Raw genomic sequence first — 53,424 nt, forward strand, 5'->3', positions numbered from 1 at the left:
CTGAAGCTCAAGGCGCAGGGCGTGAAGGCCGGAATCCCTGATCTGGTGCTGACCATGGCCCGAGGCGGGTACTTCGGTCTTTACATCGAATTCAAGGCGACCGTTGATCCGGCGCCCGTCTCGTCCAGCCAGCAAGCGTGTATCCGCCGGTTGAACGACCAAGGCTACCTGGCCGTTGTGTGTCAGGGGCATTTCGACGCCATGGAGTGCCTGAGGGCGTACCTGGCCCTGCCTAAAACGGAGGTTGCAGCATGACCAAAACCGCCGCTGTGAAAATCAGCGATGCAGAGATTCGCCGGCAGGCCGCCGGCCAGGTGCGTGACCTGCGCGCACTGGGCAACCAAGGCCTTTACTTCCGGTTTCACCGTTCCCGTGAGCGCGGGTCCTGGTACCTGATCCATAAGGGCAAGTGGTGCCGGATCGGCTCGTACCCTGACCTGAGCGCCGCAAAGGTTGCTGCAGCACTGCCGGATATCCGCTTGCGTCTCGAGGCTGGCGAAAGTTCAAGCCTGTCGAGCTGGTTGCTGACTGGCGAGTTGCTGGCCTGGTTCGCTGAGCGCATGTCCCGTGATCGCAGCCTGTCGGCCAAGCGCAAGAGCACGGCGGCGTCGGCTATCAAGCAGCACCTGATACCGCGCCTTGGTTCTACCCCTCTTGCCCTGATGGATAAGGCACTGCTCGATCGCGGACTGATGTGGCCGCTACAAGAGTCGCTGTCGATCGACTATGTGCGCTTGGTGTTCCAGCTGCTGGCTCTGGCCTTCCGGCAGGCCGCCAAGCTCGGGCTGATCAGCAGCAACCCCATGGCCGGCATCCGCTTCCGTGACTTCTCCAAGGCCAAGGTCACGGTCAAGCCGTCGCGACTGCGTGGTGTGCACCTGGAAGACTTGATAGCGCGCATGAAGAGCACGCTGGCCCACAACCCGCAACATGGCCTACTGGCCCTGATGATGCTGTGCCACGGCACCCGACTGGGCGAGACCCGCATGGCCCGCTGGAGCCATATCAGCCTGGCCGAGCGGGAGTGGTTCATTCCCGCCGAGCACACCAAGACCGGCGTGCAGCACCGCCTGCCACTGACCGACCAGGTGCGCTTCCTGCTGATGGCCTGCCGCGAGATCCAGATCAATCAGGGTTACGAAGGTGAGTTCTTGTTCCCGGGCCGGCAAGGCAAGCCCATGAGCGAGTCGAAGGCTTCTGCAGTGTTCTCGGTCATGGGGGAAGGCAAGTGGACCAGTCACGACCTGCGCAAGCTGGCCCGTACCAGTTGGGCCGATCTGGGTGTTGACCACCTGGTGGGCGAACTGATGGTCAACCACGCCATGGGCCACAACGTGAAGGTGTACATCCAGTCCGACGTTATGGCTCGCAAACGCGAGGCGCTGGAGAAGTGGCACGCACACCTTGATCAGAAGGGTTTCGAGTCGGTTCACGGCTTGACCGGCGATAGATCAGCGGATTCATGGATTCTCTCCAAGGCCGCAGAGCGCGCGGGCTTCGAGGCCCTTCCGGCATCCACCATAAGCGAGGATTCGAAATGATCATTGCTGAATTTGCATACCAGGCAGTCGCCCTGCTGCTGGCTCACTACATCGGCTGGGCCCGCGCTCATTACACGGTGGCAGATGAGTGCGAGCGCCTGGGTGGTTTCTATGTGGGAAGCAAGACGTTCCGCTGCGTGAAAGTCGAGGATTCGAAGGAATGAAGAAGAGCCACGGCCCAGCCTTCAAGAAGGCCGTGATCGAGATGGCTCAGTGCCCTTTGTGCCGTGGGAGAGCGGTCACAAAGAGCATGTTCTACGAGATGCCCTGCGGTCACTGCAACGGCTCCGGCTGGGTAGAGGCAGCAACAGGCGAGGCCCTGGCCCTGGATGAACTGGTGACCCAGCTCAGCATGAGGCTGCAGGCCGCAGCACGGCAGATCGAGCAGTTGAAGAACCCTCAGGCATCCGGGCCTGAGGCTACATATCAGGGAAGCAACCGGCGCGGCGCCGGCGGCACCAATTACACCGGGGATTGAGAGGGAAGGACATGAAAAAGCGCACCTACGTAGACAAGGCCCTTGGTGACACCGCCTACATGCTCGAGCAATGGGGGTGGTGGCGCATGGATGGTATGGGCGTGCCTCAGTATGTATGCCCGCTGTATGCGCTTATGAAGGAGCACGCTCCAGCGGAAGGAGGACTCAAGCAATACGTTATCACGGACGACCTCGCGCTTGCCGTGGACGGAGCCGTAGCCAGGCTGAACAAGCGCAACCAGCAGATGGGCGGCTTCGTCTGGCTGTACTTCGGTGCTAAGTGGCCGGCGCTGCGAATCGCCCGCGAGCACAAGATGAGTGAAGCCAAGGCGCGCGAGCTGATCAACACTGGTGTGGCCTGGATCGATTGCGCCCTGGAGCAATTGCGCGAAGCTGCATAAAAAGCTTTCCGCGCGGATAAACACCTGTTTTCATAGCAGCGTGTCCAGCTTGCAAGCGACGCGACACTGAACAAACCCCGGCCATAAGGTCTGGGTTTTTTCTTGAATTTCGGTGATACTTCCTGAATACCTACAGGGAGTATGATTGATGAATCTTGGAATGAACCTGGTTTCAACAGCGACCCTTTCAAATGAGCAGCAGCAGCTTGCTACCCGTTTGAACAACGACAAGCTTCCAGACGAAGTTTGGGTGGTTGCGTATGCCGGAGAGTTTGTTGCATTGTTTTTGGATGAGGTCAGTGCGTTTGCCCGGCTGCAACATGTTATTGAGGGGCTGAAAAGAAAGCAGTTGCCGGTTGGTCAGACCGCTGATGAGATTGAGATCCTGTTGATGGATGTTAACGCCGAGCCAGTAGCCCAGTCGCATCTGTCAACTCGGCGCATAATACCCAAAGTTTGATGCAATGTTTTTCGAAGCCCAGCTATCTTGCTGGGCTTTTTCGTTTATGCGGATGACACGCCCAGGCCGCTGGGCTAAGGCGGTAGTGGCGTTCATTCAAACCTGTGTGGTCACTGATGAACAACGCGATGAGAGTCTGGGGTACGTGACCCAGCGATCCAGACCACCAAGCCGGGTAAGCGCCGGCCCTCCGCACCTATTATGAGCCTCGGTATTCGCCGTTTTTTTCTTGGAGATCAGCATGAAAAGCAAATACCGCTGCCTTGTCGAGGATATCCTTAACTGCGAGCAGAAGCTGAGAGAGGCCAAGGCTATTCAGCGCGATGCGCAGGAAAAGCTGACCCAAGCGAATGGCTTCGTTTTCTATCAGGAGGCCAGCCTCCGTGAGAATCAGCGCAAGCTGGCCGAGATCGAGACAGCCCTCTTTGGTTCAGAAGCCCAAGCAGCGGTCTAGGGTGGTTTCGTACTTGACGACGCCTTCGGCAATCTTCTTCCTGTTGGTCAGGTCGATCACTACCATGGTGTCCTTGGTAGAGCTGAACTTGCTGCACAGATAAAGTCTTGTGCGGACATCATCCAGGCTGCCAGAGTACTCGAAGGCCACAAATGAGGATGTTTCCTCCCAAACCTTTGGGCTTGGAGCTATCGCATAAAGCTGTTCAAGCAGCGAGTCATAACGGTCTTGATATGTCTCGTCAGTTTTAATCCTGAATGTCAATATGAAGTTTGCCACGGTTCCATCCTGTGTCGCGGTTGTCGGGATTGCGACGATAGCACGGGGCCACGTTTCCACGTATCCAAGGGCTCGCCATAACGGCGGGCCTTTTCTTTTTCCGCTCCCCGTAACGGGATGAATCGAGATGGCCCATATGCCAGAGAAAGACCCATCCTTCTGGGTGCTTGTACTGACAGCCCTGAGAGAGAACGGCCTTGCGATGGGCCTGACATTCGCTTTGACCTGGCTGCGTATTCAGTACGACGGCCAGGAAACGCGCCCAGTTCGCCAATTGATCGAGGCCACGCTCGGGGCGTTGATCGTGATGGTGGTTGGCCTGACAGTGAAAGAGTTTGGCTTGAGTATCGCCTGGTCGTTCGCCACCGCTGGCTTTGTCGGTGTGCTGGGCGTTGAACAGGCCCGCCAGCTTGGCAGGCGCTGGGCTGAGCGAAAGGTAGATGGACCGTAACCCGCGCCACAACTTCGAGGTGCGCCCTTTCGTGGCGTATAGTCAACTGGGCAGCTCAGTGCGTAAATCTAGCAGTGATCTAATCTCTAAATGGCCTGATTTGGGCAGTATGGGGAATAGATATGAAAGAAGGAATCTGCATGATGGCAGCTGTGGTTATATTGACTTGCACTGAAGTTAGCGCTGCTTTGGAGTGTACTGATTCAAGAATTGAAGATTATCCTGATATGAGCGGGTATTCTACTGCGGTGATAGGCGGGCAACCGGAAGATGTAAGGAGAGGGCACGCGGACGCTAGCTTTTGGAAGGTGAACAAGTTTTGTCGTAGCGTTTATAACTGGTATGAAAACCGTGCAAAGTGCTCTGAAGGGTACAAGCTCGGAATTGGCTTTACCGGTGGTGTGTTTGGTGTGGCTGGAGCGGTAATGGCTGCCGCCGGGACAGGGGGGGCATTTCCTGGGATAGCGGCCGGTGTGGCAGGTCTTGTTAGCACAACACTTGGGTCAAGCGAAAAAGGGCCTTTGGGAACCGCGGCATATGAGGCGCGAAGAGCAGCAGTTGGGCAGGCAATTGAGAATGGAGTGAAGTCATTCTCTGCCGCGAAAACCGCTAGTGAGTCAAACATCGCCGCAGTTGGGTTGCTTGCTCAATGCCCAACCCCGTAAGACACCGCATCTCAATATATTTGAACTGTAGACCCAGCCAAGGTGCTGGGTTTTTTATCTTTGTTAGAAACAGAAAGATGGCAGGAGGTTGGTGATGGCTCGAGTAACTGCAACGATCGTCTGTCGGCATCGCTGGTGGCTGAAGCACTACCTGGCTGGCGTCCTGCTCATGTCTCATGTGACTGGACGCGATCCTCACCTTGGTCGAGTCATGCGCTGGATAGAGCGGGGCATTGAGGTAGAGGCGCGCTGATGGCAAGGCTCAAAACGCTAGGCTCGCGCATCAACGTGAGCGCAGGGGCTCGGATCAAAGTGGTCACGCCTGGCAGCTGGCGAAGCGGCTTGACCAGTTCCCAGCGCGGCTATGGCTACAAGTGGCAGCAAGCCCGGGAGCGGTACCTGCGCGACAACCCGCTGTGCGTCTACTGCGAGCGGAGCTGCCGCACAACTGCGGCCAGGGTTGTCGACCACATTGTTGCTCACCGTGGAGACATGGTTCTCTTCTGGGATCAGACCAACTGGCAGAGTCTCTGCAAGCCCTGTCACGACTCCATCAAGCAGGCCGAGGAGGCGGCGGGGCTGGGTGGCTGAGAACTTAGCGGATCGCCGAAACCCGGCGCGACGAGCTAGAGGCACGCCAGTGACGTGCTGCGAAAGGGGGTAGGGGGTCAAAAGCTAGGGATTATCATCTAGCTAGACCGCCACCGACCCCACGTACAGATTTTTTTCCCCCACAGGATTTTTGTTAAATGGCTTTAACATCCCGCAAGCGCGCATTCATCGCAGCGCTCAGGGAAGGTGCGTCCAAACGGAACGCAGCTGTGGCGGCTGGTTATTCGGAGAAGACAGCGTCTGCGGCGGGCTCTCGGCTGTTCAAGGACAAGGATGTGGCGGCTGAGATAGCCAAGCTGCGCGCCCTGGGTCTGATGCCGCCGGATGTTAAAGCAGATGTTAAAGCGCATGTTAAAGCTAAGCACGCTCCAGAGCCATCGACTCAGGCCGAGCCGGCGGCCGAAACAGCCGCAGCGACGGACGAGCATGCCGAGCCTGAGCCTGCTGGTTTCGACTTGATGCAGGCGCTGCTTCACCGCGACCCGAAGGACTACCTGTTGTCGGTGATGAACGACCTAGGGTCCGAGCCGAAGCTACGGGTCGATGCAGCCAAGGCCTTGATGCCATTCGTGCATCCTCGCAAAGGGGAAAGCGGCAAGAAGGACCAAGCCCAGGCTAAAGCTGAGCAGGCCTCGACCGGTAAGTTCGGCGCTCGCCGCGCTCCGCTGAGGTCAGTCAAATGATGGTGTGGACAACTGCATGCCCTGACTGGGAGCAGCGCATCGTCAGCCGGCAGAGCCTCATCCCGTACAAGCCGTTGTTCCCGGCCGAGGCTGAGGAAGCCTTGGAAGTGTTCGGCGCGCTGCGCATGGTCGACGCTACTGGCAGCCCGCTGATGTCCGAGACAGTACGCGACTGGGTTAAGCAGTTTGTGGCAGCCATTTTTGGGGCGTATGACCCAGATGAAGGCCGGCGCCTCGTCAGTGAGTTCATGCTGCTGATCAGCAAGAAAAACGGCAAGTCCACGATCGCCGCCGGCATCATGCTCACGGCATTGATTCTGAACTGGCGGCCTTCGGGCGAGTTCATCATCCTGGCACCCACCAAGGAGATCGCAGACAACTCCTACATCCCGATCCGCGACATGGTACGGGCAGACGAGGAACTCGATGCCTTGCTTAAAGTGCAGGACCACCTGCGCACTGTGACCCACCGGAAGACAAACGCAACGCTCAAGGTGGTGGCGGCTGACAGCGAGACGGTTTCAGGAAAGAAAGCCATCGGCGTGTTCGTCGACGAGCTGTGGGTTTTCGGCAAGCGCGCGAACGCCGAAGCGATGCTGCGGGAAGCCACGGGCGGCCTGGCGTCTCGCCCCGAGGGCTTCATCATTTGGGCCACAACCCAGTCCGATGCTCCGCCCGCCGGCGTATTCCGTCAGAAGCTGATGTACGCCCGCAAGGTTCGTGATGGCGGGATCGTCGATAAGTCGTTTCTGCCAGTGTTGTACGAGTTTCCGAAAGCGATGCTCGACGCTGGCGCGCATCGAGACTTCTCGAACGCTTACATCACCAACCCGAACTTGGGGCTGTCGGTTGATGAGCCGTTCATCGAACGCGGGTATGCACAGGCTCAACTGGATGGTGAGGAGTCGTTCCGGGGATTCCTGGCCAAGCACCTCAACGTCGAGATCGGCCTGGCGCTTCTGTCGGATCGCTGGGCTGGTGCCGATTATTGGGAGCAGCAAGCCTCAGAGGACTGCCGGACGCTGGAGGACCTGATAGAGCGCTGCGAAGTGATCGATATCGGTATCGACGGCGGCGGCCTTGATGACCTGCTCGGTTTCGCAGCCGTCGGGCGCGAACGGGATACTCGCCGCTGGTTGATGTGGACACACGCTTGGGCCCATCCGTCGGTGCTGGAGCGCCGGAAGGCTGAGGCGCCTCGCATTCGCGACTTTGCCAACGACGGCCATCTGACGCTGGTAGAGCGGATCGGCAACGACATCGACGAAGTGGCACAGCTCGTTTCGCAAGTTGAGATATCCGGCCTACTGGACAAGGTAGGCCTCGACCCAGCGGGAGTTGGAGCGATCCTGGATGCGCTCGAGTTCGCAGGTATCCCGCGAGACAAGATCGACGGCATCTCGCAAGGCTGGCGACTCGGTGGGGCAATCAAGACGGCTGAGCGCAAGTTAGCTGAAGGCACTCTGCTCCATGGTGGCCAGCCGATGATGGCCTGGTGTTGCGGTAACGCAAAAGTTGAACCCCGAGGAAACTCGATTCTCATCACGAAGCAAGCGAGCGGCTCGGCGAAGATCGACCCGCTCATGGCTCTATTCAACGCCGTGACGCTTATGGCCCTAAATCCTGCCGGCCAAGGTGGCATGGAAAATTTCATGGCAGGCATTCGGGACCCACTGATCGCATGAACGCATTTCATATTTTCATCGTCTGCGCAGTGGTCGCTTTCTGCTTGGCATGCTGCGGGGTCTGGATGCTGGCTGGTACTGGCTGGGCTTTGCTGGCCGGATCGCTGAGCTTCTTCTGCATCGCTGGCTTCATCCGCAGAGGGCTTGTCAGTGATTAAAACCCTATCCCAGGCATTAGGCGCTGCTGCTACCAAGCCCTCAGCCAGTATGAGTGAATGGCTGGGCAAGACTATCAAGCTTTCGGATGGAGGTTTCTGGAGTGCCTTTAACGGCGCCCAGTCCAGTAGTGGTAAGTCAGTCAGCGTCGACAAGGCCATGCGCTTGTCCACCGTGTGGGCATGTGTCCGCATCATCTCGACCTCGGTAGCCGGTTTGCCGTTGAGCATCTACCGGCGGATGCCCGATGGTAGCCGAGAGAGTGCCCGCGATTTCCCGCTCTACGATGTGGTGCACAACAGCCCCAACGAAGACATGGCTGCCTTCCATTTCTGGCAGGCAGTCGTCGCCTCGATGCTGCTGTGGGGTAACGCCTACTGCGAGATCCATCGCTCTGCTGGGCGCGTCATCGCTCTGGACTTCCTGATGCCGTCGAGAGTTGACCTTGAGTTCGACGACGATGGACGACTCAGGTATTTCTTCAGGCCCCGAAAGGGAGCCCGCCGAGAGATCCAGCGGCGGGACATGCTTCACATTCCAGCCTTCACCCTGGATGGGCGAGTTGGCCTTTCTGCGATTCGGTACGGTGCTGATGTGTTCGGTTCGGCGATGTCCGCTGACGATGCCGCCAACAGCACCTTCCGGAACGGCATGATGCCGACAGTCGCGTTTTCGGTCGACAAGACGCTCAATCCGGCTCAGCGCGTCGAGTTTCGCGAGTACGTGAAGACGATCTCCGGGGCGTTGAATGCCGGCAAGAGCCCTGTGCTTGAGCAAGGTGTGAAGCCTGAAATGATCGGCATCAACCCTGCTGATGCGCAGCTGCTGGAGTCGAGAGGGCACAGCATCGAGGAAATCTGCCGCTGGTTCGGCGTCCCACCTTGGATGGTGATTAAGACCGACAAGGGCAGCAACTGGGGCACCGGCCTGGAGCAGCAGCAGATCGCGTTTCTCACGTACTGCATCATGTCCTTCACGGCGCCGATCGAGCAGTGCGTGAACAAGTGGTGCATGACGGCGGTTGACCGGATCAAGTTCTACGCCGAGTACTCACTTGAAGCGTTCCTGCGTGCGGACAGCGCCGGCCGTGCAGCCTATCTCAGCACGATGGGGCAGAACGGCTACATGACCCGAAACGAGGGTCGGCGGAAAGAAAACCTTCCGAGCATGCCGGGTGGCGATGTACTGACCGTGCAGTCCAACCTGGTGCCACTTGACCAGCTGGGCAAGCAAAACGATAGCCAGGCCGCAAGGGCCGCTCTGATGAACTGGCTCGAACAGCCGGAAAAGTAAATCACGGGAGTAATCCATGAAGCACAAGATCCAGTCTCGCGGCCTGCGCAGCGAGATGAGCCCGCGCGCGCTCGACAAATGGAATCCCGCGATCCAGGCGGCCGTTGAAAACACCTCGGACACCATCACGGTGTACGGGGTGATTGGTGAAGACTGGTACGGCGAGGGCGTCACGCTGAAACGAATCGATACCGCCCTGCGGGCCATCGGCGAGCGGGATGTAACCGTCTACATCAACTCGCCTGGGGGTGACATGTTCGAAGGCATCGCCATCTACAACCGTCTGAAAGAACATAGCCACAAGGTCACCACCAAGGTGCTTGGCATGGCGGCCAGCGCTGCTTCGATTGTTTTCCTCGCTGGGACGAAGCGAGAGGTGGCCACCAGCGCCTTCCTCATGATCCACAACTGCTGGACTTGGCTCGCCGGCAATCGCAACTACCTCCGCGACATAGCCAACGACATGGAGGAGTTCGATGCGGCGATGGCCGACCTCTATGCCGAGACGAGTGGGCAGTCGGCGGAGGACATGGCCGAGCTGATGGATGACGAAACCTATATCCGTGGCAAGCGCGCCGTGGAGCTTGGCCTGGCCACTGGGCTGTTGTCTTCCAGCGAAGTCACCGAACGCGAAACCGAAGACGCCGCCCAGAACAATGCGCTCAAGGCCATGGATGTAGCCCTTGCCAAGGCAGGTATGCCTCGCTCCGAGCGGCGCGAACTGTTTGCCAGTTTCAAGTCCAGCATGCCTCGCGCTGTTGGCGGAGGCACGCGTCACGCTGCCTCGACCGATAAGCCCAGCGCTGTCGCGCCAGACCTCTCCGCCTCTCTGAGCGCGGCAACCAATCTCCTCAATTCTCTGAAAGGAAAGTGACCATGGACTTTGAAGCCCAAGTCAAGGAACTCAACGCCAGCCTGAAGGGCATTGGTGATCAGATCAAAAGCCAGGCCGAGGCGACCGAGAAGCAAATCAAGGCTTCCGGTGAAATGAATACGGAAACCCGCGCCAAGGTCGATGAACTGCTGACCAAGCAGGGCGAGCTGCAGGCCCGCCTGGGCGAGGCCGAGCAAAAGCTTGTGAATGCAAGCCGGGATCGCAACCATCAGGAAGAGCCGCAGAAATCGGTAGGCGCTCTCGTAATTGAAAGCGAAGAAATGAAGGACATGAACTCGTCCTTCCGCGGCTCTCGTCGTGTCTCCGTGCCGCGCGCGGCGATCACCACCGCAACCGGCGGTGACCTGGTGCAGACTCAGCGCTTGCCTGGGATCATTGCCCCGCCTCAACGCCGACTGACCGTACGCGACCTGGTTGCACCGGGCACCACCGAATCGAACTCCATCGAGTACGTGCGTGAAACCGGCTTCACCAACAACGCCCGTACTGTGGCGGAGACCACGGCCAAGCCGTATTCCGACCTGACGTTCGGCCTGGCCACTGCGAACGTGCGGACCATCGCCCACTTGTTCAAAGCCAGCCGCCAGATGCTGGACGATGTCAAGGCACTCCAGAGCTATATCGACGGTCGTGCACGCTATGGCCTCAACATGGCGGAAGAAGCTCAGCTGCTTTATGGCAATGGCACCGGCGTGAACCTGCAAGGCCTTATGACCGTTGCTCAACTGTACGCTGCCCCGGCTGGCGTAGCCGTAGTGGGCGAGCAGCGCATTGACCGCCTGCGCCTGGCGCTGCTGCAGGCCGAACTGGCCGAATTCCCATCCGACGGCATCGTGCTCAACCCGATCGACTGGGCGGCTATTGAGCTGACCAAGGACGGGGAAGGCCGCTACATCATCGGCCAGCCTCAGGAAGGCACCAACGCGAAGCTCTGGAATCGCCCTGTGGTTTCTACCCAGGCCATGACACAGAACGACTTCCTCGTCGGTGCGTTCAAGCTTGGCGCCCAGATCTTCGACCGCATGGAAATCGAAGTGCTGATCTCGACCGAGAACAGTGATGACTTCGAGAAGAATATGGCAACGATTCGTGCTGAAGAGCGCCTGGCCTTCGCCATCTACCGCGATGAAGCGTTCGTTACCGGTCCGCTGATCACTCCTTAATTCCTTGCGCTAGGGCGTCAGGAATGGCGCCCTACAGGAGTATTTCCATGGCACGTAAACAGGAAAAACCAGAGTCCACGGGTGAGCCGAAGGATGCTGCCTCGACCACTGTATCGAGCGGCAGCCAGCCTCAAGATGGAGCGTTGTCCCTTTCGCCTGGTGAAGCCGCCTCGCCAAACCCTGGCGAGGCGGGCGCTCCCGCAACTGATTCAGGCTCGGGCGCAGAGCAGACACCGCCAGAAGCACCGGCAGAATCGGGGGCCGGATCGGGCGTCGCTGCAGGCGACCTGGGCGCCAGTGTCAGAGCTACCGCTACGGAAACGGGGGCATCGGTAGGTGAAGGCCAGAGCGGGCCGACGGTGATCGATTCTGGCGACGATACCGACCATCCAGCTGCAGGGGATCTGGTTGCAGCTAACCCAAATCCAGTGACTCTTCAGATCTACCCGATGCGGTCCTACATGGATGAGGGCGAGCTGCGCCGCCGGGGCGGTCCAGCCTATGTGGTGCCACGCAGGCACGCAGAGGATCTTGTGCAGCGAAAGTTGGCATCGCTCGAACCGCTGAAGGAGTGAAGACATGCCGGTGATCAGTTTGACCACAGCCCGTCATCACCTGCGAGACCCTGACGATGATGACGAGTACCTGGAGCTCCTGATCGAGGCGGCTGAAGGGCAGGCGATGGACTATCTGAACCGCCGCGTTTATGTCGATCAGCAGGCGCTGGATGATGCTGTCGCCGCTGGCGATGCTGGCGAGTCCCCCATGATCAGCAACAAGCAGATCCAGGCCGCATGCTTACTGATCCTCGGCCACCTTTATGCCAACCGTGAGGACGTTGTGACCGGGACCATCGCCACTGAAATTCCGAAAGGATCGGTGGCACTCCTGACTCCACATCGGATTGGGTGGGGGGTATGAGGGCCGGACCGCTGCGCCATCTGTTCAAAGTGACATTCCCCCAGGAGGAGCGCAACAAGTCCGGGGGCGCCACGGTGACGTGGCTGCCAGCAGTACGCCCTGACATGTGGGGCGAACTCCGAACTCCCACCGGTCGAGTCGCGCCGATTGCTGAAAAGCTGCAGGCCGTCGTCACTGCCGAGATCATTGCCCGACCCCGGGCCGATATTGTGGCTGGCTGGCGTGTTACTCGGCGCGGGGTCACCTACAAGGTAGAAGCGGTTCTGCCTGATAACGAAAACACGCTGATGAGACTTCTGTGCTCATCCGTCCCAAATCCATGAGGTGGAACATGAAAATCCGAGCACTGGGCCCTTTGACGGGCGCATCTGGTGAGCGCGAGAAGGGCGAAGAGTTCGAAGTGACCAAGGAGCAGGGCGAGGGCCTGATTGCCCGCGGTTACGCCGAAGCCGTCACCGACAAGGCTGCGAAGCCCGCGAAGGCTGATCCGGCCAAGGAGTAGGGTATGGCCCGCCGGTCGAGCATTCGCGGCGATATCCGGCTGCGCCGGACGCTTCGCAACATTCACAAAACGATGGATAACGAGTTGCAGCCCGCGATGCTGGTGGCCGCGAACCGCATCCTCGAAACCCAGCGAGAGTTAATGCCCAAGGACACCGGCGCAGCCGCTGCAGCGCTGCGGGTGTACGTCTCGTCCAGCGGTTTAGATGCCCAGATCGGCATCCGTGGCAAGCGCGACAACCGGAGGTTCTTTTACCTGCGCTTCATCGAGTACGGTACCAAGGGCTATACCGGCGGTAAGCGGGCCGGTGATCGCAACCGGCGTGTCACCAACAAAAGCGACGGCACCCACTTCTTCGGCAAGTACCCGGATATCCCGGCTAGGCCGGCTCACCCGTGGCTGCGACCATCTATCCAGGTCAACCGTGAGTATGTCCTGGCTGACATCAAGGCCGCCGTAAACCGCACGCTGCGTAAGGCAAGCCAGGGGGTAGGAGATGGCTGATCCATCACTGGCCCTGCAAGAGGCCATCTTTGCAAGGCTTCAGGCCGAGGTCAGTTGCCCGATCTACGACGGCGCGCCGCTGAACGCAGAAATGCCGTACGTCTCGATCGACCGGGAGATATCAGTCAACAGCAGCCCGATCTCGGGCCGTAAGCGCGAAAACCGGCTGGTGTACCTGTCGGTCTGGTCCGATGCCGTGGGCCAGGCCGAGGTCAAACGCATCAACGGCGAGGTCATCGCTGCCTTGGACGAGCGCCGCCTCCCGCTGGAGGTGGGTCGTGCCGTTTCCGTTCGTGTTGAGCAGGCCGACGCTCAGCGCGATGCCGACGGCATGACCTACCAGGGCTCGATCACCGTTCGCGTGATCACCACCCACTGAATCAACCACTGGCCGCGCTGCGGCTTCTATCCAACGTGGCTTTGGAGGATCACCCATGCCCGCAGAAGACAACCTCAATACAGCCGCCGGCTGCCGCCTCTTCATTGGCGGAAAGACCGGTGCGACCACCAAAACCGAGTTCGAGGCCGACACCTATGTGCGTGTTGGTGAAATCGAAGACCTCGGCGAGTTCGGCGACACCTTCAGCAGTGTGACCTTCACGTCGCTCGAGGATGGCCGTGTGCGCAAGTACAAGGGCACGGCTGACGCCGGCGACATGACCCTCACTGTGGGCCTGGATAACGGTGATGCCGGCCAGAACGCGGTGAAGACTGCTCACAAAGACCGCAGCAAAGGTGACTACAACATCAAGGTGACCCTGAATGACGGCGACCCTGATGCCTCGCCGGCGATCAGCCCGACCACGTTCTACTACCGGGCAAAGGTCATGAACAACACCGTGGCTGCAGGCGCCGCTGACAATGTGGTGCGCCGCAACATCACCCTGGGCATCAACTCGGAAATCCTCGAGTTGCTGCCGGCCCCTGTTACCCCATAAGCGCCCGGGGCTTCGGCCCCGGCCTCACAGGACCTGCCTAATGAACAATACGCTGCACGGTACCGTTACCGTCAAGCTGGGTGATGAAGAGTTCACCCTGACCCCAACCCTGAAGGCTGTGCGGGCTATCGAGAGCCGCTTTGGTGGTCTGCGTGGGGCTTCCCAGGCAATCACGGCGCTCAGCGTCGAAGGTTGCGCGATCATTCTGGTGGCCGGTGCCGGCCTGGACGAGAAGGCTGCCAAGGCGGTGCCGGAGCTGATCTGGATGCACGGTGTGCTTGACGCGTCGACCCAACTGAACGCCTACCTGGTTGCACTCTACAATCCGCGCGGCAAAGAGCCGGGAAACGACCAAGCCGGGACGGCGTAAGCGTCATCGAAGACGGAAGTTACGTTGACCGGCTTTATTCGATCGCTACGGGATGGTTGGGCTGGGCACCGGATGTTGCTTGGTGCACGCCGCTGCCTGAGCTTTTCATGGCACTTGATGCCCGGCTCGAATGGTCGCAAATGACCAACCCTTTCGGCAAAGGGAAGGCCCAAGGCGCCAAGCAGAAACCGAGCGCCTCGACAGTTGCCGACAAGCTGCGCCAGGCACTTACGGGCCGAGGCAAGTGACTCAATTCCCGCTCCGGCGGGTTTTTCGTTCTGGAGAATTACATGGCCGACCAACAGGTCCAGGGAATGCTGGTCCAGATCGAGGCGACCACCGCCCAGCTGCGTCGGGAGTTGGCCAATGCGGATCAGTTGGTCGCGCGGTCATCCCAGGCGATTGACCAAAGTCTGGCTAAGGTCGATTCGGCTTTTGATCGAGCTGGCGCAGCAGCGCAGCAAGCCGGCACTCTCATGCGCGGCGCTTTCGCGGCAGTGGCCGGCGCCGGTCTGATCGGCAGTATCATCCAGCAAGTTGACGCCTACGGGCAGATGTCTGACCGGATGAAGGCTGCAGCTGGTAGCGCAAGTGAGTACCAGCTGGTTCAGGATCACCTGCTACAAACTGCGCAGGAAACCTACCGTCCTCTGGCTGAGGCGCAAGAGCTGTACATCCGCACTGCTGACGTTATGCGTAGCCTGGGCTTTAACACCCAAGAGACGTTGGATATCACGGATAGCTTCAGCTTTCTGCTGGTGACCAACGCGGCTGCTGCAGATAAAGCCGGGTCGGCCTTGGATGCTTATTCTAAGGCGCTGCAGACCGGCAAGGTAGAGGCGGATGGCTGGGTGTCTATTCAGGACGCCATGCCGACCATCGTCAATGCGATTGCCGCCGCCACCGGCAAGAGCGCCGAGGAGATCCGGAAGCTCGGCGTCGAGGGCAAGCTGTCGCTCGATTACATTAATATCGGCCTGCTGCGCAACGTGGAGGTCAACCGCAAGGCTGCGGCCGACATGTCCACCAGCGTGCAGGACGCGATGGTGAACATAAGCAACTCCATTCAGGCATTCCTGGGTGGCATGGAAGAGCAAACCGGCATAGTCGCAGGCTTTGCGAACGTGCTGATTGCGCTGGCGAACAACGTCGACCTTGTGGCCGTGGCCATGGGCGGCGTTGGTGCAGCTGCGCTGACCAACTACGTTGTGAAAACTGGGCTGGCCGTGCAGGCAGCGCGGGCTGACCGGGCCGCACGAGTTGCCCAGGCCGAGGCAACACTGCAGGCGGCGATAGCAGATCAGCGGAAGGCTCAGACGGCTACCATTCTCGCTGAGCGGGAAGCGATTGCGGCGCGAGGCACCGCAGTTCAGACCCAAATGTCCATTCAGCTAGCTACCGCGCGGACAAAGGAGGCCGCAGCAACCACCGCAGTAGCAACCGCTCAGTCTGGCTTGAAGGCCGCTTCGGCCGGTCTCCTTGCAGGCCTGGGCGGTCCGATGGGGCTGGCAATCCTCGCCGGCACCGCAGCGGCAAGCTTCCTCTTGCTTCGTGACAACGCGGACCAGGCTGGGGTCAGTCTGGAGGACATGCAAAAGCCCGTATCCCAACTGCGGGAGGAGTTCCAGAAGCTCAACCAGGACCAGCGCGAAGCTGCCCTGGTGAAATGGCAGCAGGAGCAGATCAGCGCTACGGACAAGGTCAAGGATGCCTACGGAGATCTTGCCCAGGCCATCCGCTCTGCAACAGTGACAGCACCTGTTCGCGACTCGGGCGGCCAGTACAACAAGCAGCTGGCCGAGTACCAAGGGGTTATCGATCGGCTGAACGAGGCTCGTTCCTCTGGTGCCGACCTGGCCCCGATCCTCAAGGAAGTGGGTAATCGCCTGCAGTTGCCGGGGGCTACGGTGCAGGGCTGGATCACCCAGGCCGGCGCCGTCAGCGATGCTGATCAGCGCTCAGGCCTGATTGCCGAAACCTTGCGTGTCCTCACTGGGGTCACCAAAGAAAACACAGTCGCGACCGAAGCGAATAATGCCGCGAAGAGCGGCATGAGCAGCGCTGGCCAGACTTACCTGGAAACCCTGCAGAAGCAGCTCGGCGGCCTGCAAGACAACAATGACGCTATCAAGATCGCGAACCGCTACATCGCCGAGAATGCGGACCTCACCGAAACAGATCGCCAGGCCATCCTGTCGGCAGCTAACGCCATCGAGGCGCAGAAAAAGGCCAATGACAAGGCGAACAAGTCCAAGCGCGAGGGGGAATCAAAGTCTGAGCAGGCTGCCAAGAAGCAGCTGACGGATTTCAAGGCGGCGGAAGAGGGCTACAAGCGCCAGATCGAGCTGATCAACACCACTGGTGACAAGCAGAAGAACGCCACGGAAGTCGCGAAACTCTCCTTCGAGCTTCAGGAGGGCAAGCTCGGCAATCTGTCGAAAGCCCAGCAAAAGCGCCTGCTTGAGTTGGCCGCCGAGCTGGATAGCCTGAACAAGATCAAGAAGGCCAACGAAGACGATCTAAAGCTCAGCGCTTTCAAGGCTGCTCAGCAAGCCGGCACGCAGTCGGCGGTAAATGGCTATGCCCAAGAGTTGGCCGGTATTGGCCAGGGGGACAAGGCCCGCGACCGTATGCGGTCTGAGCTGGCATTGCGTCAGAAGTATGTCGAAGACCTCCATTCCCTGAATGAGCAGCGGAACACCGGGCAGATTGAGCCGGAGCTGTATGCGAGCGAAACACAGGTCCTCCAGGAGGAGCTCGACAAGAGGTTGCAAGCTCAGCAGACCTACTATGCAGCGATTGACGAGCAGCAGTCTAACTGGATGAACGGCGTTCACGAAGCGTGGGCGAACTTTGCCGACGAGGCACAGAACTACTCAGCCCAGGCTGCCGATTTGACCAACAGCACCCTCGGCAGCGCCAAGGGTGAACTGAGCACGTTCCTCAAGGATGTTGCCACCGGAGCGGAAGATGCTGGCGATTCACTGAACAACATGTTGGGTGGGTTCGCAGAATCTGTCCTCAACGCGCTGGCCGACATGGCGGCGCAATGGCTGGTTTACCAAGGCGTGCAGATGCTCGTCGGAAAAACGACCCAGCTCAGTGCTGCTGGGATGATGAGCGCGAATGCCCAGGCAACCGCGTTGCAGGCCGGCCTCGCTGCCTTTGCATCTACCGCTGCCATTCCGATTGTCGGTCCCGCCTTGGCGCCTGGCGCAATGGCTACTGCCCTGACTATTGCTAACCCGCTGGCTGCGGCTGTGGGGATGACAGCGATGTCTGGGGCGGGGTTCATGGAGGGTGGTTATACCGGGAACGGTCGTCGAGACGAAGTCGCAGGCCCGGTTCACCGGGGGGAATACGTTTTTGACGCAGAAGCAACCGCCCGGATAGGGGTTGGCACTCTTGAAGCCATCAGCAATGGGCGTGCTGCTTTTATCGGCGGTCCAGGCAGCTCTTCGGCCGGCTCTGCCGATGGAGGTGATTCTGTCGGCGGTGCTCAGCCCCGGGCGCAGCTGTCCCCGAACGTCAACTTGTACGAAGACGCCAGCCGCGCGGGGCAGGTTCAGCACTCCACTGGCCCTGATGGCCGTCAGATCTTGGATATCTGCGTGGCGAACATCAGGCAGGGTGGTCAGTTGGCCAAGGCATATGAGCAGTATTACGGGGCGAAAAGGGTAGGGCAATGACAGCAATTGCAACGTTGTATGCCTCCGGGGGCAGGGCTTGGATCATCCCTACCATTGAGCTCCGCTGCGTTTCTTGGCCTGGCCCCGTGTACATCTGTTCAGCGTTTGAAGATCTGGTGGCCAGGACCGAGGACGGCGTTCTGGCGACGTTCACAGCGGCTGCCTTCGACGCTGCGTTGCCCAAGCGTGACAACAGCGGCAACCAGTCGCTGACTTTCGCGATCGATAACGTGACTGGCGTTGCTCAGCAACTTATCGATCAGGCGCTGGAAACCAGGCAGAAGATCACCATGATCTTCCGCACGTACCTGTCGTCTGACTTGTCCGCGCCGGCTGAGAAGCCATACCGCATGAACGTGCTGAGCGGCTTCATGGAAGGGGCCACCGTTCAGCTGCAAGCCGGCTACTTCGACTTCGTCAACTTGGCTTGGCCAAGGCGTAAGTACACCTTGGATTTCGTGCCAGCGCTCCGCTACACCTGATTTGCAGGCGTGCTTCAGATGATGGCGTTTTGTTATAGTCCCGCGCTTCTGAACGGAGCAAGCCATGAAAAAAGCGTTGTTTGTTGCATTGATGGGCGCTGTACTCGCCTCTGGTTGTACCGTGCGCGTCGCCGATATGACAGTTGCCAGCACCAAAAACTACAACCTGAACTCGTCCAAGTTCGTGAAGGGTAAGCGGGTCATTGGCGAGGACAACTACCCGGTGATCCTCTTCCCGTTGGGCTTTCCCAACATCAAAACCGCTATGGATGACGCTATCCAGAAAGACCGATGCGCAGTCGGCCTGAGCGATGTGGTTATGACTTCAGTCAACCACTCCTTCATTTTCGGCATGATCGGTTATCGGGTCGAAGGTGATCTGATCATCGACCAGACGCAGCCTGGATGTGCATCCAAGGCCTAGGTCGAAACTACTCCAAATAGCCCAGCCATCGTGCTGGGCTTTTTATTGGGTGTTGGAAATGTTTGATAAGTACCTAGAGGCTACCTACGAAGATGGCGGGCGCGGCCCTGCGTGCTTCGATTGCTGGGGCATGACCAGGCTAGTACGTCATCAGGTCTATGGTTTGCCGCTGCTTCCGAGCTGGGGGTATGTCCGTAACACCATGCCCAAAGAATTCACCCGGGCCGTAAATATTGAGTCATCGGCCATGGAGCGCTGCGAACCGGAAGTAGGGGCTATTGCCTGCATCTGGCGAGGGGAAATCTGCATCCACGTTGCGCTAATCGTTGAGGTGGAAGGTCGGTTGCACGGCCTGGAGATGAAGCCCAGCGGGGCAACCATCAAACCGCTACGGCGTTTTCAAGACCAGTATCTGAAAGTGAGCTACCACCGTGATCGAATTTTACCCGAGCAAGCTTGAGGGTTCTCCCCTGGAGCGCCACCGGACTGATCAGGTTATGACCATTGAGGGTTGGCTTTTTCAGAACGTTCCAGGCTATACGCCCCGGCAGTCACCGCCTATAAGCGTCGAGCTGAACGGGGTGTTCATCAATCCTGAGCGCTGGGCGAAAACCGAATTTTCACCCCAAGACACCGTGAGGATCTACCCGGAACCGAAAGGTACCGGCTTGGAGGTCGCAGTGTGGGCCGTTGTTGCCGCAGTGGTTGCTGTCGGCGTGGTCATGATGACCCAGAGGCCATTGTCTACCCCGCGCAATCAGGGGCGGTCGGGGCAGAATCTGAACTTGGCCAAGACCACGGGCAACCAGGTCAAAGTGGGCGATGTTATACGCGAGGTTGCAGGCAGGACTCGCATCTTTCCGGACTATCTGGTCCCACCTCGGCATTACTTCGTCAACGAGACGGAGCAATGGGTTGAGCTACTGCTCTGCGTTGGCGTCGGCGAGTTCGAGATAAATCCGACGGACGTCAAGATCGGCGACACCACGCTCGCTTCGCTCGGCAGCACTGCGCGATACAAGGTATACGGACCAGGTGAGTCACTGGCCGACGAGTCAGCCCGGTTGTGGTGGCATAACTCGACCGAAGTCGGTGCGACAAATACCGGATCTGGTGGCCTTACCCTCACCAACACCACTCAAGTAGCACAGCAGTTCAGCGGAAATGCTTTGCTGGCGGCTGATCTGGTGCTGAGCGTTCCAGAGGGTGCGGGATGGTTCCCGTTTGGCTGGGATAGCGGCATGATTGCGCGCGTCGAGATGACCTATCCGTACACCTTCACCGCCCCGGTTGATGGTAGTGCGACCATCGTCAGCGGCCCGCATCTCCCCATGCTTCAGGCATTCGTCGGTATGCGGATCGAGATCGCGGGCGCCAATGCTGGAAACTACATTGTTGCGAGCTACGAGCCTGAGGTGCCCGGTACACCGGCCGTGCCTGGTAACGCATCCATGGTCACCGGCAGCGCGGCGCCTGCTCGTTTCAACTTCGATGTGGTGTCGCTGAGCTTCACCGTATCGCGAGGAGTGAGCAGTTTCCCGGTATCGCTGAATACGAACGTTGCAAACCTTGCCGGCCTGGTTTCTGCGGTCAGCGCGTCTCTGTCCGGTACCGGCCTGGTGGCCAGTGCTTCTTCCGGGAGGCTGCGCATTGCTGAACAGGCCGCACCGTTCACTGGCTCGCCGCTGTCTATAACCGGGTCTGTATCTGACATCCTCGGCTCAAGCCCCGCGTTCGTAACGGGCGTTAAGACAGAGGCCGCCACGGACGGGCAGTACGCCCGCATGACCATGGCTTACGACGGTGGCGCTCCTGCGGTGGGGCTGCAGCCAGGATCGTTGCTTGCCACGATTGGCTATAGGGGGCTGCGTTACCGGATAACGGAAGTCTCCGATGACTCAGTGGAGGATGATGACAACGCTCCAGCGGATGAGAGCCACGGGCCATCGGCAATCACGGTCGTTCGGCTGACTGACACTGGGGCAGTGGACGATGACTGGCTGGGCTTCGACGCCATGCAAACCAGTGATGTATCGGTTGTGCTGGACTCTTCCACAACTGAAGGCGACTGGGCCGGCTCGTTCGCAGTCTGTCCGGAGAATGAGGTTGTCCGTCGCGTCGAATTGGACTTCTTCTTTCCCGCTGGGCTTATTGCCTATTCGAAGAAGGGACGTCAGGTTGAAGTAACCGTCAAGGTCGAGGCCCAGTATCGCGACATCAACACGGCCGGGGACTGGACAAGCGTTTTCTGGACGTTCAAGGCGGCTCGTCGAGACCAAATCGCATTCACCCGGGCAATCAACTTTCCTACCTACATGAGGGGGGAAATGAGGGTTCGCCGAATCGGTGAGGAGTCGTCGGACAGCAATCAGCAAGACCGTGTGCAGTGGTATGGCCTAAGGGCTCGCATTGATAAAGCCCCACTGCGTTATGAGGGGGTTACCACAATCGCGGTGTATGCGCGTGGCGGCACTAAACTTTCGGCTCAGTCCGAGAGCCAGGTGTCACTGATAGCCACCCGCAAGCTCCCTGTCCTGGTCAATGGCGCCTGGTCGGAGCCAACGGCTACCCGCGATATCGCGCCGTGGGCGTCTTATGTTTCGAAGTCGGTTGGGGCGACAGATGATGACATAGATATCGAAGAGTTCGTGCGGTATGGCGCCATTTGGCATAGCCGTGGGGACTACTTCGACTTTTCCGTGGAGGAGGCGGGCACGGTCAAGGAAGCGCTCAACGATGCCCTCAAAGCCGGATTTGCAGAGTTCACACTTGAGCGAGGCAGGATTACTCCGGTGCGGGATGAGCCGCGTAGCCAGATCCAGTTCATGTACACGCCACAGAATATGACTGGATCTCTCAAGCGTTCCTTCACCTTGCCAGCGCCGGACGATTTCGATGGCGTATCCATCAAGTACCTGGATGAGAAAACTTGGGCGGTAGAAACTGTGAAGTGCAAACTACCAGGTGACGCTTTCCAAACGGTCAAGGAGATCACTCTTGATGGTGTCACCGATCGTGACCGCGCCTGGCGCTACGGGATTCGTCAGCGTCGAGCTCAAGTCTACCAGAACAAAAGTTATAGCTGGGGAACTGAGCTGTCAGCTCTGAATAGTAGTTATCTGAGTTATGACGCAGTTGCGGATGATATCCCCGGGTATGCCCAGTCATCTGTGATGCTGGACTGCTCGATGGGTGAGGGGCCGGTAATCGTTGAAAGTTGTGAGCCTTTCACATGGGAGGCAGGGAAGACGCATGTTTTGGCTATCCGTCGTCCGGATGGATCGGTCAGTGGTCCATGGGCTGCTTCGAGAGTGGACGAGTTCCGAATAGCTATCCCGGCGATTGACTTTGTACCGGACCTCTCACTAGAAATTCAGCCACCTCATCTTTTGTTCGGAACCTCCACCAGGTGGTGTTATCCGGTATTGGTCACATTGATCGATCCCGGTGACTATGGAGCAGACATGGAAGCGATCAACTACGACGAGCGCTTATACGCAGATGATGACAACTTTGCACCTGAGGATGCCTGAGGATGCTTTCACTTCCAGATGGTCTTCCGTTGCCAGTTGCTGATGGCTACGGCTTCAAACCAGTCAGCCCGATAGTTAGAACGCCTATGGCAAGCGGCAGGGCAATGCAGCGTCGCCGGTTTGGCAGCGTTCCAACCATCCTGCGAGTAAGTTGGATCTTGTCGACCGAAGAAGCCAAGTTGTTTGAGGGGTGGTGTAAGTGGGAGATCGGCTGGATAGACTGGTTTCTTTGTCCCATCAGAACACCCTTAGGGCTTAAGCCGACCCGTTCCAGATTCACCGATATTTATGAAGGACCAGAGTTTGTCAGTGACGATCTATGGCGATACACGGCCTCCTTGGAGCTGTTTGAGTTGCCCATTGTCGATGAGGCTGTTTTCGCAGAGTTGCTCCTCGGCATGCCTTTGCCGGTCATGAACGCAGCTCTAACCGCCGAGCTTATGCGTTGGTACACCAAGTCTTGGCCTGGAGCCCAGATCAATTGAATGCTCGCCCGCTCATGCGGGTTTTTTTTCGCCTGGAGTTTCTATGAGCGTAGCTGCCGACAAACAGCTGTTCCATGACTTGGTCACCACCGCCAACGCGCTGTTCGTGTCCGACGCTGACTTCGTCACGATCAACGGCGTCACCAAGCCGACCCTGAAAAAGATCTATGCCGAGTTCCTGGCCAGCATTGGCACCTACCCAACTGTTGTCGAAGGCCTGACGAAGACCAACGGCACCGGGACTGACAACCGGTTCTTCACGGTGCCGTCCACGGGTGACAAGGCCGAGACGCGTTACCGCAACGACGCTGGGGTCGCCGTTGAAATCAACTCGATCCTGTCGTTCATTGCCAATGCCCTAACCATCAACCGTGGCAAAGCCTACCCGCTCCGGCAGATGAACCGGGGCGGCACGACTTCGGCTGCGAGCACTATCCTCAACAACCTGATTCTCGATGTGAAGGTGATTGGCGATGCGTCTCTGATCGACGGCCATTACTTCCGGATCGCCTACTTCCAGAACGAAGCCACGGCGAGCGGGGATTCTGACCACGGCATCGTGATCGAGCAGTTCAACATCGACAGCTATGCCAGCACCGGCACGGCCACGATCATCCACAACCACACCGACACGCCCGCCGCCATCGTGCGCAGCGGTGGTGTTCAGACCTTCGTTGTCATTCCGGCTGGCGTGCCTCTGTTGAGGTTCGTGATCACCATCGATGCCGCCTATCTTCCGGCCGCCGGCACCCCTATCATTGCCCAGAACCCGGCGAACGCCGCCTATTCGTGGATCATTGACCCGTCCTGCTATCAGCGAGTTGCAGGCATGGGGAACTCCATCACCGTTAACCGGGGGCGTGTTTACCCGGCCCGGGCTGCCACTCGGAACAACGTCACGTCCGCTGCTGACTCGGTGGGCTTCCACCTAAACGCGCTGCTTGACGTAAAGGTGGTCGGTGCGCGCCCTGGCTACTACTACAAGTTCGCGTATTTCAAGAACGGCGCGAGCGTGTCGGGCAGCTACCGTGATGGCTGGACAATTCATGAGATCGCCATCGATGGGTATGAAACCGCTGACAACCCTGTAACAGAAGTGCTGCGACATACTGAGTACGCCCCCGATATCCTTCGATCCGGGATTCAAACGGTCAAGCTCGATTGCCCGAGGTACCCAAGTCTCAAGTTCTACTTTGTGCTCGATGGCGAGAAGCTGCCGCCGCTGGGAACGCCTCTCTACACCCAGCGGCCATTTGATGGCGGGTACTCCTGGGTCATCGACCCGAGCAAGTATGTGTATCTGGAGACGAGCGGGGGCACGTCGTCTGGCGACGTGTCCGGAGCCTATTGGAGCGTTTCTGGCTCGCAAGTCAGCGTGGCATGGCGATCGGGCGCCTCGCTCTATCGCCTGGTGTTTGGCCCCAACGGATTCAACGATCTGCCGAACATCATCAGCCTTTCCCGCGCTACCGGTACCGACCCGAAAACGGCGGCATGGACAGTGATCAGCAACTCGCCAACGGACTGGCTGCCCCCGCTAGTCGTGTCGGCTGACGCGAATGGCGACCCGGGTGCGGCGGCCATCTACACGGGCGGCAACCACGGCTCTGACGGCAGCGCCGGTGGCAACAAGACTGCGCGGAACATCCTCTGCCGAATCATGGCTGACGGTCAGCAGGTGTTCTCGGCCAGTGAAGGCTGGGCGCAGAACGTGTCGGTTCTGATCATCAACGAGGTGATGGCCTACAACACTCTGGTGTCGGGTAGATACGTTCTGCGCGAATCGATCAACGTGCAGATCCGACCTGGTGCCCTGGATATGACCTTTGACCGGGCCGCGCTGGAAGCGGTGACGGTGGAGGGCGACAACGGGCCGCAGACCGTTACCACTGGCTTCCAAGGGACGCAGCTGTTTTATGGCGGCACGAACACGGCCAGGGTTGCGTTTGATCCAACTGCATCGAGCGGGACGAAGAGCGCCGCCCCCAATGCCTGGGCGCTGGTCTTCCAAGACCCCGCGAATGGCCAGCTGGCGACCTGGATGGACCGCGAGTATGGCGTCGGCAACGGCAGCAACGTGGCGTCGAACAGGGCTTACGTGCGAATGGGGGGGGCGACAAACCCCAAGGCCTATCACGCGGCTATCGCTGGCACACCGTTGCAGCTTGCAGCGGGCCAGTCCTACAAGTGGCGCGGCGGTTACGCGCTGCAGGCGCCAGGCCTGCAAACCGCAGGGGTCGACTCCTTCTTCAACCACTATCGCGCCGGCCGCCAGGTCATGGCTTATGCAATGCCTGATGCCAAGTGGATTGCCGTGTAGACGGAGTCCCGAAGCATCAACCGTTTTCGACTTAATCCCACCAGCCCGCCTCCGGCGGGTTTTTTGTGCCTGGAGAAAACCAATGGCAACACCACGCGGTGTACGCAACAACAACCCCGGCAACATCGATTTTAACCCAAGGAACGCTTGGCAGGGGCAGTTGGGCATGGAGGAGGGCGTGACCAAGCCTCGCTTCGCCAGGTTCGACCAGGCCGAGAACGGAATCCGTGCCTTGGGCAAGCTGCTGCTGAACTACCGAGGCAAGGACGGTATGCCCGGTGTCGGCCGCCCTGGCATCGACACCCCGCTGGAGTTCATCAGCCGCTGGGCGCCCTCCAGCGAGAACAACACCCTGGCCTACGCGCAGGCCATTGCCAAGCGCTTGGGTGTAGGCGTGCGCGACTCTATCGACATCTCCAAGCCGCAGGTGCTACGCGAAGCCGTGGTCGGCATCATCGTTCACGAGAACGGCGGCAACCCGTATAAGGCCGAGGTGATTGATGAAGGCGTTCGGCGGGCGCTGTCATGAAGGGGTGGGCCATAGCGGCGGTTGTTGCGCTGCTGGCCTCCCACTGGGCCGCTTACCAGCATGGCCTTTCGGTAGAGCGAGCGAACGCGGGACTGGCTTCAGCACAGCGGGACAGCGGTGACCGGCTGGCCGAGGTGATCGGCGAGCGGGATGCCCGTCAGGAAGAGCAACGACGCGCCACCGCGCAGGAACAGGCGAGAGCCAATGCCCAGGAAGAAAGAACGATTGCTGATGCTGGCGCTGCTGACGCCGATGCTGCTGGCCAGCGGCTGCGCGACGAAGCCAGCAAGCTCGCCGCCACCGTCAGTTGCCCCGGCACGGATACCACCGCTATCACCCGAGGCCAGGCAGCCACCCGCGCCGCCATGGTGCTCTCCGACCTGCTCGCACGGGCTGACGAACGAGCGGGAGATCTGGCGCAGGCATATGATCGCGCCCGAATAGCGGGGCTGGCGTGCGAAGCGTCCTATAATACCCTGATCAAGTGATAGGGATAGGGCGGTGGACAAGCGCACATTCATTGGCATGGTCGAGGCCGGCGAGCCGCTGATTCAACAGGCTATCGATGCGATGCGTGACTATCACCAGGCTCTGGATCGTTGCGCACCACCTGAGGAGGTCGAGCGCTTGCGCTTGCTGGCCGAGTCACTTTTCCAAGTTGTATCCGATTATCAACTGCGTGTGGTGGCGAAGGCGCGCGGCAAGGATCTGCCGCCGCTTCATTAAATCGTCAAACTTGTGGCTGATTCTGTTGGAAGACTACCCCGGATTGGGGTTCGTTATGTTTGGAGGCTAAGCTGCGTTTTTCTTGATATCGTTAGCAATGACAGAAAGGACGGATCTTACGGTCTTTACTGCTGAGTTTGCTTCGCCTGCAGTAATGCTCTGCTCGAGGAAGTAGTCGGCACGCACCCTGAGGCTGTGCATTAGATGTAAACGAGTGCCAATTCGACGAACAGTCCCTTGGAGTACTTTGTCCTCGCAGATGTAGTTTGTCAGGGATTCTGAAAGCTTGATGTGAGAGCCGCCAATCATTTGGCTTACCCCAAGTTCAAGGGTGTTGTCTGCAAGGTCAAGGGACTCATGATATGCGCTATAGTATGCGCGGCTCACAATTGACCGGTGATCAGGTTCAGTCAGGCTGCCTGAGGACAAAAGCTTTTCAGACCAGTCAAGAAAACAGCTGTTAGTGATCGGCATGCTTCAAGTCCATTGAGCAATTTGGTACTGAGGTATCTTTGGTGTTGGGTTTGTGAGCAATAAACAAAAACGTTAAGTTATTTAAAAGGTGCGCGACGTCAAAGTCAACAAGTCGGTCGCATAGCTCGTCGTTGAGGCGGTGTATAAAATCATCATCGCAAGAAAGTTCCGCATAGAAAGTCAGCGTGGAAGAGCCATACATGCCTGTTTTTCTAAAATATCCAGCTTCAATAAGCAACTCGTGCTCAATGAATAGCCCTTCAGCCGCCAAATAAATGCTGTTAGCCGTCTCGTCACTAATTCCTACGTCTTCAAAAAGCTTCGCTAGTCGAATTGCTCGCTGGACATCTACATTTTCCCCAAGCACTTCCGAGTTGGCTTTGTGTATGTTTGCCTTCAGTACGCTCATGAACTCGCAGGGCCGAAAAACGATCTGAGCAGTTTCGGCGAGGTCTATTAAAACTTCCGTCGCCTCTGGTGAATATTCGACAGCGGCTTTATAGTGCGAGTTGGCTAAATTTGCGAAACGGAGTTTAGCTAGCGAATGACCATAATTTTGATGAAGGCCAGGATCCTCAGGAGTGTATCGAAGCATTTCTTCGAAAACTTCAAAAGCCTGTTTGGCCTTACGCTCCAGAGTCAACAATATGCCCAAACACAAGCGCGCTTGCATATAATCGGCTTGCTCAAGTTTCGTGATCTCACGGCGCAGCCTAGCAGCCGTAAAGGGATCGGGCTGAGTATCGCTATGCACATGAGAATTAAGCTCCTCAAGCACGGTGTCGCATATTGTCTTGGCTACTGCCATCAGCCGCTCCTGGCTCTAGTACGGATGTGGCCCCTGCCACCATCCACCTACGGTAGCTTCATAGCGTTTACGACGCAACAGGGAAGCCTATTTCTGTCCCGAGTCGGGGTAGCTAGCGTAACCACATAGACACTGGTAATCAGGTACAAAAAAGCACCGAAGCAGAATGCTTGGTGCTTAGTCTGGAGGCAGTGTGTGAGCTGAGGGCTGTGGCCACGTAACTCGCCCTAGGTCCTTCATAATCCTATAGATAACGGCCGTGTGCAAGCGGCGTGGTGGCTAAAGGCTAGCTCGCGGAGGCCGAAGAGGCTGGTGACCGGAATATCCTCGTCCGAAATCGGCATGTAAAGTCTTTGATGCGATACGGCTGCTTCCGCTTCGGATCCGTTAGGTCGGGCACCCAATCAAACCACCCGCTTGCCAGTGCCAAAGCTCTGCCGTGTGACTACAGGCCTTTGAACAACGTCTTGGCTCGAGCATTAATAGGCTCCGGCCTCTTCCCCTTCGTCCCGAATGGCGACAACCCCATTGACCCCATCTACGGTCAGCCCACCCGCTACCTGGCGTATTACCTCGTCACGGGTAGACGGGGCGACGTTGTAACGCCCTATTGGCTCGTGGTCATAGCCATTTATCACGACCAGATCCAGCGACAACTGGCGCAGGTAGTGATCCATCGACTCGTAGATCGAGTACCGTCCGCACATTTTTCACCTCTCGCCCGTCAGAATTTTCATCACCCAGGATTGACCGGGCAGCCGATGCCGGATTTACTGTATATGCATACAGCATGCATTGGACCTTCCACAATGACCATCACATTTTTGGGTACGCCAACCGGCGGAAGCGATCCGCTACCGCTCTACTCGTTTCAAGTTCCGGCCGGTTTCCCTTCACCTGCAGCGGACCATCTGGAAGGCCATATTTCCCTTGATGAGCTATTCGACCTCCGCGCGCCTCATGTGTATCTAGTGAAAGTGGAGGGGGATAGCATGCAGGGGGCTGGAATCTACTCGGGCGATATCGTCATCGTAGACCGCGGCCGCGAAGCCGAGCACGGCGATGTGGTCATCGCTGCCGTCAACAGCGAGCCAGTTTGCAAGCGTCTGCATCGTCGCGACGGCGTCGTTATCCTGAAGTCAGAGAATCCAGCGTACCCGCCTCGGTACATCATGGAAGGCGATGAGCTCGTCGTTTGGGGTGTTGTGCGTTATAGCGTGCGCGACCATGCGCAGTGACCAGGTGTTCGCGCTGATCGATTGCAACTCGTTCTACGCGAGCTGCGAGCGCGTGTTCCGGCCAGACCTGGCCAAGACCCCAATTGTTGTGTTGAGCAACAACGACGGTTGCGTCATCGCCAGGTCGTACGATGCAAAGCCATTCGTCAAGATGGGCGAGCCGTACTTCCAAGCGAAAGACAAGCTGCGACGCCACGGCATCATGGCCTTCAGCAGTAATTACGCGCTGTATGGCGACATGAGTGAGCGCGTCATGACCCTGATCGAGTCGATGGTGCCGGCCACCGAGATCTACAGCATCGACGAATGCTTCGCTGACTTGTCCGGTATTCAGGAAAATCTGACTCAGTTCGGGCGGAAGGTGCGGTCCCGGATCTTCCAATGCACCGGCATCCCCGTGGGGGTTGGTATCGCCGGCACCAAGACCCTCGCCAAGTTGGCCAACCACACGGCCAAGCGCCTGCAGGCGCAGACTGGAGGTGTGGTCGACATTACCGATCCGTTCAAGCGCGATTGGGTGCTGCGCAATACCGAGGTGAAGGAAGTATGGGGTGTTGGCCGGCGGATGACTGCTCACCTTGAGGCAATTGGCATTCACACTGCGATGGATCTGGCCAAGGCTGATGCCTGGACGTTGCGACAGAAATTCAGTGTGGTCGTCGAAAAGACTGCTCGCGAACTGGCTGGCACGCCATGCTTGGAGCTTGACGAGGCCGAGCCCCCGAAACAGGAAATCTGCTGCAGTCGGATGTTCGGCAAGCGCCTCACTGAGCTGGTACCCATCAAGCAGGCTGTGGCCACTTACGTTGGTCGCGCAGCGGAGAAGCTCCGTGCCCAAGGATCGGTTTGCAAGCGCATGCGCGTGAGCATCCGGACTGGCATGTTCAACCCAGACGAAGCGCATCACGCTCAGGGGGCCCTGGTTGAACTGCCATATCCAACTTGCGACACGCTGCTGATGACCCGACTGGCCACAGAAGCGGTCAATCTTATCTTCAGGCCTGGCTATCGGTACAGCAAGGCAGAGGTGCTGCTGATGGACTTGCGGCAACCAGGTGAGTTTTCAGAGGACTTGTTTGCGCTGAACCAATCGGTGGCATGTGACCGACTGATGCAGGTGATGGATGACATCAACGAGCGCTGGGGGAGGGGGACAATGCGAGCCGCCAGCGTGCCGGGGACACCGGACTGGGGCATGAGGAGGGAGATGATGAGCCAATCCTATACGACGCGGATCGATCAACTGTGGACGGTCAAGTGTTGAGCTTGCCAGCCGCCTGGCTGGCCGAACTGAATGACCAGTCGGCGTTAGTGGCGGATCCTGATGGACGGGGCGCGGTGCTTGCCGAACTCGCGATTTCTGCGCATCGACGTAGTGAAGTTGATGCAGAGCAGCTGGCCGACATGCTTGAGTTTGCCGAGGCGGCCAGGCTGTGGGCGCTGGCTGAGGATGAAGAGGCAGCTTGAGCCGCCGAGGGGGGGCTGCTCAGTGAGGTAGAGCTGTCTAAAACTGGCGGAAGGGATCTCGGTGTTGCTGGGGAAAAGTCGGCGAAACTGACGGAACCGTATTAGACGCGCTCGATTCACAGGCCGCAGATGGCGCGGCCTGAGGTCGATTTCTTGCGCTACTGCTGCATTACTGGAGGGAAACCCGCTAGCTGACGACAAGTGTTGCACTGTGATGGCTCATGCCTGAGGAAAAAAGGGCTTCTTCATCTTTGGACGCTTCATGAAGATTTGCCAAAACGAGCGCTACGTCCTCTCGAGCGCGTATGGCGAAAGAGCTGTCCTTAATGCATCGCTCCCAAGGGGCGCTCAACAGCTCATGATGTGCGGTCATATAGTTGCCTACATTTTTTTTAAGCGGCGGCGGGTTGAGCTCCGTGGTTCTGCCGTGCGCGATCGTGTTTCTGAACTTGAAAAGCTCCGTTATCGTCTGCAGCGGTCTGGCGCCAGAACCTAGTGGAAAGGTCGCTCCAATTTCGCGACAGAGCAGGTTGAATTTTTCATCAGTCGGAAGGCGATCATGATCGTTCCATCGATCCATGGTTCGAGATCCAAGGTGATTCAGATACGCTTCGAATGTGAAGGCCGTTAGCAAGATGCTGGATAAAAATTGCCATGACGAGCCTTCCTGGTTCATAAGGCCTACGTCGAGAACGCATTCTGAGGCATGCCAAAGTTCCGAGTAAGTGTGCACTGTACGTCGTTTTTCTACGATGACATCAAGCGGCTTCGACATTCACAAAACCTTTGGTTAGGTAGGGTTCTATCGCCTCTCTGGCGCAGCGTAAACCTTACAAAAATCGATTCCAAAACAGAAGTGGTGACCCTTGCTGCATGCGGCCTGTAGCAGAGCCATTTCGTTTTAGTTTTGGAATCGATATCGCTTCTGGAGCCGCATGGATCGGGTGCTCATACCACGGTCTTGAAGACCGTTGAGAAGCGCATGGCCGCTTGCGACAGGTTGCGATCGCAAGTTGGTCACCGACCGCTATCAACCATAGCAACCGTTTCGTGCGGCAGTCGGCCTGGAGCAGCCGGCCGCACAGTCGACGAAATCAAGGGCTGAGGAAACATCACCGCTAACGTTTGAAGGTCCAAGCGGCGGAAAAGCGTTGGTAGGCAGAGGCTTCCTGTTGTAAATTTATCAACCATTTGAGATTTGTCATTCAATCAAGGGGCCGATAGTTTAATGATTAGCCGTGCTTCTGAACTGTTCCAGAATTTTATTGAGGTCGAACGGCGCAAATTAGCGGATATAAATATGCCGCACATGCCCACTCTCGGTACTGCATACGAGGAAATCACGAAGGCAGGGCTATATCAGGATTTTGCGATCCCTAAAAGTCTTGATCTGAGAACTGTGTCCGGCTTCATTTCCGTAGGCGGGGAAATGCTGCCTGAACAGATTGACTGCATGTTGGTTCATGGAGAAGGACGACGGTATGGCTTAACGAGCGATTATATATATGATGTAGAACAAGTGCTTTGTATGTTTGAAGTCAAGAAGACTCTTCGGAGAGCTGATTACGTCGATGCTATGCAGCACTTGGCTAACATTAGAAAAAAATTCGCGAAACATTTCGAAGTTAAGCTAAATGAGGGTGTCTATCCTGATATATCCCGAGCACGTTTATGGTTTTCGCAGATAACAGGAAAAGCGGCTCCTGACCACTATCTAGGGATGCATAAATTGCCACGAGGTGAAGGGATTCTATTTTATACCCTTATCCAAGAGTCTTTGGCGCCGGTAAGCATTATCCATGGCTACGACGGCTTCAAGACCGAACACGGCTTACGGTCGGCGTTCGCTAGCATCCTGGAGGAGAACTGGCAGAACGGCGATCAAAGATTAGGTGTCCCCAGTATTCCAGCACTCGTTACTTGCGGTAAATTCTGTATTGTAAAAGGGAACGGCATGCCTTTCCTGATCATGCGTGATGACGAGTGGGTCCCCGTTTTTTCGACTTGCCATAACTCTGCGAGTTTAATTTTGGAAGTTGTTTGGTCGAAAATTTCCGCATTTTTTGATGTGAAGATGCCTTGGGAAGACGGCCTTTATATGAATAGTCCGCAGCCTCTGTTGATTGCCAAGGGCGTTGAAACTGGTACGCAGGCTGGATGGGTCTACAGAACAATCGAGCCTAAGCAAAAGCACCTTGTACGGGAAGATGATAGGTCGTGGAAACCTTCCGAGGTAGGGCGACCAGAAATGGCTGCGTTAAATATTATGGCCGCGCGTGGAGGGTATCTGCCGCTCGATGGAGGGCTAGACGAATACCTCACGGGTGAGCACGGTTCCAGTTTGGATGCGGTACTTCAGAATCTCAAATTGACCCGAGAGTTTATGACGGAGGATGAGTGGGTGAGGCCCATTCACAGAACGACATACATCTTAACCAATGATGACGGGACAGGACTCGTTTCTTCAGAGAAAGAACGGCTTGACCTGTGGTGTGCTGAAACTGGGTGTGAGCCATCTTATTTGATCATTTGCCTTCTGGAATAGTAGTAACCCAATCGTCGCTAACTTCGCAGACGCCACGACCGGCCGGTCTGGGTCGAAAGCGGTTGTGGCGACTACCAATTGATACCAATTTTGATACCACTGACGGGGAAATTAGGGGTGAGGAGGGGGATTTCGTCCAATAAAATCAAACCCTTAGAACCGCTCAACACTCCCTAAGAACTGCATGGTGATGTTGGCGGCAGGGGATGAGAATTGGTGACAGAAAACCGCTGTATGTGCGTACAGCCAGCTTGTACCAATTTTTGTACCAATCGCTGTGTTTTCCAGTGGGATGCAGTGTGGCGGTATGGGCTGGAAGGCCCGTAAATACGGGCTTTCCTCACTTTCAAAAACTCGCCAAACCCCAAAAAACATCTGTGGAGTATGGCCCAAACGCTGTCGAATGCCTTATGACTAAAGGGCGCAAGGTGAAGGAAATTTAATCCTGTAGCGGAGCAGTGCCTGATTTCAGGCGCACGGCCGCGCTGGCCGCTCGGCGCGGCCATGATCAGGTCGGATAGCAAATCAGTCTGTACGCAGGATGGGAAACAGTTCTTTTGGGTTGCGTGATTCGGCGTTCATCAACGTGCACGCTGCCGCCGCTTCGGACTTGTTGATATAGCCCCGCTTGAGCCGCTGTTTTTCCTGGTTGTCGTAGATATCAAAGCCGCCCGAAGTGGTAGCGGCATAGAACCGGTTACCGATGCGGAAAGAATCACCTTCCACTGGCACGGCAGGGACAATAACGAATCTTGATTGCATGTTTCGCGCCTCCCCAGGCAGACAGTTAATTATTAGTCTGGGAGCGGGAAGGCAACAATATGACTCATCGAGACTAATCACTGGCGTGGCGTGTCACGGCGATCCCGGCGCAACCCGTGATGGGCAGGGCACCGGGATGCCTTTAGGGCTTGCATCGATCAGCGGTGGATCAGTGACAGTTCGCTGATGATGCAGATCGAGCCGTCATCGGCCGGTGTTGCATCGGTGTAGTCAACCTGGTTGTAGATGCCGCCGTGAAATTCGAACAAGCGTGGCGCCCAGGTACTGTCGAGTTGCAAATTGCCTGACGAGCCGGAAACACCGTTGTATTTGGCCGTTACGTTGACCACGCCGGCAGACGTGGTGTGGATGCTGACGATGAACCTGCCTCCCAGCGGCACGCCTTTCAGCACTGTCGAGTTCACCGGGTCGGCCTGGTTGTAGGTGCGCCGAAACCCCAGCGTGATGTTGCCCTTGTTCCAGAACACCTTCACCGGCGGGCTATCGTCCCCACGTACGTGCATCTGGGCGATGACCACCTTCTGTGCAGCGTTGACCTTGGTCAGCGTCATGGTTTGGTAGTTCCAGTGATCCTGGGCGCTGGCCAGTGTCCAATCCTCAGTTTCCGTCCACTCGCAGCGGGTCCTGTGGGTGCTTTTGCTTGAGGCGCCTTTGGTGGGGGCTGAGAACTGGATCGAACCATCGCTGAGCACCTTGACGATGCTCGGGTAGCTGGCAATTGCTTCGGCACCGTTGAGTTCGAGTGCAACGGGGTTGGTCGAGGATACGGCTACCGGCGTAGCGATGATGAGGTTGCTGATGTCTACGGTCATGAGAACTCCTGACGCAAAGCTAGGATTGGCTGGGGGCTCTGGCGGCCGCGTTTGCGGCTGCGGGATTGAAATTAGCGCCAGGCTAAATTCTAGTCAATAGCTTAAGGCTAAATAAATTTCGCTTTGCGCAAAATTACCCAATGGCGAAAATTTTCAGCGGTGGGGGTTTACGCTGGATTTGGCGGTGAGATAAGCTTTCCTTAGATACTGTACAAATATACAGCTTTCAGGATGAGAATATCTCTATGCACATGCAGTCAACTTCCCAGCAGCGTCAGGCAATGACCGGAATCGAGCGTCTTAGCCTGCGGGTGTCGTCGATGATCAACCACCCGGTCGCGCAGACCCAGCGCTGGGTTGTGGTGCATCGCCTGGATACCGACGGTGATGCGGAGTGGGAAGAGGTGATGGGCCTGTTGTCCGAAACGTCCGAGTTGGACCTTACGTTCAACGATGACGAGAGCGTTACCGTACGTTGGGCGCGCAGCAGCGTGGAGGAGCGCGACGACTTCATCGTTGAGCAGGACAGCAAGGCGGAGGAGGTGGAAGCGCAGGCGCCATTCTGAGCATCATGAAAAGCCCGCCTGGGTGGCGGGCTTCGGCGTTAAACCAGGTGTGCATTCCACACCAGCAGCACCCGGGCCTGGATGTAGGTTTCTTCGCGGCGAATCATGCGGTCCTTGTGCCGTGAGTTGTCGGAGATCATCTCGAAGTGGTCCTCATCCGCGATTTGCAGCCGCTTGATGTAGATGTGATCGCCCCAGGAAAAGAAATAGATCCCGTCGCCCACGAAATCCCGGATGCTCACATCCACGATCAGTGGGTCACGGTGCCTGATGGTCGGCTCCATTGACTGGCCCCAGCCGGTCACCATCTTGAGGTGGTGGTGTTCAGTGAATTCCACGCCCAGCTCGCGAAGATGGCTGGGACTGACGCGAACGTCCTTGAACATTTCCGGGTAATCGTGGGGGATCTGGCCACCGCCCATGGCAGCCCGCACGTCGTAGTGGGCAATCCATACTTCATCACCCACCAGGCCAGGGCGGACAAGCTCGGCCTTCACCCGTGTGGCGTCCAGCGGCGCTTCAGCTGCGACCAGCAACCGCTGCCGGGTTTCTTCGGGGATGCCTTTGCCACTTCTGGCAAGCATCTGCTTGACCAGGTCGGCCGCAGAAAGTTTGCCGTCGCCAGTTTCGACCGGCAGCTGCACCGGGTCACCTGTCGACAGTGCGTCGAACCACCCGCGTGGCAGGCCTTCGATGCCCTCGATTCGGCGGGCTACGTCATCGCCCAGGTTTTTTGCGGTCTTGTCAGAAAGGATCTGGCTCAGGTGTGCAGGCGCCATCCCCCAGCGCTCTGCGCAGGATCCCTTCCTCTGGCTGCCGATCAATTTGACCAGGTTGTGCTTGCGAATGTCGTAGATGTCCATAGGGCAAAGCATGCCAGTGTTTAGCTTGCTGCTAAATGTGCGCATGGCTAAATTGCCTCTTGTGATGAAATTAGCTGTAGGCTAAATTAAAGCGGCGAACAAGGAAAGCCAGCGAGACACTTTTCTCCAGGGCTCATCACATCATCATTGGTAATGAGGTTCACATGGATCCGACCGACCTCGGCCCGGGCACAGTCACTTGGCTGAGCGGTACGGGCACTGTGTTGCTAGGTGCGTTTCTGTGGCTGCGCAAGTGGTTGTCCAGGGATGCGGCCGAACGTGCGATGGACAGCGCGGATGTTGCAGTTATCCGCCGCCTGACCGAGCTGCTGGACATCGAGCGGGATGCCCGCCGAGAGGCAGAAACCAAAGCGGACCAGCTGGCCAGGGAGCGCAACGAGCTGGTGCTGACCGTAGGGCGGCTTCAGGGCAAGATCATGGTGCTGAGCAGCCAGCTGAGCCGTAGCTCGCAACGCTGAGGCGGCCCAGGCAAAAAAAAGCCCACCATCTTGGTGGGCCATAAGGGCGTAGGGAGCAACGCACAACAAATTCGGGTCAGGCAACCAGGGTGCCGGGTTGCAACTGTTCAACCAGTGCCTGGGCCGAGGCCAGTGTCGGCATCGGGCCGCTCACGGCTTCACCGTTGCGTACCAGGTACCAGCAAGCCAGCAGGCCCTGCTCACGCAGTGAGGCGGGGACGGCGCTGCCGACGACGGACATGATATGGATAGTGGCCATGGGGACCTCCTGCAAGACATGGCACTACCATACGCAGCAGCCGGGGCGGTTTGAAATCAACGTGCTCAATAGTGGTCATTAGTTCTATCAACCCTTACCAGCGCGGCGGGCCGTAATACACCGGCGGCGGGCCGTAGTAGGTGCGGTAGCCCGGGGGCGGTGGTGCTGGTGCGTAGTACGGCTGGTAATACACCGGCTGCGGTGGTGGTTGCACATAGACTGGCGGCGGCCCGTAATAGACCGGCTGGCGTTCGACATACACGGTACGGTCACGTCCGCCATACACCGTTGCCCCGACCACCGCGCCGACCACCGCCGCGCCCAGCAGCGGGCCCGGCCCATACCAACCGCCGCCGCCATGGCCGCCATGCGCAGCAGCAGGCCCGCTGACGGCCAAGGCACCGATCAGCAAGGCAATTCCGGGAATGAGACGGTTCATAACGCAACCTCGCAGGGAAACCCCTCGTTCGGGGCCTTACTACTATGACTCCGGTCTCCGTCAGCTGAGCACAGGGAAACGGTAAAGGTTATGTAAGGGACGACCAGTGGTTGCCTCTGGTACGCTGCACAAACGTTTCAGTTATGACAAAGGAGCAGGTTATGTCGACAACTCCCAGCAGGGACACTGTACTGTGCATCTCCCTGGCCGGGCGCCCCGGCACCTTCGGCGTGCGTTTTCACAACCACCTGTACCAGCAGCTGGGCCTGGACTTCTATTACAAGGCCATGCGCACGGATGACCTGCCAGCAGCCGTGGCAGGTATCCGCGCATTGGGGATCCGCGGGTGTGGCGTGTCGATGCCGTACAAGGAGGCCTGCATGGCCCTGGTCGACGAAATCGATCCGTCGGCTGCGGCCATTGAATCGGTGAATACCCTGGTCAACACCGAGGGGCACCTGAAGGCCTACAACACTGACTACCTGGCTGTCCGCCAGTTGCTGGCACAGCATAAGGTCGACCCGGGCACTGCCTTTGCCCTGCGCGGCAGTGGTGGCATGGCCAAGGCCGTGGCCAGTGCCTTGCGCGATGCCGGCTTTGCCGAGGGCTTGATCGTTGCGCGCAACGAGCAAGCCGGGCGCCAGCTGGCGGATGCTTGTGGCTATCGCTGGGTACCGGACCTGGGCGATATCTGCCCGCCGATGCTGGTGAACGTGACGCCGATCGGGATGGCGGGTGGGCCGGAGGCCGAAGCGCTGGCGTTTCCCGAGCTTGCCATTGCAGCGGCGGAGCGGGTGTTCGATGTGGTGGCGATGCCGGCGCAAACCCCGCTGATCCGCCGGGCGCAGGCGTTGGGTAAACCGGTCATCACGGGGCTTGAGGTGATTGCGTTGCAGGCGCTGGAGCAGTTTGTGCTGTACACCGGGGTCAGGCCGACGCGGGCGCAGGTGGATGCGGCAGTGGCGTACGCCCGGGATATCTAGTTACTCCTGTACTGGCCTCTTCGCGGGCTTGCCCGCTCCCACAGGGAAATCACACAACCTGAAATCTGTGCAGTACCTGTGGGAGCGGGCAAGCCCGCGAAGAGGCCAGTACAGGCAATCGAGGTATCAGAACACCTTGTGCCCCTCATCCAGCTGCTGGTCGACAAGGGCCCGGCCGTGGGCCAGTGACACATGCTGCGCATTCTCAAGGTCCGAGAAAAACTTCATTGGCATCGACATGCGCCTGCTGGTATGCCCGTCAGGGGCGGTGATCAGGCAGCCGGCGGCATAGGGCAGGGGAGAGTCGGGGTGGGGCATCACGCTGGCGGTGATGGTGTGCTTGCGGTATTCACAGTGAAGAGATTGCATCGTCCTTACCTCGCTGTGGCATGTGAAGCAGTTACCTTCATATACCACAGCAAGGGGCCGGGAGTTCCCGGCCCGACGAGCGCACGGCGATGAACGCTTAGCCTTTGAGCTCGGTTGGCTGGATCACTTCCACCCAGTAACCGTCCGGGTCCTTGACGAAGGCCAGGTGGTTCATGCGCCCGTCCTGCAGGCGTTTCTGGAACGGTACGTCCAGCGCTTCGAAGCGTGCACAGGCGGCGCGCACGTCCGGCACCGAAATGCAGATGTGGCCAAACCCGCGCGGGTCGGTGTTGCCGTTGTGGTAGGCAAACCCGGCATCGATTTCGGTGCCGTGGTTGTGGGTCAGCTCCAGTACGCCAGGGATCGACTTCATCCACTGGTGGCGTGCGGCGTCATCGGCAGGGATCTGCGCCGGGTCGACCAGGGCCAGGAAATACAGGCTGAAAGCGGCTTCGGGGAAGTCGCGCTTGTCCACCAGGCGAAAGCCCAGCACGCGGGTGTAGAAGTCCAGCGATTTCTCGATGTCCTTGACCCGCAGCATGGTGTGGTTGAAGACGAACTGGGCGGTGGCGGTGTCTGGCTGGGCGGTGACGCCAGGCAGGGTTTGCAGATCGTGCAGGCTCATGGGAACTCCTGAGACGGGGCCGGGCGCAAGGGTACCGGCAAAACGGACAGGCTGGCCATGATACGGCAGTGCGCCGATAGCGCAAATGAAAGCGCCCTGCACAAGGCAGGGCGCTGGAATTAGAGGCCCGCATGTGCGGGCGCGTGATGGGGTCGCTAGTCCTTTAGCTGTCTCGATACTGAGCCAGTCCTTGTGAAAAAAGTGTGAAGTGCGCGTGGACGTTTCATCAGCGTACCCAGCTTTCTACCGTCGCGGCGCCGTACTGTTCTTTCCAGGCCTTGAGCCCGCGGTGGTTGCCGCCTTTGGTCTCGATTCGCTCGCCGGTGTGCGGGTTTTGATACACCTTCACCACGCGTGGGCGGCGCTGTTGCTTGGGCGCGGCGCCGGATACCCGGGTCACGGCTTTCGGGTCGAGGATGGCGATGATATCGCGCAGGTTCTTGTCATAGCTTTTCATCAGGCCGACTAGTTTCTGCTCGAATTCGATTTCGCGTTTTAGGCCGGCATCCTTTTTCAACGCTTCCAGTTGCGCCATCTGTTCCTGGAGCGCTTTTTCGGCAGCACGAAACTCTGCAAGTCTGGACACTGTAATCACTCCTGTACGTCGGTCGTGGCAGGGCGTGACGAACATTGAAGAAGAATGAAAACGCCGGCCACGCGGGTGGGTTCTGCTGTTCGCTGATATCGAGTGTAGTCATTCATGGGTACTGGGTAAACTGCTAACTTTTTGTAAGTAAGTTGGGAACTTTCCTAGTTTTGCGTGCGTTATTTCGCCGGTTTTCTGCGGTGACCTGCCGGGGCGCTTAGACCATGGTCCAATGGCCCGTGCCAGAGCCTTTGCGCGATCATTTCAGATGATGGCCGGCTATTGTTCTGGCCTGTCGCAGTACCGTGGCCAACGCGTGCCACAGGTTGTTAACCCGTTTTTATTCTGGATGTTTCCTCGCATGTTTGCCCCTTTCCCCCTCGCCCCCGGGCGCCGTGTTGCCGGCCTGTTCCTGTTGTGTGCCGGCGTCAATGCCCAGGCCGCCGGTTTTCTGGAAGACAGCAGTGCCAAGCTTGAAGCACGCAATGTCTATTTCAACCGGGATTTTCGTGACGGCCACAGCAGTTCCAGCCAAGGTGCGTCCAAGCGCGAAGAGTGGGCACAAGGCTTCATCCTCAATGTGCAGTCGGGTTATACCCAAGGCCCGGTAGGTTTTGGTGTGGATGCTCTGGGCATGTTCGGCTTCAAACTGGATTCCAGCCCGGCCGACAGTAACAGTGGTTTGCTGCCGTCTTCCGGCCACGACCCACGGCACTCGGCCGACCAGTACGCGAAGATGGGCCTGGCGGCAAAGGTCAAGGTCTCCAACACCGTGCTCAAGTACGGTTCGATGATGCCGGATGTGCCGTTGCTCAAGTACAACGATGGTCGCCTGCTGCCGACCATGTTCCATGGCGCCATGCTCACCTCTGAAGAACTGCACGACCTGAAGTTCACCCTGGCTCGCCTGGACAAATACACCGCCCGGGATTCCACCGACCGCCAGGACATTCGCGTGCACTGCAAGAACAAGCGCTATGCCTGCGATATCGAGGCCGACCACTTCGACCTGGCCGGTGTCGATTATCGTTTCAACGAGCGCTTCAGCGCCCAGTACCAGGTGGCCAAGCTGGAAAACATCTACCGCCAGCACTTCCTCGGTCTGGTGGCCAGCCAGCCGCTGGCAGCAGGCAGCCTGTCGGCCGACCTGCGCCTGATCAAGAGCGACGACATCGGCAATGCCCGCGCCGGGGCAATCGACCACCGCGCCTTCAGCGGTATGCTCGGCTACAGCCTGGGAGGCCACAAGCTCAGCGCCGGCTGGCAGCGCATGTATGGCGACAGCGCCATGCCGTACCTGGATGGCAGCAACCCGTACCTGGTCAACTATGCCCAGGTCAACGACTTCGCTGCCGCCCAGGAGCGTTCCTGGCAAGTGCGCTATGACTATGACTTCAAGGCGCTGGGTGTGCCCGGTCTGACCTTCTTCACCCGTTACATCAACGGCGACAACATCAAGGTGCCGGGCAGCACGGCCGAAGGCAAGGAATGGGAGCGCGACACCGAGTTCAAGTACCAGGTGCAAAGTGGCACGTTCAAGGATGTCAGTGTACGCCTGCGTAATTCCACTTACCGCAGTAATTACGAGAAGTGGGCGCGTGACATGGACGAAACACGGGTAATTGTCAGCTATAACTTCTCGATCTTCTAAGCGACCGCTTTGCCAAATACCAGCAGCCAACTGACAATGGCGGCTGGTTCCCGCAAAGGGCAGGGCAATGAAAAACCTGTTGTTGATCGGCATCGGCCCGGGTGACCCGCGCCAGGTTACCTATGAGGCAGTCGATGCGTTGCGAAAAGCCAGTGTGTTCTTCGTGCTCGAAAAAGGTAGCGACAAGGATGAACTGGTGCGTCTGCGCAAGGGCATTCTGCAACGCTACCGGCCCGAGGGCGGCTATCGCCTGCTACAAGTAGCCGACCCTTTGCGCGATGGCCGGGCGGACGATTACCTGGCTGCGGTACAGGGCTGGCACCGGCAGCGGGCTGCGCTGTATGCGCAGTTGATCGAACAGGAAATTGACGAAGGCGAAACCGGCGCTTTTTTGCTGTGGGGCGAGCCGACCCTGTATGACAGCACCTTGCGCGTACTCGATCTGGTCCGCGAACGTGGCGTGGCGCTACGCCTGCAGATAGTCCCTGGCATCAGCAGTGTGCAGGCGCTGGCTGCGCGTCATCAGGTGCCACTCAACCGCATTGGCGAGCCGCTGACCGTGCTACCAGGGCGGCGCCTGACCGGGCAGGGGCCAATCGACAACGTGGTGGTGATGCTCGACGGGCAGTGCGCGTTTGCCCAGCTGGATGACCCGGCGTTGGTCATCTACTGGGGCGCTTACCTGGGGACCGAGGATGAAGTGCTGATTGCCGGGCCGTTACAGGCGGTGAAGGCGCAGATTCTGGAAGTGCGTGAGCGGGAACGGCGGCGCAAGGGGTGGATCATGGATACCTACCTGTTGCGCAGGTAGTTGTGAGGTGTATTGCCTGTGCCCGCGAAGAAGCCGGTACAGGCAACCCCATCTCAAACCGGGCCGAGGATGGCCACCACCTTGTCCCGCAACTGGTCGATACTGAACGGCTTGCCGATCATGTGCATGCCCTCGGGCACATTGAGGCTGTCAGCATAACCGCTGGCGAACAGCACAGGCAGTAGAGGGCGCAATTCGCGCGCCTTGCCGGCGAGCACTTCGCCACGCATGTCCGGCAAACCCACATCGGTCATCATCAGTGCCAGCGCCTGGCTCGGGTCTTCGAGCACCCGCAGGGCGGCTGCGGCGTCTTCTGCCTCGATCACTTCGTAGCCCAACTCATCGAGCACTTCGACCATCAGCATACGAACGATGTCGTCGTCTTCGACTACCAGAAGGTGCATGGTTCGGGTCCTGTGCAATGAATGTCTTTAATCTGTGCACCGGGCGGCACCAGAAGTTCCCGAGGATACCGATCCATGCAATCAGATGGAACGATTGGCGCACGCCACCTTCAAATACTGGCTAAATGCCCTGCCAGACCCGCCAAAGCTGGTTAGACTCGCTTAACAGGACGGTGCAGTGGCAGACAACGACAACGATTGATCAGCCACGCTTTTCAATGGACTTTTCTTGCTCGGGCCCTTTCACATGATGCAATCAGCCTTGATGGACCAACGAAGCTTTCGCAAGCTGTTGAGCCGCAACATCGGTCTTCCGCTGGGGGTGGGCCTGCTGGGTGCCGTGGCCTTTGTCGCGGTGATCAACTACCTGCTGTCGGCCATGCAGTGGGTTGAGCATACCGACCGGGTGATCGGTAATGCCAACGAAACGGTCAAGCTGTCGATCGACATGGAAACCGGCATGCGCGGCTTCCTGCTTACCGGCGACGAGCGTTTCCTCGACCCCTATGAGGTGGCCAAACCGCGTATTCTCAGCAGCCTGCAGGGCCTGCGCAGCATGGTCGAAGACAACCCGCAGCAGGTCGACCGCATCGACCGGTTGATTGCCCTGCAGCAAGCCTGGAACAATTTCGGCAGCGAGATGATCGCTCTGCGCCGTAGCCAGGGCGATTACCAGGCGTCGATCGGCAATGGCCGGGGCAAGCGCCTGACCGACGAAATCCGCAAGGAATTCGACGGCCTGATCGGCACCGAACAGCAACTACGCATGGCCCGCAACGAGAAAGTCAGCAGCGTTACCGTCACTGCCATTTCGGTGTTCGTGCTGTTCATCGTCGGCCTCAGCGCCATGTTGGCCTATCTGGGCCGGCGTGACCTGCTGGCGTTGTCGGGCAGTTACGAAGAAAACTTCAAGGCCCAGCAGCGTGCGGCCGAGCGCCTGGAACACCAGGCCTGGCTGCGCAATGGCCAGACCCGACTGGCCGAGCAGGTGCTGGGGCAACTGACGCTGTCCATGTTGGGTGACAACATCCTGCGCTTCTTTGCCGACTACCTGGGAAGTGTGGTGGGGGCGGTGTATGTGCGCGATGAGCATGGCCGCCTGGTGCGCGTGGCCACCTATGGCCTGAGTGCTGAAGAGCAAGCCCGGGAGCAGGTAAAGGGCGATCATGACGGCCTGCTGGCTCAAGCCGTACGTGAAGGGCGCCTGCTGCATCTGGAAGACCTGCCGGAAGGGTATTACCAGCTGAGTTCCGGCCTGGGCAGTGGCCTGCCACGCAGTGCCGTGTTGCTGCCCGCCAGCGACGACGGGCAGATCAATGGCGTGCTGGAACTGGGCTTCCTGCGCCCATTGGACGACCGCGACACCGAAATGCTGGAACGCATCGCCGGCAACCTTGGCATTTCCATCGAAAGTGCCCGCTACCGCCAGCGCCTGCAGGAAGTGTTGGCCGAAACCCAACAGCTGAACGAAGAGCTGCAGGTGCAGCAGGAAGAGCTGAAAACCGCCAACGAAGAGCTGGAAGAACAATCCCGCGTGCTCAAGGAGTCTCAGGCCCACCTTGAAACCCAGCAGGCGGAGCTGGAGCAGACCAACGAGCAGTTGTCCGAACGCACAGAGGCGCTGGACCTGAAGAACGACGAGCTGATGCAGGCTCAGGACGAACTGCAGGCGCGCGCCGACGAGCTGCAGCGCTCGAGCAAGTACAAGTCCGAGTTCCTGGCCAATATGTCCCACGAGCTGCGCACCCCGCTGAACAGCTCGCTGATCCTGGCCAAACTGCTGTCGGAAAACGCCGAAGGCAACCTGAGCGAAGAACAGGTCAAGTTCGCAGATTCGATCTACTCGGCCGGCAATGACCTGCTCAACCTGATCAACGACATTCTCGACATTGCCAAGGTCGAGGCCGGCAAGCTCGAGGTGCGCCCTGAAAGCACCCAGGTGGAACGCCTGGTCGAGGGCCTGCGCGGCATGTTCGAACCGCTGGCCGGGCACAAGGGGCTGGCCTTCGAGGTAAACGCTGAACCGAATGTACCCGCCACCCTGTTCACCGACCGCCAGCGCCTGGAGCAGATCCTCAAGAACCTGCTGTCCAATGCCATCAAGTTCACCGAGCGTGGCCAGGTGAGCCTGAACATCGGTTACCAGGCTGGCACTGGCATTGTCTTCGCTGTGCGCGATACCGGCATTGGCATTGCCGCCGACCAGCAGCAGGCCATTTTCGGTGCCTTCCATCAGGTCGACGGTACCAGCAACCGCCGTTACGGCGGCACCGGGCTGGGCCTGTCGATCTCGCGCGACCTGGCGCATTTGCTGGGCGGGCAGATCAGCGTTGACAGCAGCCCTGGCAAAGGCAGTGTATTCAGCCTGATCCTGCCAGAGCACTACGAAAGTGTGGGGCACAGTGTGGAGCCCCTCAGCCTGCGCCCGGCGGTCGACACCCTGCCGCCTGCCCCCCAGGTGCCGGTGGCGGCTGCGCCAAAACGCCCGCTGCCGGCGTTTGACGACGACCGTGAGTGCGCACCGTTCGGCAACCGCTGCATCCTGGTGATCGAAGACGAACCCAACTTCGCCCGCATCCTCTTCGACCTGGCCCATGAACTGGGTTACAGCTGCCTGGTGGCGCAGGGCGCCGACGAAGGGTTTGAGCTGGCCGCCCAGTACATCCCCGATGCGATCCTGCTGGACATGCGCCTGCCCGACCATTCGGGCCTGACGGTATTGCAGCGCCTGAAGGAGCAGGCCAGCACCCGGCACATCCCGGTGCATATCATTTCTGTCGAAGACCGGGTCGAGGCCGCCATGCACATGGGCGCTGTCGGCTACGCGGTCAAGCCCACCAGCCGCGACGAGCTGAAAGAAGTGTTCGCCCGCCTGGAGGCCAAGCTGACCCAGAAGCTCAAGCACATCCTGCTGGTGGAAGACGACGACCTGCAGCGCGAAAGCATTGCCCGCCTGATTGGCGACGACGACGTGGAAATCACGGCCGTGGCCATGGCCCAGGACGCCCTGGAACTGCTGCGCGAGAACATCTACGACTGCATGATCATCGACCTCAAGTTGCCCGACATGCTCGGTAACGAGCTGCTCAAGCGCATGACCGCCGAGGATATCCGCTCCTTCCCGCCGGTGATCGTGTATACCGGTCGCAACCTGACCCGCGAAGAAGAAGCCGACCTGCTCAAGTATTCGCGTTCGATCATCATCAAGGGTGCACGCTCGCCGGAGCGCCTGCTGGACGAAGTCACGCTGTTCCTGCACAAGGTCGAGTCGCAGTTGTCCAATGAACGCCAGCGCATGCTCAAGACTGCACGCAGCCGCGACAAGGTGTTCGAAGGCCGCAAGGTACTGCTGGTGGACGATGATGTGCGTAACATTTTTGCCCTCACCAGTGCCTTGGAGCACAAGGGCGCGATTGTGGAAATCGGCCGCAACGGGCGTGAAGCCATCGAGCGCCTGGAGCAGCATGACGACATCGACCTGGTGCTGATGGACGTGATGATGCCGGAAATGGACGGCTTCGAAGCCACCCGCCTGATCCGCCAGCAACCGCGCTGGCGCAAGCTGCCGATCATCGCCGTGACCGCCAAGGCCATGAAGGATGACCAGCAGCGTTGCCTGCAGGCCGGGGCCAATGATTACCTGGCCAAACCGATCGACCTGGACCGCCTGTTCTCGCTGATCCGTGTATGGCTGCCGCAACTGGAGCGAATTTGACTAGCGAACGTAACACCGACATCGAGATCCGCTTGCTGATCGAGGCCATCTACCTCAAGTACAGCTACGATTTCCGCAACTATTCCGGCGCTTCGATCAAGCGCCGGATCCTGCACGCGCTGCGCCAGTTCGACTGCCTGACGGTGTCGGCGCTGCAGGAGCGCGTGCTGCACGACCCGGGCATGTTCATGCAGTTGCTGCAGTACCTGACGATCCCGGTCAGCGAAATGTTCCGCGACCCGGGGCACTTCCTGGCGCTGCGCAATGAAGTGGTGCCGCTGCTGCGCACCTGGCCTTCGATCAAGGTGTGGATTGCAGGCTGCAGCACGGGGGAGGAGGTGTACTCCATGGCCATCCTGCTGCGCGAGGAAGGCCTGTTGGAGCGCACCATCATCTACGCCACCGACATCAACCCGCATTCGCTGGACAAGGCCAAGCAGGGTATCTACTCGATGCAGAGCATGCGCGAGTACGCCGAAAACTACCGCATCGCGGGTGGGCGCAGGGACTTTTCCGAATACTACACGTCGGCCTACGGCAACGCCATCATGGACAGCACCCTGCGTGACAACGTGACCTTCGCCGACCATAGCCTGGCCACCGACAGCGTGTTTTCCGAAACCCAGCTGGTGTCATGCCGCAACGTGCTCATCTATTTCAACAAGGAACTGCAAGACCGCGCCCTGGGCCTGTTCCATGAATCCCTGTGCCACCGAGGCTTCCTGGTGCTGGGCAGCAAGGAGTCGGTGGACTTTTCGGCCTACAGCGACCGGTTCGAGCCGCTGGTCAAGCCTGAACGGATCTACCGCAAATCATGAACGGCGTACGCGCGGTGGTGATCGGCGCCTCGGCGGGCGGCGTGACGGCGTTGTTCACCGTGCTCGGCGCGTTGCCCGCCGGCTACGGCATCCCGGTGGTGTGCGTGCTGCACCTGCCGGATGACCGCCACAGCCAGTTGGCCGAGGTGCTGCAACGGCGTTTGCAGCGCCCGGTGTGCGAGGCTCGCGACAAGCAACCGCTGAAGCCCGGGCAGGTGTATGTGGCCGGACCTGGCTACCACTTGTCGGTGGAGCGCGACTTCACCCTGTCGCTGAGCCAGGAGCCACCGCGGCATTTTTCCCGGCCATCGATCGATTTCCTGTTCATGTCGGCGGCTGACGCCTACGGTGACGGCCTGCTTGGCGTGCTGCTTACCGGTGCCAATGAAGATGGCGCCGAAGGGCTTGCCTACATCAAGAACAGCGGGGGCCGGACCATCGTCCAGGACCCCCGTGACGCACAGGTTGCGCTGATGCCTGAGGCCGCCCTGGCCCTGCACCAGCCTGACCATATACTTTCTCTGAGTGGCATCGAGCAGTTGCTCGCCGCCCTGGAACCCAGCGCATGCTAAGCCACACCATCGCCAAACTGTTGATCGTCGACGACCTGCCGGAGAACCTGCTGGCCCTCGACGCCCTGATTCAGGGCGAAGACCGCGAGGTGCATCAGGCCCAGTCTGCAGAGGCCGCGTTGTCGCTGCTGCTCGAACACGAGTTCGCCCTGGCCATCCTCGATGTGCAAATGCCAGGCATGAACGGCTTCGAGCTGGCTGAGCTGATGCGTGGCACGGAAAAGACCCGCAACATTCCCATCGTCTTCGTCACCGCGGCCGGGCGTGAGATGAACTATGCCTTCAAGGGCTACGAAAGCGGGGCGGTGGACTTCCTGCACAAGCCGCTCGACACCCTGGCGGTGAAGAGCAAGGTGTCGGTGTTCGTCGACGTGTACCGCCAGCGCAAGGTGCTCGACCGCCAGTTGCAGGCGTTGGAGCGCAGCCGCCAGGAGCAGGAACTGTTGTTGGCCCAGTTGCAGACGGCGCGAGGCGAGCTGGAGCATGCCGTGCGAATGCGTGATGACTTCATGTCGATCGTCGCCCACGAGGTTCGCACGCCGCTCAATGGGTTGATCCTGGAAACCCAGCTGCGCAAGATGCACCTGGCACGCGGCAACCTTGCAGCGTTCAGTGGCGAGAAGCTGCAGGCAATGGTCGAGCGCGATGAACGGCAGATCAACAGCCTGATTCGCCTGATCGAAGACATGCTCGATGTGTCGCGTATCCGCACCGGCAAGCTGTCGCTACGGCCCAAGTCCTTCGACTTGAGCCAACTGGTAAGTGGCCTGGTGGAGAATTTCGCTGCCCAGGCCACTGCGTTGGACACGCGTATCGAGCTACAACGTTGCGAACCGCTGCACGGTGAGTGGGACGAATTTCGCATTGAACAAGTGGTGGTCAACCTGTTGTCCAATGCCTTGCGATATGGTGAGCGCAAGCCGGTGCTGGTACGGGTGTTCGAACAGGACGGCCTGGCGTGCGTGCAAGTGCAGGACCAGGGTATCGGCATTGGTGCGGCCAACCAGCAGCGCATTTTCCAGCAGTTCGAGCGGGTGGCCACCCAGCAAGCCAGCGGCGGGTTGGGCTTGGGGTTGTATATATCGGAACAGATCGTGCAGGCCCATGGCGGGTGCATCCGGGTCGACAGTGAAGAGGGCAAGGGTGCCACTTTTACCTTGCAACTGCCGCTGGCAACCTACGAACAACAAAACGACCAGGCGCGGGCAACCTCTGCATGAGCCTGGGGTCTGATGGCCAACTGTAAGCATTTCAAGGCGTTAACATGAGTGAAGATGCACAAGATGTGGTGCTGATCGTCGAGGATGAACCGGCGATTCGCATGATTCTGCGGGATTACCTGGCGGGCGAGGGGTATCACGTGCTGGTGGCCGAAGATGGCGAGCAGGCGTTTGCCATCCTGGCCAGCAAACCGCACCTGGACCTGATGGTGACGGATTTCCGCCTGCCGGGTGGTATCTCCGGGGTGGAGATTGCGGAGCCTGCGGTGAAGTTGCGGCCGGACCTGAAGGTGATCTTCATCAGTGGCTACCCGGCGGAGATTCTGGAATCGGGCAGCCCGATCACTCGCAAGGCACCGATCTTGGCCAAGCCGTTTGACCTGGATACCTTGCACGAGCAGATCCAGAGTCTGCTGCGTTAACCTGCGCCGGCCTCCTCGCGGGCTTGCCCGCGAAGAGGCCGGTACAGGCTACCGCAGGGTTCGCTCAATACCCCCTACCAACATACTCTCCATCAACCCCAGCCCCTGCTCCTCAGGCAGCGCCTTCAACATCCCCGGCAACTGGTTGAGCAGCGTCGCCACCACATGCGCCGTCGCCACCAGGGCTTCCCCTTGCAGCTTCGCCTGCGGCGCAATCAGCCTCAGCAGCCCCGCTTCATAACGCGAACGCAACAACGCCAAACGCGCCCGCTGCTCGTCACTCAGGCAGCACAAATCCCGCTCGGCCAGCCGAAACTGCATGGGCCGCTCGGCATGCAACTGCCAGTGCGCCGCAATCAGGCAGCTCAACGCCGAGGCCCCGCGCGCCATGGCCCGGCGGCCCTGGTCCAGGGTGGCCTGCAGTTCCTCGTACAACTCCTCGATCAGGTCGTACAGCAAGTCCTGCTTGCTCGGGAAGTGATGGTACAGCGAGCCTGCGGTCAGCCCCACATGGGCCGCCAGCTCGCGCATGCTGACCTGGCCAAAGCCCTTTTCGGCAAACAGCGCCATGGCCCGGTCACGTCGCTCTTCAAAATTGGCACAGCGCATTGCGGCATTGACCGGGGGCATGGCGCAGGGTCCTCAATAGGTGAAGAAGCCGCGACCGCTCTTGCGCCCCAGCCAACCGGCCGCGACCATTTCCTTGAGCAGCGGGGCAGGGCGGTACTTGCTGTCGTTGAAGCCCTCATGGAAGGCCTCCATGATCGCCAGCAGCGTGTCCAGGCCAATCAGATCGGCCAGGGCCAGTGGGCCGATGGGCTGGTTGCAGCCCAGGCGCATGCCGGTGTCGATGTCCTCGGCGCTGGCCAGGCCCTCCTGGCGCACGAAGATCGCTTCGTTGATCATCGGCACCAGGATGCGGTTGACCACGAAGCCCGGGCGGTTGCCGGCGGTGATCGGTGTCTTGCCGACCTTTTCGGTCACCACCAGCGCCTGGGCATAGGTGTTGTCGCTGGTCTGCAGGCCGCGAATGATCTCCACCAGCGCCATCATCGGCACCGGGTTGAAGAAATGCACACCAATGAAACGCTCGGGGTGCTCGATGCTGGCAGCCAGCTGGGTGACCGACAGCGACGAGGTGTTGGTGGCAATCAGGCAGTCGGCAGTGACGTTGGCCGCCACCTGCTGCAGGATGCGTTGCTTGAGCTGCAGGTTCTCGGTCGCGGCCTCGATCACCAGCTGTGTACCGTTGAGCTGGCTATAGTCGGTGCTGGTGCGAATGCGGGTCTTGGCGGCTGCGGCCTTGTCCGCATCCAGGGTGCCTTTGCTGACCTGGCGCTCGAGGTTTTTGCTCAAGGTGGCCACGCCGCGCTCCAGTGCTGCGTCGGACACGTCCACCAGCAGCACTTGGTAGCCGGCCACTGCGCACACCTGGGCAATGCCGTTGCCCATGGTGCCGGCGCCGATCACGGCGATTTGTTCAATGCTCATGTGTCAGCCTCTCTCAGACGCGTTCGAAGACCACGGCAATGCCCTGGCCGCCACCGATGCACATGGTGGCCAGCGCGTAGCGGCCCTGGATGCGCTGCAGTTCATGGATGGCTTTGGTGGCGATGATCGCGCCCGTGGCGCCCACCGGGTGGCCCAGGGAAATGCCCGAACCGTTGGGGTTGACCTTTTCCGGGTCGAAGCCCAGCTCGCGGGCCACGGCGCAGGCCTGGGCGGCGAACGCTTCGTTGGACTCGATCACGTCCAGGTCCTGCACCTTCAGGCCGGTCTTTTCCAGCACCTTGCGGGTGGCCGGGATCGGGCCCAGGCCCATCAGTTCAGGCTCGACACCGGCGTGGGCGTAACCCACCAGGCGGGCCAGCGGCTTCAGGCCCAGGCGGCGTACGGCGTCGCCCGTCGCCAGCACCAGGCCGGCGGCGCCGTCGTTGATGCCGCTGGCGTTGCCGGCGGTGACGGTGCCGTCTTTCTTGAACACCGGCTTCATGCCGGCCAGTTGTTCAGCGGTCACTTCGCCACGCACATGCTCGTCGACACTGAACTGCACGCTGCCTTTACGGGTTTTCAGTTCCAGCGGCACGATCTGGCTGTCGAAGCGGCCTTCGGCAATGGCGCGGGCGGCGCGGCGCTGGCTGGTCAGGGCCAGTTCGTCCTGCATTTCGCGGGTGATGCCGTGTTTGGCCGAGACGTTTTCGGCGGTGATGCCCATGTGGAAGTGCTGGAACGGGTCCTGCAGCACGCCAACGGTGTAGTCGATGCCTTGCAGGTCACCCATGCGCGCGCCCCAGCGTGCCTGTGGCAGCAGGTATGGGCCACGGCTCATGGATTCGGCACCGGCTGCAACGGCCACGTCGGTGTCCCCCAGCAACAGCCCCTGGGCTGCCGAAACGATGGCCTGCAGGCCCGAGCCGCACAGGCGGTTGACGTTGAACGCCGGGGTTTCCTTGGGGATGCCGGCGTTCATCGCTGCCACACGGGCCAGGTAGGCGTCACGCGGCTCAGTAGGGATTACCGTGCCCATCACCAGATGGCCAACTTGATCGGCGGCCAGGCCCGAACGCTCGATGGCAGCACGGGTAATGGTGCTGGCCAGGTCGGCCAGCGGCAGGTCCTTCAGGGACCCACCAAAGCCACCAATGGCTGAACGGACGGCACTGACGACGTAGATTTCTGCGTTGCTCATAGGGGCTCCGATTGCGAAGGCATGGCGGGACCGGGCCAGGCTCTGCGAGAATGGCCGGCGGTCCCGGAGTGGGATCGAGTCTAGGCAAAGGCTCTGTTGCAGCCTATGCCGGAACTGTTCAAACAACCTGGCACTTTTTGCCACTCAGCATAGACAGCGAAAACCGCCATGCGCGATAGCGATTCGGTCGCCGTGTACTTTCTCAACGCCATGCTCCATGCCCTGCGCGACAGCCCCGCCGAGCGTGATGCACAGCTGCGTGCCGTGGGCATCGACCCACAGCTGCTGGAACAGCCCCAGGCCCGCGTGCCGGCCAAGGCCTTCGCCCAGCTTTGGCTGGCGATGATTCAACGGCTGGACGACGAGTTTTTCTGCCTCGACAGCCATGGCATGCCGCTGGGCAGCTTCGCCCTGATCTGCCGGGGCTTGATACTTGAACCGAACCTGGAAAAGGCCTTGCGCCAATGCATGGGCGGCTTCGGCCTGTTCCTGCGCGACCTGCGTGGCAGCCTGACGGTCCGTGGCGGGCGGGCGCTGATCAGCGTGCAGTCGAACATTGCCGACCCGCTGACCCGGGTGTATGCCGAGGAAACCTATTTGGTGCTGATGATCGGCATGCTGTGCTGGCTGGCCGGGCGGCGCATTGCCATCGACCGTACCGAGCTGGCGGTGTCGCGCCCGGCCCAGGAAGACGACCTGCTGCTGTGGGGGCCAGACCTGCGCCTGGGCAGCGGCCGCACCGAGGTGGAATTCGACAGCGCCTACCTGCGGTTGCCGGTGGTACAGGATTTGCCAGCCTTGAAAACCTTTCTGCGCACTGCGCCACAGGGGCTGGTGATTCGCTTTCGTAACCAGAACGGGCTGGTGGCCGAGGTGTACCGGCGCTTGCGCGCACTACGTTATGGCCAGTGGCCGACATTGGCGGCGCTGGCGCAGCAGCAGGGGGTTAGCGCCAGTACCTTTCGCAGGCAGTTGGACCGGGAGGGGCGTTCGTATCAGCAGATCAAAGACGAAGTACGCCGGGCGATGGCCTTCGAGCGCTTGCGTGAAGGGGTGTTGAGCATTGCCGAAATCGCCGAGCAGGCGGGGTTCCAGGAGCCCAGTGCGTTCCACCGGGCGTTCAAGAAGTGGACTGGACAGAGTCCCGGCAGCTATCGAGCTCGGTTGGCTGGGCGTTAGTTGTTACC

Annotated in this window: 65 protein-coding genes and 1 pseudogene (1 of these 66 only partly in view); 49 read left to right on the forward strand and 17 right to left on the reverse strand. The window is 59.2% G+C overall.

The window, feature by feature from the left end; translation table 11 throughout:
* From A0O30_RS24480 to A0O30_RS24505, 7 genes are all read left to right on the forward strand, one after another.
* Positions 1 to 255, forward strand: partial view of a VRR-NUC domain-containing protein gene (locus tag A0O30_RS24480; RefSeq protein WP_084296787.1) — the 3' portion only. It extends 174 nt beyond the left edge of the window; the window shows 255 of its 429 coding nt (coding positions 175-429); its start codon lies beyond the left edge, outside the window; its stop codon occupies positions 253 to 255.
* Positions 252 to 1,541: a site-specific integrase gene (locus tag A0O30_RS24485; protein WP_084296788.1), complete on the forward strand. Its 1,290-nt coding sequence runs from the start codon at positions 252 to 254 to the stop codon at positions 1,539 to 1,541. Before A0O30_RS24480 ends, A0O30_RS24485 begins: the two co-directional genes overlap by 4 nt.
* Entirely contained in the window at positions 1,538 to 1,705 is a 168-nt protein-coding gene (locus tag A0O30_RS27905; RefSeq protein ID WP_177410307.1) for a hypothetical protein, read from the forward strand. The genes A0O30_RS24485 and A0O30_RS27905 overlap by 4 nt, the downstream gene beginning before the upstream one ends.
* Positions 1,702 to 2,019: a hypothetical protein gene (locus tag A0O30_RS24490; protein ID WP_105948360.1), complete on the forward strand. Its 318-nt coding sequence runs from the start codon at positions 1,702 to 1,704 to the stop codon at positions 2,017 to 2,019. The genes A0O30_RS27905 and A0O30_RS24490 overlap by 4 nt, the downstream gene beginning before the upstream one ends.
* 11 nt (positions 2,020 to 2,030) lie before the next feature.
* Complete coding sequence (locus A0O30_RS24495; protein WP_105948361.1) at positions 2,031 to 2,420, forward strand: antiterminator Q family protein; 390 nt, start codon at positions 2,031 to 2,033, stop codon at positions 2,418 to 2,420.
* A 148-nt stretch (positions 2,421 to 2,568) separates the two neighbouring features.
* Positions 2,569 to 2,880: a hypothetical protein gene (locus A0O30_RS24500; protein ID WP_146256329.1), complete on the forward strand. Its 312-nt coding sequence runs from the start codon at positions 2,569 to 2,571 to the stop codon at positions 2,878 to 2,880.
* Positions 2,881 to 3,121: 241 nt separating this feature from the next.
* Entirely contained in the window at positions 3,122 to 3,334 is a 213-nt protein-coding gene (locus tag A0O30_RS24505; RefSeq protein WP_105948363.1) for a hypothetical protein, read from the forward strand.
* Here A0O30_RS24505 and A0O30_RS24510 read toward each other — a convergent pair.
* Positions 3,311 to 3,613 carry a hypothetical protein gene (locus A0O30_RS24510; protein ID WP_105948364.1) on the reverse strand — a complete coding sequence of 101 codons (303 nt, stop codon included), beginning with the start codon at positions 3,611 to 3,613 and terminating at the stop codon, positions 3,311 to 3,313. The two genes, A0O30_RS24505 and A0O30_RS24510, sit on opposite strands and share 24 nt — an antisense overlap.
* A 136-nt stretch (positions 3,614 to 3,749) precedes the next feature.
* Here A0O30_RS24510 and A0O30_RS24515 point away from each other — a divergent pair, with 136 nt between their 5' ends.
* The 27 genes from A0O30_RS24515 (at position 3,750) to A0O30_RS24640 (ending at position 26,639) form a co-directional block, all read left to right on the forward strand.
* Positions 3,750 to 4,064, forward strand: a complete 315-nt coding sequence (locus A0O30_RS24515; RefSeq protein ID WP_256589796.1) for a phage holin family protein — start codon at positions 3,750 to 3,752, stop codon at positions 4,062 to 4,064.
* Between the two features lie 122 nt (positions 4,065 to 4,186).
* Positions 4,187 to 4,729, forward strand: coding sequence for a hypothetical protein (locus tag A0O30_RS27790; RefSeq protein WP_158261464.1), 543 nt, complete (start codon positions 4,187 to 4,189; stop codon positions 4,727 to 4,729).
* Between the two features lie 252 nt (positions 4,730 to 4,981).
* On the forward strand, positions 4,982 to 5,320 hold the full coding sequence (locus tag A0O30_RS24525; protein ID WP_105948366.1) for an HNH endonuclease: 339 nt from the start codon (positions 4,982 to 4,984) through the stop codon (positions 5,318 to 5,320).
* Between the two features lie 158 nt (positions 5,321 to 5,478).
* Positions 5,479 to 6,024: a terminase small subunit gene (locus A0O30_RS24530; protein WP_105948367.1), complete on the forward strand. Its 546-nt coding sequence runs from the start codon at positions 5,479 to 5,481 to the stop codon at positions 6,022 to 6,024.
* Positions 6,021 to 7,709 carry a terminase large subunit gene (locus A0O30_RS24535; protein ID WP_105948368.1) on the forward strand — a complete coding sequence of 563 codons (1,689 nt, stop codon included), beginning with the start codon at positions 6,021 to 6,023 and terminating at the stop codon, positions 7,707 to 7,709. The genes A0O30_RS24530 and A0O30_RS24535 overlap by 4 nt, the downstream gene beginning before the upstream one ends.
* Positions 7,710 to 7,916: 207 nt before the next feature.
* Complete coding sequence (locus A0O30_RS24540) at positions 7,917 to 9,158, forward strand: phage portal protein (protein WP_371921635.1); 1,242 nt, start codon at positions 7,917 to 7,919, stop codon at positions 9,156 to 9,158.
* 16 nt (positions 9,159 to 9,174) lie between these two features.
* Positions 9,175 to 10,032 (forward strand): head maturation protease, ClpP-related, encoded by an 858-nt coding sequence (locus tag A0O30_RS24545; RefSeq protein WP_105948370.1) that lies wholly within the window; start codon positions 9,175 to 9,177, stop codon positions 10,030 to 10,032.
* 2 nt (positions 10,033 to 10,034) lie between these two features.
* The gene (locus A0O30_RS24550) at positions 10,035 to 11,216 is read left to right on the forward strand and encodes a phage major capsid protein (protein ID WP_105948371.1); all 1,182 of its coding nucleotides are present in this window, start codon (positions 10,035 to 10,037) and stop codon (positions 11,214 to 11,216) included.
* 47 nt (positions 11,217 to 11,263) lie between these two features.
* Positions 11,264 to 11,791 carry a hypothetical protein gene (locus A0O30_RS24555; RefSeq protein ID WP_105948372.1) on the forward strand — a complete coding sequence of 176 codons (528 nt, stop codon included), beginning with the start codon at positions 11,264 to 11,266 and terminating at the stop codon, positions 11,789 to 11,791.
* A 4-nt stretch (positions 11,792 to 11,795) separates the two neighbouring features.
* Positions 11,796 to 12,137 (forward strand): head-tail connector protein, encoded by a 342-nt coding sequence (locus tag A0O30_RS24560; RefSeq protein WP_105948373.1) that lies wholly within the window; start codon positions 11,796 to 11,798, stop codon positions 12,135 to 12,137.
* The gene (locus tag A0O30_RS24565; protein ID WP_105948462.1) at positions 12,134 to 12,460 is read left to right on the forward strand and encodes a phage head closure protein; all 327 of its coding nucleotides are present in this window, start codon (positions 12,134 to 12,136) and stop codon (positions 12,458 to 12,460) included. Before A0O30_RS24560 ends, A0O30_RS24565 begins: the two co-directional genes overlap by 4 nt.
* An 8-nt stretch (positions 12,461 to 12,468) precedes the next feature.
* Entirely contained in the window at positions 12,469 to 12,639 is a 171-nt protein-coding gene (locus A0O30_RS27910; protein ID WP_019471621.1) for a hypothetical protein, read from the forward strand.
* Between the two features lie 3 nt (positions 12,640 to 12,642).
* The gene (locus A0O30_RS24570) at positions 12,643 to 13,143 is read left to right on the forward strand and encodes an HK97 gp10 family phage protein (RefSeq protein WP_105948374.1); all 501 of its coding nucleotides are present in this window, start codon (positions 12,643 to 12,645) and stop codon (positions 13,141 to 13,143) included.
* On the forward strand, positions 13,136 to 13,522 hold the full coding sequence (locus A0O30_RS24575; RefSeq protein WP_105948375.1) for a DUF3168 domain-containing protein: 387 nt from the start codon (positions 13,136 to 13,138) through the stop codon (positions 13,520 to 13,522). Before A0O30_RS24570 ends, A0O30_RS24575 begins: the two co-directional genes overlap by 8 nt.
* A 55-nt stretch (positions 13,523 to 13,577) precedes the next feature.
* Positions 13,578 to 14,081, forward strand: coding sequence for a hypothetical protein (locus A0O30_RS24580; RefSeq protein ID WP_105948376.1), 504 nt, complete (start codon positions 13,578 to 13,580; stop codon positions 14,079 to 14,081).
* Between the two features lie 40 nt (positions 14,082 to 14,121).
* Positions 14,122 to 14,451 (forward strand): hypothetical protein, encoded by a 330-nt coding sequence (locus tag A0O30_RS24585; RefSeq protein ID WP_105948377.1) that lies wholly within the window; start codon positions 14,122 to 14,124, stop codon positions 14,449 to 14,451.
* Between the two features lie 107 nt (positions 14,452 to 14,558).
* Positions 14,559 to 14,699, forward strand: coding sequence for a hypothetical protein (locus A0O30_RS28295; RefSeq protein WP_371921636.1), 141 nt, complete (start codon positions 14,559 to 14,561; stop codon positions 14,697 to 14,699).
* A gap of 42 nt (positions 14,700 to 14,741) precedes the next feature.
* Positions 14,742 to 18,140: a phage tail tape measure protein gene (locus A0O30_RS24595; RefSeq protein WP_105948379.1), complete on the forward strand. Its 3,399-nt coding sequence runs from the start codon at positions 14,742 to 14,744 to the stop codon at positions 18,138 to 18,140.
* On the forward strand, positions 18,137 to 18,622 hold the full coding sequence (locus A0O30_RS24600; RefSeq protein ID WP_105948380.1) for a DUF1833 family protein: 486 nt from the start codon (positions 18,137 to 18,139) through the stop codon (positions 18,620 to 18,622). Before A0O30_RS24595 ends, A0O30_RS24600 begins: the two co-directional genes overlap by 4 nt.
* A 64-nt stretch (positions 18,623 to 18,686) precedes the next feature.
* Positions 18,687 to 19,046: a hypothetical protein gene (locus A0O30_RS24605; RefSeq protein WP_105948381.1), complete on the forward strand. Its 360-nt coding sequence runs from the start codon at positions 18,687 to 18,689 to the stop codon at positions 19,044 to 19,046.
* A 58-nt stretch (positions 19,047 to 19,104) separates the two neighbouring features.
* Entirely contained in the window at positions 19,105 to 19,506 is a 402-nt protein-coding gene (locus A0O30_RS24610; RefSeq protein ID WP_105948382.1) for a hypothetical protein, read from the forward strand.
* Complete coding sequence (locus tag A0O30_RS24615) at positions 19,478 to 22,579, forward strand: host specificity factor TipJ family phage tail protein (protein WP_105948383.1); 3,102 nt, start codon at positions 19,478 to 19,480, stop codon at positions 22,577 to 22,579. The genes A0O30_RS24610 and A0O30_RS24615 overlap by 29 nt, the downstream gene beginning before the upstream one ends.
* A 2-nt stretch (positions 22,580 to 22,581) precedes the next feature.
* Positions 22,582 to 23,064 carry a hypothetical protein gene (locus tag A0O30_RS24620; protein WP_105948384.1) on the forward strand — a complete coding sequence of 161 codons (483 nt, stop codon included), beginning with the start codon at positions 22,582 to 22,584 and terminating at the stop codon, positions 23,062 to 23,064.
* 43 nt (positions 23,065 to 23,107) lie between these two features.
* Positions 23,108 to 25,384: a hypothetical protein gene (locus A0O30_RS24625; protein WP_105948385.1), complete on the forward strand. Its 2,277-nt coding sequence runs from the start codon at positions 23,108 to 23,110 to the stop codon at positions 25,382 to 25,384.
* Positions 25,385 to 25,466: 82 nt separating this feature from the next.
* Positions 25,467 to 25,913 (forward strand): structural protein P5, encoded by a 447-nt coding sequence (locus A0O30_RS24630; RefSeq protein ID WP_105948386.1) that lies wholly within the window; start codon positions 25,467 to 25,469, stop codon positions 25,911 to 25,913.
* Entirely contained in the window at positions 25,910 to 26,401 is a 492-nt protein-coding gene (locus tag A0O30_RS24635; RefSeq protein ID WP_105948387.1) for a DUF2514 domain-containing protein, read from the forward strand. The genes A0O30_RS24630 and A0O30_RS24635 overlap by 4 nt, the downstream gene beginning before the upstream one ends.
* 13 nt (positions 26,402 to 26,414) lie before the next feature.
* The gene (locus A0O30_RS24640) at positions 26,415 to 26,639 is read left to right on the forward strand and encodes a hypothetical protein (protein ID WP_105948388.1); all 225 of its coding nucleotides are present in this window, start codon (positions 26,415 to 26,417) and stop codon (positions 26,637 to 26,639) included.
* Between the two features lie 66 nt (positions 26,640 to 26,705).
* On the opposite strand, the gene A0O30_RS24645 is transcribed toward A0O30_RS24640, so the two are convergent.
* The 3 genes and pseudogenes from A0O30_RS24645 to A0O30_RS24655 form a co-directional block, all read right to left on the reverse strand.
* On the reverse strand, positions 26,706 to 27,113 hold the full coding sequence (locus A0O30_RS24645) for a hypothetical protein (protein ID WP_105948389.1): 408 nt from the start codon (positions 27,111 to 27,113) through the stop codon (positions 26,706 to 26,708).
* Positions 27,100 to 27,921, reverse strand: a complete 822-nt coding sequence (locus A0O30_RS24650; RefSeq protein ID WP_105948390.1) for a hypothetical protein — start codon at positions 27,919 to 27,921, stop codon at positions 27,100 to 27,102. Before A0O30_RS24650 ends, A0O30_RS24645 begins: the two co-directional genes overlap by 14 nt.
* A gap of 352 nt (positions 27,922 to 28,273) precedes the next feature.
* Positions 28,274 to 28,628, reverse strand: a pseudogene (locus A0O30_RS24655) (SOS response-associated peptidase family protein); the annotation flags it as partial.
* 102 nt (positions 28,629 to 28,730) lie between these two features.
* Between A0O30_RS24655 and A0O30_RS24660 the strand changes: the two are divergent.
* From A0O30_RS24660 to A0O30_RS24670, 3 genes are read left to right on the forward strand one after another with little or no spacing between them, the layout of a single operon-like run.
* On the forward strand, positions 28,731 to 29,159 hold the full coding sequence (locus A0O30_RS24660; protein WP_105948391.1) for a LexA family transcriptional regulator: 429 nt from the start codon (positions 28,731 to 28,733) through the stop codon (positions 29,157 to 29,159).
* A complete protein-coding gene (locus tag A0O30_RS24665) occupies positions 29,149 to 30,423 on the forward strand; it encodes a Y-family DNA polymerase (RefSeq protein WP_105948392.1) in 1,275 nt (424 codons plus the stop codon). Before A0O30_RS24660 ends, A0O30_RS24665 begins: the two co-directional genes overlap by 11 nt.
* Positions 30,417 to 30,626, forward strand: a complete 210-nt coding sequence (locus tag A0O30_RS24670) for a hypothetical protein (RefSeq protein WP_105948393.1) — start codon at positions 30,417 to 30,419, stop codon at positions 30,624 to 30,626. The genes A0O30_RS24665 and A0O30_RS24670 overlap by 7 nt, the downstream gene beginning before the upstream one ends.
* 187 nt (positions 30,627 to 30,813) lie before the next feature.
* Here the strand turns inward: A0O30_RS24670 and A0O30_RS24675 are convergent, their stop codons facing one another.
* Positions 30,814 to 31,401, reverse strand: a complete 588-nt coding sequence (locus A0O30_RS24675; RefSeq protein ID WP_105948394.1) for a hypothetical protein — start codon at positions 31,399 to 31,401, stop codon at positions 30,814 to 30,816.
* 453 nt (positions 31,402 to 31,854) lie between these two features.
* Between A0O30_RS24675 and A0O30_RS24680 the strand changes: the two genes are divergently transcribed.
* On the forward strand, positions 31,855 to 33,171 hold the full coding sequence (locus tag A0O30_RS24680; protein ID WP_105948395.1) for a DUF6602 domain-containing protein: 1,317 nt from the start codon (positions 31,855 to 31,857) through the stop codon (positions 33,169 to 33,171).
* Between the two features lie 525 nt (positions 33,172 to 33,696).
* On the opposite strand, the gene A0O30_RS24685 is transcribed toward A0O30_RS24680, so the two are convergent.
* Complete coding sequence (locus tag A0O30_RS24685; protein WP_105948396.1) at positions 33,697 to 33,933, reverse strand: Arm DNA-binding domain-containing protein; 237 nt, start codon at positions 33,931 to 33,933, stop codon at positions 33,697 to 33,699.
* Positions 33,934 to 34,091: 158 nt separating this feature from the next.
* Entirely contained in the window at positions 34,092 to 34,766 is a 675-nt protein-coding gene (locus A0O30_RS24690) for a polysaccharide lyase family 7 protein (protein WP_105948397.1), read from the reverse strand.
* Positions 34,767 to 35,011: 245 nt separating this feature from the next.
* On the opposite strand from A0O30_RS24690, the gene A0O30_RS24695 reads away from it, so the two are divergent.
* The gene (locus A0O30_RS24695) at positions 35,012 to 35,332 is read left to right on the forward strand and encodes a DUF1654 domain-containing protein (protein ID WP_371920923.1); all 321 of its coding nucleotides are present in this window, start codon (positions 35,012 to 35,014) and stop codon (positions 35,330 to 35,332) included.
* 38 nt (positions 35,333 to 35,370) lie between these two features.
* Here the strand turns inward: A0O30_RS24695 and A0O30_RS24700 are convergent, their stop codons facing one another.
* A complete protein-coding gene (locus A0O30_RS24700; protein ID WP_105948399.1) occupies positions 35,371 to 36,195 on the reverse strand; it encodes a S24 family peptidase in 825 nt (274 codons plus the stop codon).
* A gap of 164 nt (positions 36,196 to 36,359) precedes the next feature.
* On the opposite strand from A0O30_RS24700, the gene A0O30_RS24705 reads away from it, so the two are divergent.
* Positions 36,360 to 36,674 (forward strand): hypothetical protein, encoded by a 315-nt coding sequence (locus tag A0O30_RS24705; RefSeq protein ID WP_060499300.1) that lies wholly within the window; start codon positions 36,360 to 36,362, stop codon positions 36,672 to 36,674.
* Between the two features lie 76 nt (positions 36,675 to 36,750).
* Here the strand turns inward: A0O30_RS24705 and A0O30_RS24710 are convergent, their stop codons facing one another.
* Positions 36,751 to 36,933 (reverse strand): hypothetical protein, encoded by a 183-nt coding sequence (locus tag A0O30_RS24710; RefSeq protein ID WP_016711139.1) that lies wholly within the window; start codon positions 36,931 to 36,933, stop codon positions 36,751 to 36,753.
* 94 nt (positions 36,934 to 37,027) lie between these two features.
* On the reverse strand, positions 37,028 to 37,372 hold the full coding sequence (locus tag A0O30_RS24715) for a hypothetical protein (RefSeq protein WP_025752674.1): 345 nt from the start codon (positions 37,370 to 37,372) through the stop codon (positions 37,028 to 37,030).
* A 161-nt stretch (positions 37,373 to 37,533) separates the two neighbouring features.
* On the opposite strand from A0O30_RS24715, the gene A0O30_RS24720 reads away from it, so the two are divergent.
* A complete protein-coding gene (locus A0O30_RS24720) occupies positions 37,534 to 38,355 on the forward strand; it encodes a shikimate 5-dehydrogenase (protein WP_105948400.1) in 822 nt (273 codons plus the stop codon).
* 126 nt (positions 38,356 to 38,481) lie between these two features.
* Here the strand turns inward: A0O30_RS24720 and A0O30_RS24725 are convergent, their stop codons facing one another.
* The 3 genes from A0O30_RS24725 to A0O30_RS24735 form a co-directional block, all read right to left on the reverse strand.
* The gene (locus A0O30_RS24725) at positions 38,482 to 38,724 is read right to left on the reverse strand and encodes a hypothetical protein (RefSeq protein WP_019099472.1); all 243 of its coding nucleotides are present in this window, start codon (positions 38,722 to 38,724) and stop codon (positions 38,482 to 38,484) included.
* A gap of 97 nt (positions 38,725 to 38,821) precedes the next feature.
* Entirely contained in the window at positions 38,822 to 39,349 is a 528-nt protein-coding gene (gloA, locus tag A0O30_RS24730) for a lactoylglutathione lyase (protein ID WP_105948401.1), read from the reverse strand.
* Between the two features lie 226 nt (positions 39,350 to 39,575).
* A complete protein-coding gene (locus tag A0O30_RS24735) occupies positions 39,576 to 39,935 on the reverse strand; it encodes a histone-like nucleoid-structuring protein, MvaT/MvaU family (protein ID WP_016711134.1) in 360 nt (119 codons plus the stop codon).
* 361 nt (positions 39,936 to 40,296) lie between these two features.
* On the opposite strand from A0O30_RS24735, the gene A0O30_RS24740 reads away from it, so the two are divergent.
* Both A0O30_RS24740 and cobF read left to right on the forward strand, forming a co-directional pair.
* Complete coding sequence (locus A0O30_RS24740) at positions 40,297 to 41,586, forward strand: OprD family porin (RefSeq protein WP_105948402.1); 1,290 nt, start codon at positions 40,297 to 40,299, stop codon at positions 41,584 to 41,586.
* Positions 41,587 to 41,653: 67 nt separating this feature from the next.
* The gene (cobF, locus tag A0O30_RS24745) at positions 41,654 to 42,397 is read left to right on the forward strand and encodes a precorrin-6A synthase (deacetylating) (protein ID WP_105948403.1); all 744 of its coding nucleotides are present in this window, start codon (positions 41,654 to 41,656) and stop codon (positions 42,395 to 42,397) included.
* A gap of 53 nt (positions 42,398 to 42,450) precedes the next feature.
* Here the strand turns inward: cobF and A0O30_RS24750 are convergent, their stop codons facing one another.
* Complete coding sequence (locus A0O30_RS24750; protein ID WP_105948404.1) at positions 42,451 to 42,801, reverse strand: response regulator; 351 nt, start codon at positions 42,799 to 42,801, stop codon at positions 42,451 to 42,453.
* A 247-nt stretch (positions 42,802 to 43,048) separates the two neighbouring features.
* Between A0O30_RS24750 and A0O30_RS24755 the strand changes: the two genes are divergently transcribed.
* From A0O30_RS24755 to A0O30_RS24775, 5 genes are read left to right on the forward strand one after another with little or no spacing between them, the layout of a single operon-like run.
* Entirely contained in the window at positions 43,049 to 46,516 is a 3,468-nt protein-coding gene (locus tag A0O30_RS24755) for a response regulator (RefSeq protein ID WP_105948405.1), read from the forward strand.
* Complete coding sequence (locus A0O30_RS24760; RefSeq protein ID WP_019099468.1) at positions 46,513 to 47,334, forward strand: protein-glutamate O-methyltransferase CheR; 822 nt, start codon at positions 46,513 to 46,515, stop codon at positions 47,332 to 47,334. Before A0O30_RS24755 ends, A0O30_RS24760 begins: the two co-directional genes overlap by 4 nt.
* On the forward strand, positions 47,331 to 47,906 hold the full coding sequence (locus A0O30_RS24765; protein ID WP_105948406.1) for a chemotaxis protein CheB: 576 nt from the start codon (positions 47,331 to 47,333) through the stop codon (positions 47,904 to 47,906). Before A0O30_RS24760 ends, A0O30_RS24765 begins: the two co-directional genes overlap by 4 nt.
* Positions 47,900 to 49,126 carry a hybrid sensor histidine kinase/response regulator gene (locus A0O30_RS24770; RefSeq protein ID WP_105948407.1) on the forward strand — a complete coding sequence of 409 codons (1,227 nt, stop codon included), beginning with the start codon at positions 47,900 to 47,902 and terminating at the stop codon, positions 49,124 to 49,126. Before A0O30_RS24765 ends, A0O30_RS24770 begins: the two co-directional genes overlap by 7 nt.
* Before the next feature lie 44 nt (positions 49,127 to 49,170).
* Positions 49,171 to 49,548, forward strand: a complete 378-nt coding sequence (locus A0O30_RS24775) for a response regulator (protein WP_016711125.1) — start codon at positions 49,171 to 49,173, stop codon at positions 49,546 to 49,548.
* 48 nt (positions 49,549 to 49,596) lie between these two features.
* On the opposite strand, the gene A0O30_RS24780 is transcribed toward A0O30_RS24775, so the two are convergent.
* From A0O30_RS24780 to A0O30_RS24790, 3 genes are read right to left on the reverse strand one after another with little or no spacing between them, the layout of a single operon-like run.
* Positions 49,597 to 50,178, reverse strand: a complete 582-nt coding sequence (locus A0O30_RS24780) for a TetR/AcrR family transcriptional regulator (protein ID WP_104835068.1) — start codon at positions 50,176 to 50,178, stop codon at positions 49,597 to 49,599.
* 12 nt (positions 50,179 to 50,190) lie between these two features.
* Complete coding sequence (locus A0O30_RS24785; protein WP_105948408.1) at positions 50,191 to 51,039, reverse strand: 3-hydroxybutyryl-CoA dehydrogenase; 849 nt, start codon at positions 51,037 to 51,039, stop codon at positions 50,191 to 50,193.
* Between the two features lie 13 nt (positions 51,040 to 51,052).
* Positions 51,053 to 52,237, reverse strand: a complete 1,185-nt coding sequence (locus A0O30_RS24790) for an acetyl-CoA C-acyltransferase family protein (protein WP_105948409.1) — start codon at positions 52,235 to 52,237, stop codon at positions 51,053 to 51,055.
* Between the two features lie 168 nt (positions 52,238 to 52,405).
* Between A0O30_RS24790 and A0O30_RS24795 the strand changes: the two genes are divergently transcribed.
* The gene (locus A0O30_RS24795) at positions 52,406 to 53,416 is read left to right on the forward strand and encodes an AraC family transcriptional regulator (RefSeq protein WP_105948410.1); all 1,011 of its coding nucleotides are present in this window, start codon (positions 52,406 to 52,408) and stop codon (positions 53,414 to 53,416) included.
* Positions 53,417 to 53,424 lie beyond the last annotated feature (8 nt).

The sequence above is a fragment of the Pseudomonas sp. LLC-1 genome (genome assembly GCF_002992185.1).
In the GTDB taxonomy this organism is placed as follows: Bacteria; Pseudomonadota; Gammaproteobacteria; order Pseudomonadales; family Pseudomonadaceae; genus Aquipseudomonas; species Aquipseudomonas monteilii.

What these genes read in the sequence shown, in the direction of transcription:
- A0O30_RS24485 (WP_084296788.1), top strand. Translation starts at nt 252, where the DNA reads ATGACCAAAACCGCCGCTGTGAAAATCAGCGATGCAGAGATTCGCCGG.
- A0O30_RS27905 (WP_177410307.1), top strand. Translation starts at nt 1,538, where the DNA reads ATGATCATTGCTGAATTTGCATACCAGGCAGTCGCCCTGCTGCTGGCT.
- A0O30_RS24490 (WP_105948360.1), top strand. Translation starts at nt 1,702, where the DNA reads ATGAAGAAGAGCCACGGCCCAGCCTTCAAGAAGGCCGTGATCGAGATG.
- A0O30_RS24495 (WP_105948361.1), top strand. Translation starts at nt 2,031, where the DNA reads ATGAAAAAGCGCACCTACGTAGACAAGGCCCTTGGTGACACCGCCTAC.
- A0O30_RS24500 (WP_146256329.1), top strand. Translation starts at nt 2,569, where the DNA reads ATGAATCTTGGAATGAACCTGGTTTCAACAGCGACCCTTTCAAATGAG.
- A0O30_RS24505 (WP_105948363.1), top strand. Translation starts at nt 3,122, where the DNA reads ATGAAAAGCAAATACCGCTGCCTTGTCGAGGATATCCTTAACTGCGAG.
- A0O30_RS24515 (WP_256589796.1), top strand. Translation starts at nt 3,750, where the DNA reads ATGCCAGAGAAAGACCCATCCTTCTGGGTGCTTGTACTGACAGCCCTG.
- A0O30_RS27790 (WP_158261464.1), top strand. Translation starts at nt 4,187, where the DNA reads ATGAAAGAAGGAATCTGCATGATGGCAGCTGTGGTTATATTGACTTGC.
- A0O30_RS24525 (WP_105948366.1), top strand. Translation starts at nt 4,982, where the DNA reads ATGGCAAGGCTCAAAACGCTAGGCTCGCGCATCAACGTGAGCGCAGGG.
- A0O30_RS24530 (WP_105948367.1), top strand. Translation starts at nt 5,479, where the DNA reads ATGGCTTTAACATCCCGCAAGCGCGCATTCATCGCAGCGCTCAGGGAA.
- A0O30_RS24535 (WP_105948368.1), top strand. Translation starts at nt 6,021, where the DNA reads ATGATGGTGTGGACAACTGCATGCCCTGACTGGGAGCAGCGCATCGTC.
- A0O30_RS24540 (WP_371921635.1), top strand. Translation starts at nt 7,917, where the DNA reads ATGAGTGAATGGCTGGGCAAGACTATCAAGCTTTCGGATGGAGGTTTC.
- A0O30_RS24545 (WP_105948370.1), top strand. Translation starts at nt 9,175, where the DNA reads ATGAAGCACAAGATCCAGTCTCGCGGCCTGCGCAGCGAGATGAGCCCG.
- A0O30_RS24550 (WP_105948371.1), top strand. Translation starts at nt 10,035, where the DNA reads ATGGACTTTGAAGCCCAAGTCAAGGAACTCAACGCCAGCCTGAAGGGC.
- A0O30_RS24555 (WP_105948372.1), top strand. Translation starts at nt 11,264, where the DNA reads ATGGCACGTAAACAGGAAAAACCAGAGTCCACGGGTGAGCCGAAGGAT.
- A0O30_RS24560 (WP_105948373.1), top strand. Translation starts at nt 11,796, where the DNA reads ATGCCGGTGATCAGTTTGACCACAGCCCGTCATCACCTGCGAGACCCT.
- A0O30_RS24565 (WP_105948462.1), top strand. Translation starts at nt 12,134, where the DNA reads ATGAGGGCCGGACCGCTGCGCCATCTGTTCAAAGTGACATTCCCCCAG.
- A0O30_RS27910 (WP_019471621.1), top strand. Translation starts at nt 12,469, where the DNA reads ATGAAAATCCGAGCACTGGGCCCTTTGACGGGCGCATCTGGTGAGCGC.
- A0O30_RS24570 (WP_105948374.1), top strand. Translation starts at nt 12,643, where the DNA reads ATGGCCCGCCGGTCGAGCATTCGCGGCGATATCCGGCTGCGCCGGACG.
- A0O30_RS24575 (WP_105948375.1), top strand. Translation starts at nt 13,136, where the DNA reads ATGGCTGATCCATCACTGGCCCTGCAAGAGGCCATCTTTGCAAGGCTT.
- A0O30_RS24580 (WP_105948376.1), top strand. Translation starts at nt 13,578, where the DNA reads ATGCCCGCAGAAGACAACCTCAATACAGCCGCCGGCTGCCGCCTCTTC.
- A0O30_RS24585 (WP_105948377.1), top strand. Translation starts at nt 14,122, where the DNA reads ATGAACAATACGCTGCACGGTACCGTTACCGTCAAGCTGGGTGATGAA.
- A0O30_RS28295 (WP_371921636.1), top strand. Translation starts at nt 14,559, where the DNA reads ATGGCACTTGATGCCCGGCTCGAATGGTCGCAAATGACCAACCCTTTC.
- A0O30_RS24595 (WP_105948379.1), top strand. Translation starts at nt 14,742, where the DNA reads ATGGCCGACCAACAGGTCCAGGGAATGCTGGTCCAGATCGAGGCGACC.
- A0O30_RS24600 (WP_105948380.1), top strand. Translation starts at nt 18,137, where the DNA reads ATGACAGCAATTGCAACGTTGTATGCCTCCGGGGGCAGGGCTTGGATC.
- A0O30_RS24605 (WP_105948381.1), top strand. Translation starts at nt 18,687, where the DNA reads ATGAAAAAAGCGTTGTTTGTTGCATTGATGGGCGCTGTACTCGCCTCT.
- A0O30_RS24610 (WP_105948382.1), top strand. Translation starts at nt 19,105, where the DNA reads ATGTTTGATAAGTACCTAGAGGCTACCTACGAAGATGGCGGGCGCGGC.
- A0O30_RS24620 (WP_105948384.1), top strand. Translation starts at nt 22,582, where the DNA reads ATGCTTTCACTTCCAGATGGTCTTCCGTTGCCAGTTGCTGATGGCTAC.
- A0O30_RS24625 (WP_105948385.1), top strand. Translation starts at nt 23,108, where the DNA reads ATGAGCGTAGCTGCCGACAAACAGCTGTTCCATGACTTGGTCACCACC.
- A0O30_RS24630 (WP_105948386.1), top strand. Translation starts at nt 25,467, where the DNA reads ATGGCAACACCACGCGGTGTACGCAACAACAACCCCGGCAACATCGAT.
- A0O30_RS24635 (WP_105948387.1), top strand. Translation starts at nt 25,910, where the DNA reads ATGAAGGGGTGGGCCATAGCGGCGGTTGTTGCGCTGCTGGCCTCCCAC.
- A0O30_RS24645 (WP_105948389.1), bottom strand. Translation starts at nt 27,113, where the DNA reads ATGCCGATCACTAACAGCTGTTTTCTTGACTGGTCTGAAAAGCTTTTG.
- A0O30_RS24650 (WP_105948390.1), bottom strand. Translation starts at nt 27,921, where the DNA reads ATGGCAGTAGCCAAGACAATATGCGACACCGTGCTTGAGGAGCTTAAT.
- A0O30_RS24660 (WP_105948391.1), top strand. Translation starts at nt 28,731, where the DNA reads ATGACCATCACATTTTTGGGTACGCCAACCGGCGGAAGCGATCCGCTA.
- A0O30_RS24665 (WP_105948392.1), top strand. Translation starts at nt 29,149, where the DNA reads ATGCGCAGTGACCAGGTGTTCGCGCTGATCGATTGCAACTCGTTCTAC.
- A0O30_RS24675 (WP_105948394.1), bottom strand. Translation starts at nt 31,401, where the DNA reads ATGTCGAAGCCGCTTGATGTCATCGTAGAAAAACGACGTACAGTGCAC.
- A0O30_RS24680 (WP_105948395.1), top strand. Translation starts at nt 31,855, where the DNA reads ATGATTAGCCGTGCTTCTGAACTGTTCCAGAATTTTATTGAGGTCGAA.
- A0O30_RS24685 (WP_105948396.1), bottom strand. Translation starts at nt 33,933, where the DNA reads ATGCAATCAAGATTCGTTATTGTCCCTGCCGTGCCAGTGGAAGGTGAT.
- A0O30_RS24690 (WP_105948397.1), bottom strand. Translation starts at nt 34,766, where the DNA reads ATGACCGTAGACATCAGCAACCTCATCATCGCTACGCCGGTAGCCGTA.
- A0O30_RS24695 (WP_371920923.1), top strand. Translation starts at nt 35,012, where the DNA reads ATGCACATGCAGTCAACTTCCCAGCAGCGTCAGGCAATGACCGGAATC.
- A0O30_RS24700 (WP_105948399.1), bottom strand. Translation starts at nt 36,195, where the DNA reads ATGGACATCTACGACATTCGCAAGCACAACCTGGTCAAATTGATCGGC.
- A0O30_RS24705 (WP_060499300.1), top strand. Translation starts at nt 36,360, where the DNA reads ATGGATCCGACCGACCTCGGCCCGGGCACAGTCACTTGGCTGAGCGGT.
- A0O30_RS24710 (WP_016711139.1), bottom strand. Translation starts at nt 36,933, where the DNA reads ATGGCCACTATCCATATCATGTCCGTCGTCGGCAGCGCCGTCCCCGCC.
- A0O30_RS24715 (WP_025752674.1), bottom strand. Translation starts at nt 37,372, where the DNA reads ATGAACCGTCTCATTCCCGGAATTGCCTTGCTGATCGGTGCCTTGGCC.
- A0O30_RS24720 (WP_105948400.1), top strand. Translation starts at nt 37,534, where the DNA reads ATGTCGACAACTCCCAGCAGGGACACTGTACTGTGCATCTCCCTGGCC.
- A0O30_RS24725 (WP_019099472.1), bottom strand. Translation starts at nt 38,724, where the DNA reads ATGCAATCTCTTCACTGTGAATACCGCAAGCACACCATCACCGCCAGC.
- gloA (WP_105948401.1), bottom strand. Translation starts at nt 39,349, where the DNA reads ATGAGCCTGCACGATCTGCAAACCCTGCCTGGCGTCACCGCCCAGCCA.
- A0O30_RS24740 (WP_105948402.1), top strand. Translation starts at nt 40,297, where the DNA reads ATGTTTGCCCCTTTCCCCCTCGCCCCCGGGCGCCGTGTTGCCGGCCTG.
- cobF (WP_105948403.1), top strand. Translation starts at nt 41,654, where the DNA reads ATGAAAAACCTGTTGTTGATCGGCATCGGCCCGGGTGACCCGCGCCAG.
- A0O30_RS24750 (WP_105948404.1), bottom strand. Translation starts at nt 42,801, where the DNA reads ATGCACCTTCTGGTAGTCGAAGACGACGACATCGTTCGTATGCTGATG.
- A0O30_RS24755 (WP_105948405.1), top strand. Translation starts at nt 43,049, where the DNA reads ATGATGCAATCAGCCTTGATGGACCAACGAAGCTTTCGCAAGCTGTTG.
- A0O30_RS24765 (WP_105948406.1), top strand. Translation starts at nt 47,331, where the DNA reads ATGAACGGCGTACGCGCGGTGGTGATCGGCGCCTCGGCGGGCGGCGTG.
- A0O30_RS24770 (WP_105948407.1), top strand. Translation starts at nt 47,900, where the DNA reads ATGCTAAGCCACACCATCGCCAAACTGTTGATCGTCGACGACCTGCCG.
- A0O30_RS24775 (WP_016711125.1), top strand. Translation starts at nt 49,171, where the DNA reads ATGAGTGAAGATGCACAAGATGTGGTGCTGATCGTCGAGGATGAACCG.
- A0O30_RS24780 (WP_104835068.1), bottom strand. Translation starts at nt 50,178, where the DNA reads ATGCCCCCGGTCAATGCCGCAATGCGCTGTGCCAATTTTGAAGAGCGA.
- A0O30_RS24785 (WP_105948408.1), bottom strand. Translation starts at nt 51,039, where the DNA reads ATGAGCATTGAACAAATCGCCGTGATCGGCGCCGGCACCATGGGCAAC.
- A0O30_RS24790 (WP_105948409.1), bottom strand. Translation starts at nt 52,237, where the DNA reads ATGAGCAACGCAGAAATCTACGTCGTCAGTGCCGTCCGTTCAGCCATT.
- A0O30_RS24795 (WP_105948410.1), top strand. Translation starts at nt 52,406, where the DNA reads ATGCGCGATAGCGATTCGGTCGCCGTGTACTTTCTCAACGCCATGCTC.